Source organism: Idiomarina solivarensis (assembly GCF_033052755.1).
Lineage (GTDB): Bacteria > Pseudomonadota > Gammaproteobacteria > Enterobacterales > Alteromonadaceae > Idiomarina.
Genome location: NZ_JAVFHZ010000003.1, coordinates 288,358 through 346,028, shown reverse-complemented (window position 1 = coordinate 346,028; position 57,671 = coordinate 288,358). Strand labels below are relative to the sequence as shown.

The window sequence follows — 57,671 nt, the reverse complement described above, 5'->3', positions numbered from 1 at the left end:
GGGTCTACGCAGCTTATGGTGGTATTTACGTGTTAACTGCCATAGTCTGGCTGCGAATTGTCGATAAATCGCCACTATCCAATTTCGACCTGATTGGCACGGCGTTTGTGCTAACCGGTATGGGGATTCTTGTGTATGGCTGGCGTTAGCTATAAAGCAATTCAGTTAAAGAACTCCGCTCAAAAGTTTTACTACACAGACTAACGCACCTTATGTTTGTCCGTGGTAGCGTCCTCAACCCCGTCATTAAGCGAGGCCATCAGTGGACAATAGACATCTCCGTGTCCGGCGCTGCATTTTTGCACCAGCTCATTCAACGCTCGTTCAATTTGCTGTAAGTGCGATATCTTTCGACGAACACTGGTGAGCTTTTGCTCCCCAAGCTCCCGTGCCTCATCGCAATGAGCGCCATCTTGCAGAGTTAATAGCTCACCAATTTCATCCAGACTAAATCCAAGCCATTGAGACGCGCGAATAAAATGAAGCCGAGCAAGCGCTTGTTCGTCGTAATGTCGGATCCCCCCATACGGCTTTTCCGGCTCGCTCATTAGCCCTCGGCGCTGATAATAGCGCACCGTTTCCACGCCCACGCCGGCTGTTTTGGCCAGCGTGCCAATTGTCATTACGTTGCGTTTTTTTAACATAGCTATTGCTTCCGTAGTGAGGTACGGGTTTAAGATTAACACATTAAAGCAAAATGCCCGAAGGAGTTACTCTTATGTCAAATTCAAAATCTGGTCGGGGCTCTCTTCTCGCGGGAGGGATCGCAGCGACTCTGGCATCTGCGTGTTGTCTGGGTCCCCTCATATTACTTGCACTCGGTGTATCCGGGGCCTGGATTGGGAGCCTCACAGCACTTGAGCCTTATCGACCCATTTTTATTACCATTGCATTGATTGCCATATTCTTTGCCTGGCGTCGAATATACCGGCGTGCTGATGACTGCAACCCTGATAACACCTGCGCAACGCCAAATGCTCGTAAGAGCTACAAAGTGATGTTTTGGCTCGTTGCGGTGCTTACTTTAACAGCATTGGCTTACCCCTATGTTGTTCCTTTGTTTTACTAGGAGGCAATACACGATGAAAAAAACAATGATAACAACCATTTTATTTTTACTGTTTAGCATGCCCGCATTGGCGGTTGAGAAAACGGTTACGCTATCAGTACCCGGTATGACATGCGTCACCTGCCCAATTACTGTCAAAGCTGCACTTGGCCAAGTTGCAGGTGTGAGCGCCGTCGATGTCCGTTTTGAAGAGCGGGATGCAACCGTGACATTCGACGACGAAAAAACGTCAGTTAAGCAGCTCACTGAAGCAACGACAAATGCAGGATACCCATCAACACTGAAAGCAACGGCACCAAAAAATCAGTCATGAAACATCACAATGCCTTATAGCTGCTGTAAAACTGAAAGACCAAGGAGTAACCGTTATGAGTAATAACAATTTACACATTGCTGTCATTGGTAGCGGCGGCAGTGCGATGGCTGCGGCACTCAAAGCGACCGAGGGAGGTGCCCGAGTGACGCTCATTGAGAGAGGTACTATTGGCGGAACTTGTGTCAATATTGGCTGTGTCCCGTCTAAAATCATGATCCGAGCGGCTCATATCGCCCAACTGCGGCGAGAAAGCCCTTTTGATAAAGGCTTAAGTACCCATACTCTTAAGGTAAATCGATCAGCTCTCCTCGAGCAACAACAGGCTCGGGTAGAAGAACTCCGTGAATCCAAATACCAGAGTATTCTTAGAGAGAATTCCGCCATTACCGTTATTAACGGCGAAGCCCGCTTTATAAACGATGAAACTCTTTCCGTATCACTTTGCGATGGCGGTGAGCAAACGGTTCACTTTGACCGTGCTTTTATCGGCACCGGGGCCCGACCCGCACAACCACCCATCCCCGGCTTAGCTGAAACCCCTTACCTTACTTCGACAAGCGCATTAGGGCTAAGTAACATTCCTAAGCGCCTCGCTATTATTGGAGCCTCGGTCGTTGCTCTTGAATTAGCACAGGCCTTCGCGCGTCTCGGTAGTGAAGTTACTGTTTTGGCTCGCAGTCGGGTGTTATCCCAAGACGAGCCTGCCATTGGTGAGGCAATAGCCACTGTTTTTTATCACGAAGGCATCAATGTGCTTGAGCATACAGAAGCCAGCGAAGTGCGTTACGACGGACAACACTTCATTCTCAAAACCAATGCCGGAACATTAAAAGCAGAACAACTGCTCGTGGCCACAGGCCGCACGCCCAATACGGAAAACCTCGATTTAGAAACCATCGCCGTACAAACCGAGCGCGGTGCCATAACGATTAACGATCGCATGCAAACCTCTAACTCAAGAGTATATGCGGCAGGCGACTGTACGAATCAGCCGAAGTTTGTCTATGTCGCCGCCGCAGGCGGCAGCCGAGCCGCTATTAACATGACGGGCGGTGATGCGCATCTTGATCTCAGTGCCATGCCCGAGGTTATCTTTACTGATCCACAAGTCGCCACGGTGGGTTTATCAGAAGCTGATGCTAAAACTGGTGGTTACGTCACCGAAAGCCGCACGTTGGGCCTTGAAAATGTCCCACGGGCATTGGTTAACTTCGATACCCAAGGGTTTATAAAAATTGTCGCAGAAAGTGGCAGCGGCCGGCTGCTCGGTGTTCAAGTCGTCGCAGGAGAAGCTGGTGAGTTGATTCAAGCTGCTGTAATGGCGATAAGAGCAGGAATGACAGTCAATGAGTTGGCTGATGAGCTCTTCCCATACCTTACGATGGTAGAAGGCTTAAAATTATGCGCTCAAACGTTTACTAAAGATGTTAGCCAATTATCTTGCTGCGCTGGGTGAGATAACCTAGCTTAACTTCACTGGACAGTTACCAATATTTCGGGGTTAGCTGCTGGTTGGTGATAGGTTAAGCTAGTTCAGGAGTGATAATAGTTGTTATAAGCACTTTTTTTTCATTCATATTAGCTCTTATTTGTCTCACTTATTTGACAATAAGTTTTCCTAGATACCTTTGCATCTGACAATGAAAATCGTATTCTCCGGTCTTTAATACTGGCAATTCGATCAACTTTAACTTATTGGTCGGTAAAGTATCGCTGATCCCCAGATCAGGAATAAGCAAAGTTTCAGAGCAACAGATTTAAAGGCTTCCAGTTTGACAACAATCTCATTTAGCCGTTTTCATTTGTTTATTATATAACGTTACAATTAGCCAGCCAGTAATCATAGCTCCCAAGGACCACCCGAATAATCCCGTAACAAATCCACTAAAACTCAAATGCCACTCGAAACCAGAGAGTTTTCCGTGAACCATGCCTTCTGTTAAAGCCATCATGCTAGAGGGCATAATAAGCACTAGCAAGCTACAAACTCCCCATAAAACTGCGAAAGCACCGCCAGCTGCTAAGCCAAATTTCTTTGCATTAAGTTTCATAACTTCCTCCTTAAAAATACCGTTGTAAATTAGATATATTGAAAAAGTACCGCTACTTGCACACTGCAAGTAGCGGCATTTCCAACGGAGAGCTTAATCTCTACTACATTTCCTTTTTTTCTTCACTCTGATGTTCCATCATCTGCTCCATCATCATTTGCATCATATCCATTCTATGCTCCATCATTTTCATTTTATTCATCATATTCTCTTTGCCCATTTGCTCTGCTTTGTCTCCCTTTTTATGTTCTCCTTTGTTCATGCCTTTATCCATCCCATGGTTCATCATTTGCATTCCCTTCTGCATTGACTTCATGTGTTCTTCCATTAGTTTTTTACGTTTCTTGGGATCGGATTCGCTTTTTATTTTTTCCATAGCTTCGCGCATTTCTTGCATGTGCTCATTCATTGATGTCATTTTTTCATGATGCATCATTCCACTCATTGAACCTGTTTTATCATCACCATGTTTATGCTGTGCATCAGCAAAGACAGGAGAGGCCATTAAAGCTGTGATAGTTAAAGCTGAAAGTACTTTTTTCATTTTATTACCCTCTTGACTATGACCAAATTGTATTGGTCTCATTAATTTTACTTTGTTTCACTATCGTTAAATCTTGGAGCCCACGCTGACGTAGACCTCATATAACGGCGATATTTATTGCCGAATCCTTCAATGCCTTCGATGAAATTGAATTTCATCGAATCTAACGGGAAACTTTTAAAGCTCATATTGTGACCTGGACGTTTTAAGCCATTTAACCGACAACTAGCTTTCCCCGATACATTTGCATCTGGCAATGAAAGTCGTACTCTCCGGGTTCCAGCGCTGGTATTTGAATTTGCTTTAATTTGTTAGAAGGCAACGTTTCACTTATTTCTAGCTTGGGAATGAGCAAAGTTTCAGAGCAAGGAGATTGATCCTTTCGCAGAAATTTAAGCTCAACAGGCTTGCCTTCTCGCACCTTTATACGCGAAGGTGAGTAGGTACCGTTTTCTACAGTAATTACAATCTCACCTTCTTCCGCCTGTTTCTCAGCAGGTTCATAAAGCCAAAACCACCAGACAATCAGTGCAATTAATGTTAAGCCAGCGATATTAATAAATAACATTTTTACTCTCCTGAAAGAGCTCTAATTAAAAGAGGAATCAGTGACTCTTCGCTTTGAAAAAGCGCAACCGATTAGCGTTACTCACTACCGTGAGTGACGAAAAAGCCATGGCTGCACCGGCAATGACAGGGCTTAATAGAATGCCGAGAAACGGGTACAGTACACCTGCGGCAAAAGGTATACCTGCCACGTTGTAAATAAAAGCACCGAATAGATTCTGCTTGATATTGCGCAGAGTAGCCTTACTTACAGCTACTGCATCAGCTAGACCATGTAACGACCCCCGCATCAAAGTAATGTCAGCACTTTCAATGGCTACATCCGTGCCCGTACCGATGGCGAAGCCCACGTTGGCAATAGCCAGTGCTGGCGCATCATTAATACCATCTCCCGTCATGCCAACGATTTCGCCTTCCATCTGCAGCTCCTGAACCTTTTTTGATTTTTCTTCCGGCAGAACTTCAGCGAAAAATTCTTTAATTCCTACTTTTTCAGCAACTGCTTCTGCTGTCGCGCGATTATCACCAGTAAGCATCACTACTCGCACACCGTTATCTTGCAAACGTTTAATGGCGGCTACGGAGTCGTCTTTTATCGGGTCGGCAACTGCAATAATTGCAGCTAACTCATTATCAACGGCAAAGTACATAGGCGTCTTAGCTTCAGCAGCTAAGCCTTGGGCTTTTTCAACAAAGTTACCGAGCTCAACTTGACGTTCACGCAACAGCTTTTCATTACCGAAAAGGAGGGACTTCCCGTCAACTTCTGCCTCCACGCCATGACCAGCGATGGCGTTGAAGTTCGAGACCTTACTTGTCTTAATCCCTCTTTCCCTGGCTGACTCAACTATCGCCTGTGCTAGCGGATGTTCAGAGCCAGACTCAAGTGTCGCTGCAAGTTGCAGTACGGTTTGCTCATCGTACTCACTCGCTACTAATACGTCGGTGACTTTAGGAGAACCAAGTGTAATGGTGCCCGTTTTATCCAGGATCATAGCCGATACTTTCGACGCTGTTTGCAATGCTTCGCCATTGCGAATCAGCACACCTGCCTCTGCGGCTTTTCCTACACCCACCATTACCGACATAGGCGTCGCCAGGCCTAATGCGCAAGGGCAAGCAATAATCAAGACAGTGGTCGCTGATACCACAGCAAAGGCCAGTGCCGGCTCAGGCCCAAAGTTAAGCCAAGCTAGAGCACTGATAACAGCGATAATCATAACGACTGGCACAAAGTAAGCTGAAATAACATCGGCAAGACGACCGATTGGGGGCTTAGAGTTTTGCGCCCGTTTCACCATGTTAATAATTTGAGCAAGTGCTGTATCTTTTCCGACTCTTGTCGCTTGAAACAAAAAGGAACCACTTTTATTTATCGTGCCCGCCACAACGTCATCACCAACTGATTTTTCCACGGGCATGGGTTCACCCGTTAGCATAGATTCATCAACGGTGGTACTTCCCTCTATAACTTTTCCATCAACAGGGATTTTTTCTCCGGGACGAACACGTACTACGTCCTCCTCGAGTACGTCTTCGATGGCGATATCCAATTGTTTATCGTCACGAATCACCCTAGCTGTTTTGGCCTGCAAACCAATGAGACGCTTTATGGCTTCGGACGTGCGCCCACGAGCTTTCAGTTCAAGTGCCAACCCCAGATTGATCAAACCGATAATCATCGCAGTCGCTTCAAAGTAAACGTGACGCGCCATTTCCGGAACCAGGTGTGGAACGATTACAACCACCATAGAATACAACCAGGCTGTACCAGTACCAAGCGCGATCAGCGTATCCATATTAGCGGAATGATTTTTCAGGGATTGCCAGGCACCAACAAAGAAGTGTTTGCCAGAGAAATAAAGTACACCTAACGTTAGAATACCTACGACTAACCATGTCACACGTTCTGAGGTAGTGGTAACCGTCATTTCACCAACAAAAAGGCTATAAATCATTAGGGGTACACCTAACGACAGCGCGACGGTCATCTCACGCATCAGTCGCTTATAGTAAGCCCAGTCGGCTTGCTCTTTTTCTGCCAACGCATCATCGCCACTTTGGGAAGTGGCTACTTTAGCGCTATACCCCGCCTTCTCTACCGCTTTCACTAAAGCGCTCGGACTTGCTGTTCCTGTCACACTGACTGTTCGCTGCGCAAAGTTCATCTCTGCATTTTCCACACCGGATACAGACTTTAGTGCACTCTCGATTTTGCCAACACAACTCGCGCAACCGGCTCCCTCGATAATGAGTTCCTCAATGGAACTACTAACGTCCTCAGTTTTCACACCCATACAAGTGCTCCTTATTTATGGAAAATTAACCAAATCAGGGCTCTTTCCCACAAAGTACCAACGATAAAATTTTCACTAACTACATATCCGAAAATCGGTTCGCAGTTTGCACCATTCGTTTAATTTCATTTTCTTCAACGTTTTTTACTGTTTCTAACAGCTCTTTTGCGCTGTCTATATCAACACGGGAATATAGGTGTTCATACAACTCAATGACTTGCTCATGATGGTTTACAATGTTCTCCATAATGTGATCAGTATCTAACTCTTTAAAAGGCGAATCACAGTGTCCATGCTCAACGATGGGATGTTTCCCAATATAGTCATAACACCAAGTGTCTAATGCATTTCGGTTTGCTGTACTCAAAAAACCTTCGACCATTCGCTCTAAGCTAGCCTCATGACCCGACACGTAGCTTAGAATCATCCGAGCTCGTTCATCTTGGTTTTGTTTAGAGCAGTGAGTCACACACTCCTTCAGGTTTTTGTGGAAATCAACGGTCCAACTCAGTACATCTTTGATTGTTTCTATTTGCATTTTTTACTCCTTACCTATAATTAATTGTTACTTTCGTTTGCTTTTGGTACGTGGCGGGCTTCTGTGGCAACTCCACGGTGTATGCTCTGCATTATCTTTAATATTTTGATCAATAAATTTGTAGTATTCCTCTTTCAAGTGAGTCCACCAGCCACTATTTATTTCAACACCAAATATTCCGAGCTTTTCCTCTATCATAGTCAGATCGACTTTAGAGGCATCATAAGCGACCGATAACAAGTTCTGGTCAGAGTCGTAGGCAACGCTATCAAGACCAACCAAGCGATCGATTTCGTTAATCGCTTCGCGAACTTTTTTCACACTCTCAGTGTTTAGCTTTAACGTGCGATTGACTAAGTTAATTTCCCGCACTCCGGCTCTATGATCGTTAGTTGACATCAGTACTGTCCTATTTATTAAAACTACCAATATGCTTCAGTCGACGTTGCCGCGATATTAACGTTGTAACGAGAGTTCTTTATCAGTCGCTGCTCGTTTGTCGTGAACCCAAAGCAATTCATCTATTGGCGAGATACAGACTAAGCCCTCGTTAGATACCCCGGTATGGGCCGCTTCAACTACCAAAAACGCAACGTCACGCGCGTCAGCACTGTTCACATAAACTTCGAGCTGTACGTGCTCAACTAAGTGATCATCGTTATAACTATCGAAGTAATAGCCTCGACCTCGAACAGGAAACAATGTAAAGCCGCTAACGCCACACCCAACCAGAGTCTCCTCCACTGCGTCTTGCCGAAGTTGATCAAAAATAGCGGTGATTTTAGATAGGTTCATATATTCTCCTACAAGCCTTAAGTCACTTAACTTAAGAGCTCTATCTAGCATGATTAAATTTCGAAAAAAGTTTTAATTGAAATTCAGCAGGAGCTATTTCGGAGGATAAAAAATATCAAAAGACATTTGCTTAACATTCCCTTCATATGAAAGAGGATGCTGCAAGTAACCAATTGACTTTATTGGCAAATTGAACGGAATTAATACTAAAGGTGAGCTTGCAGAGTTGCACCCCGCATCCATTAAACATGTATCAGCAGAGTCAGTTAAACAATAACAGCACGTTTTACTGGCAGGTTGTTCGTCGTCATCACAATGAATGTTGCTTTTTCTCTCGTTTGCAACATCTGCCTGATTAACGTTGATTACGTGCTCTGCGCTGGAGGCAGTATTATGGACAGGAGCAGCTGGGAAGGATAGTTGAATTACTATTCCTAGCATAAGCACAACTAAAAATTTTGTTTGAGCCATATGTGTGTCCCCAATCCCGAATTTTAACCTAGCATACTTGTTAGCGCACATCATTGATCAAGATCAATGATGTGCGTCTCTTAACTAAAATAATTGGTCTTATACACGCTTAACCTTTTGCCCACGCCACAAGTAGTAAACAGCGGGTAACACGAGCAAGGTTAGAATAACCGCACTGATCATTCCTCCAACCATCGGGGCGGCTATTCGGCTAACCACTTCAGCACCAGTTCCTGTGCTGAACATAATAGGCAGTAGACCTGCAATTGTAGAAACAGCCGTCATCATGACAGGACGAACACGAAGCCCAGCCCCTTCCATTACAGCGCGAGAAACACCGTCTTTAGTCAAAGCTTTACCTTGCTCTAGTTGGCGTTGTTCGTATTCGTTATAGGACTGATTAAGATAAGTCAGCATTAATATCCCTATTTCTACGGTAACCCCCGCTAGTGCTATAAAGCCAACCGCTACAGCAACTGAGAAGTTATAATCTAAAAGATACATCAGCCAAATTGAACCGACCAACGCAAGAGGTAAGGTTCCCAGTATGATCGCGATTTCCGTGGCATTTCGAAAATTCATGTACAAAAGAACGATAATAATCGCGAGCGTTAACGGAATCACGTAAGTCAGTTTTTCCTTTGCCCTTTCCATATATTCGTACTGCCCGGACCAGGTAACTGAATACCCTGCTGGCAACTCGAGTTCTTGTTCTACAACCTTCATTGCTTTTTCAACATAAGTGCCGACATCAACTCCCTCAATGTCGACAAAAGTCCAGCCATTAAGTCTTGCGTTTTCGCTTTTAATTGCCGGCGGTCCAAGTTCAACGTAGACATCAGCCACATCCGCCAAACTAATACGCTGCCCGTTTGGCGTAACTAAAGGTAGCTTCTTTAATTCTTCCGGCGAATCACGGTAATCTTGAGGGTAGCGCAAGTTTATTGGGTAACGTTCAAGCCCTTCAATGGTCTCTGAAACATTCATTCCACCAATAGCCGTGGCAACGACCTGCTGCACATCCTCAATGTTCAAGCCATAACGTGCAGCCTGCTCTCTTTCTATGTCAACTTTGACATAGCGTCCACCTGCCACTCGCTCTGAATAAACAGAAGCCGTACCATCGACATCATCAAGTATTGCTTCAAGCTGCTGCCCTATCGTCTGAATTTCATTAAGATCGGCTCCGGCAACTTTTATACCTACCGGCGTTTTGATACCTGTCGATAGCATATCAATGCGAGTTTTAATGGGGTAAACCCACGCATTGGTCAGCCCCGGAAACTTTACAAGCGCATCCAGTTCTTTTTTCAACTTCTCAGTGGTCATACCGTCTCTCCACTGATCTTTCGGTTTCAGTTGAATAAAGGTTTCAATCATCGTTAGGGGTGCCGGATCAGTGGCGGTATCCGCTCGACCAATTTTGCCAAAAACCGTCTTCACTTCCGGTACCGTTTTTATGAGCTTGTCGGTTTGCTGCAACAGCTCCCTTGCTTTACCAATTGATAATCCGGGATAGGTAGTGGGCATATACATCAAATCGCCCTCATCCAAATCTGGAATAAATTCACTACCAATTTTGTCAATCGGCCAGACACCAACGGCCAGGATAACAAGCGCTCCGACAACTGCTGTCTTGGGGTATTTCAAAATGCCTTTTAAAAGCGGTTTATACCCGGCGATCAATAACCGATTAAGCGGGTTTTTCCCCTCAGGTGTTACCTTTCCTCTGATAAAATATCCCATCAACACGGGGATAACGGTAACCGCTAAGGCTGCACTGGCTGCCATTGCGTAAGTTTTCGTGAAAGCAAGCGGAGAAAACATCCGCCCTTCCTGGGCTTCTAAGGTAAATACCGGCATAAAGCTGACGGTAATAATGAGCAAGCTAAAGAAAAGAGCAGGGCCCACCTCTGAAGCAGAGGCGGCAACCACCCGCCAGCGGTTCTCTGCTGTCAGTGGCGTTTTTTCCATATGCTTATGCATATTTTCAATCATGACGATGGCACCATCGAGCATAGCGCCAATAGCGATTGCGATCCCTCCAAGTGACATAATATTCGCGTTAATTCCTTGCCAATACATGACAATAAACGCGGTTAAAATACCCAAAGGCAAGCTGATAACGGCAACCAGCGAGGAGCGGACATGGAAGAGAAATATCACACAGATAAACGCGACAATAGCGAGTTCTTCTATTAAACTTTTCCAGAGACTTTCCACGGCATCCGAGATAAGCCCCGAACGATCATAGACAGTGACTATATCGACACCTTCTGGTAGCCCAGACTTTAATTCTTCCAACTTTTGTTTAACGCCATCAATCGTTTTTTGGGCATTTTCTCCGAAACGCATTACCACAATACCACCCACGGCTTCTCCCTCACCGTTGAGTTCGGCGATACCGCGTCTCATTTGGGGGCCCACACCCACATCAGCAACGTCTTTAAGCAATAATGGCGTGCCATTTTCATCAACGCCAAGCGGGATACTCTCTAAGTCTGACACACCATCAATATAGCCTGAGGCCCGGACCATATACTCAGCTTCCGCCATTTCAACCACCGACGCCCCCACTTCCTGATTACCTCGCTGGATAGCATTTTGTATGTGAGCAAGAGGAATATCGAATGCGCGCAGCTTCTCCGGATCCACTTTCACCTGGTACTGCTTTACCATCCCGCCGAGGGCGGCAACTTCCGAAACCCCCTCGACCGTTTGCAGTTCATACTTTAAAAACCAATCCTGCATACTGCGTAACTCACTCAAATTGTGGTTACCCGTACGATCAACCAAGGCATACAAATACACCCAACCAACCCCTGTTGCATCAGGGCCTAATTGCGGTCTTGCATTAGAAGGCAGTGTCGGAGCAACCTGAGACAAATATTCCAGTACTCGCGAACGCGCCCAGTAAGCGTCTGTATCTTCGTCAAAAATGACATACACATAGGAGTCGCCGAAAAACGAATATCCACGGACGGTTTTAGCGCCGGGGACAGACAGCATAGCGGTTGTTAATGGATAGGTTACTTGATCTTCTACCACCTGCGGCGCTTGACCCGGATAGCTGGTTTTAATGATCACCTGGACATCCGACAAGTCCGGCAGTGCGTCTACGGGCGTATTCTTAACCGCAAAAGCACCAACACCCACGAGGATTAATGTCGCCAGAAGAACGAAAAAACGGTTACTCACTGACCATCGAATGACTGACTTAATCATGGTTATGCTCCTGCTCTGTCACTTGTTTTTGCTCGGGAATATGAATCGATGTGAGCTGGTACTGTTGCTTCCCGACTTGCGTTATTTCCGCATGCAAGGATAACCCCGTGCTAAGCTGAGAAAGTTCAACATCCGAAGCAACATCGAAGTCCATCGTCATTGCAGGCCAGTCCCATTCAGAAATCTCACCGTGCTCCAGCGTAACCATCGAGTGCTGAGGCATAACATTTTTAACGGTTGCTTCAACCCAGACAGCTTGAGCTGCTGCGTCACTTGACATACTGCCATGGCTCTCGTTATCAGCATCAGTGTCATGTTGCATGCGCTTAAAGTCAGAGGATTTACTGGACTCAGAATCAATCAAAAACTGAGCTGAAGTAACGATGTCATCACCTGCCATAAGACCCGATAAAATTTCAACTCGCGAGCTCCCTAACCGCCCAACGTCAACATTAACTGATTTAAATTTCCCATCACCCAGTGCCAGTACAACTCGGTTCGAACCACCCATTCGGATAAGCGCTTCTTTAGGGATGATTAAGTTTTTGTCGCCTAAACCAGCCTTAATGTTAAGATTCGCAAACATGCCCGGTTTTAAAAAACCATCTGGGTTGTCGAAGTGAATTCGAACTTGTCCCGTCCGAGTTTTAGGGTTAAGTGACGGATAGACATAATCAACCTTTCCTTGCCACTCTTTACCTGGAGCATACTCAAGGTTCATTTGAACGTCATTGCCTACCTCAACCTGGTTCAATTGCCGCTCAAAGACTTCTGCAATAACCCAAATTTTATCCAGTTGAGCAATGGTCATTAAATTCATACTCGGCGTTACAAACGCACCTTCACGCACAGTCAGTCTATCCAATACCCCGGACTGCTTTGCTTTTACCGTGATTGTTTTCTGAATTTTACGAGTTTCTTTTAACTTCTTAATCTCAGATTCAGAGACTTGCAGAGCTCTTAAGCGTTCTTCAGCGGCATCAATTAGCACCTGATTACCTCTTTGCGAGGCCAATACAAGCTCCTCTTGCGCATTAACCATTTCCGGTGAGTAAATACTGTATAAAGGCTCGCCGGCTTTAACCGAGTTACCAACCGCTTTTACGAAAAGCTTCTCAATCCAGCCTTCAACACGGGGACTTACTGTCAGCACTCGGTTCTCATCAAACTGAACATAACCGACCGTTTCGATATCTAGGTTGAGTCTCGAAACGGTGACCGTTGCAGTTGTAACCCCAAGGTTATTAATAACGTCGGGATCAATTCTCACCGTACCAGGTGAACTCTCTTCTGCATCATCACCATAGTAAGGAATAAGGTCCATCCCCATTGGAGACTTTCCTGGTTTGTCTCGACGATAATTGGGATCCATCGGAGCCACCCAATATAACGGCTCTTTTTCTGCATTGCCCGATGAACGATCAGACACTTCAGTCGATTGCATTACATAGCCAATAGCGCCAGCGCCAACTGCAAAGCCTACAGCTAAACTTATAAGAGATTTGGTGACTGTTTTCATTTTACACTCCTGAAAGTAATAAGTAGTTTGCTTCGGCAATCAATTTTTGGCGGTTGATGGCGATTGCTAATGCATCAATTTTTGCGTTGACTTCCGCAATCTGTGACCGTACCGCCTCGGCAAAGTCGCCATCATCATTGTTGTAGGCAGTCAATGCGGCTTCAGACTGGGCGGACATTTGTGGAAGTAGCTCTTCGTGATATAGGGCAGCACGTTCATTCAAACGGTTCAGTTGTAAAAACGTACTGCGTAAATTGGCTATTAACTGCCTGGCAACCAATAACTTCTCAGTTTTTTTTGCTTCCGTTTTAAACTTTGCTGAGCGTACCTGCTTATCCTGTTTGTTATCAGTAAATAAAGGGACATCGAACGTAACCCCGGCTGACAGCAAGTTGGCACGGTCATTGCCGCTTGGATCGTCGTTTCTATGGCCATATTTCAGATTGGCTGACCATTGCGGTTTATAACCTTGCTGAGCGAGCTCGACAGACGTCTTCGACGCCAAAATGTCTTGATCGGTCGCTTGCAAAACCGGGTGTTCTTTTATCAATTCGTACAAGGCTTGTTTCGGTATTGTCGAAGGTGATAGCAATGTCTTCTTCAGCGTAAGACTCGGAAGGTCATCCGGTAACCTTGATTTCGCTATAACACCTATCCATTCCGACAGTTCGCTTTGAAGTCGCTCCTCTTTTTGTCGCAGTAATGTCAACCGATCATCCAGGCGTGTAAGTTCAAGTTGGGCTCTAATAACATCTTGCTGCCGTGCTTTTCCCTCGGTACTGGTATAACTCGCCTTAGCGGTTGACACTAACTGTTCAAAAAGCGCTCTATCCGATTCAATCAAGCGGATACTTTGCTGAGAGAAAAAGACATCTAACCACAACTTAGTGACCGTTGTTTTGACTTTAGCAATGCGATCCGCTCTCAAAAGCGGTTGTTTTTGAGCTAATTGGTTTTTCTGCTTACGAGACAACGATAATGTGTCTCCTCTGGGAAATGCTTGTGAAACACCGACGACTAACTGGGTCATCCCTTCCTGTCTTGAACTAAAACTGTCAACCGGGAAACTGGCAGCCGTGAATGATATTTTAGGGTCAGGCAAACTGGAAGAGGCTATCGCTTCACTCGCGAATGCCTCTTGGGTTTGCTTACTTGCCGTTAACCAAGGATCTTCTTGTACAGCGATACTCACTGCTTCTTGCAAATTCAAAAGTGGCTCTTGTGCACTAACAACATTTGGCACTACTGCAGTCAGAACACCTAAATAAGCCATTCTTCTTAAAAGTTTCATATTGTTACTCTCAAAAACTGTGAATTTTTAGATTCAACACAGACCAAGCTATGAATCAGAGCGTAACGAGGACGACGAGCGGCGTCGTAACAACAATGAGCGAACCAAAGCTTATAGCTGTGCTTTTACCTGAGCGATAGACGCGCCAGGATCGAGAAATCCCGTATTTTTAAGAGTGGATTGGGGGGCGGAAAAGCGAGAGTGAGTGTTTTTCTTTAATACTCGTATCTAAGAATGAGGTTGCGTTAAAAAGCAGCTTATCAACAGGCGGAACCGTCGATTGCTCAGAATAAACGACAGTAATTGACGGACTGTAACAATGTCGCATCATTGAATCAGAGCAACAATTATCGGTAAGAGAGTGCGACACTTCGCAATCAGCAAGATCACAAACCTGCTCAGTAGAATCGTGCATACATGCCTCTTCCGTACTGATAGTTTGTGAAAATGACATTGTTGTTACTGCCAATAGCAATAGAGCAATGATTAAACGATACATGCGAAGTTCTGCTGTAAAAACATGCTTGAAGTGTATCTCTTTTGGCTGATAAAGATCAATCAATTAAAGGAAGTACCCATAACGAGGTAGTCAACCCAGGTGGTGATACGACTTCTACATCACCACCCCGATTTATTGCTAACTCAGGCGCTTTCAAGCTCTAAATACCAAAGTCATCGAACCTTACTTGTTCTCGCGGAACGCCAAAGTCAGCAAGAGACTCTAACGTCGCTTTCAGCATTGGTGGAGGACCACACACGTAAACGTCCAATGTGTCTTTGTTTTCATCTGCCAACCATTTCATTGCAGTTTCGTGCACAAAGCCAGTGTGCCCGGCCCACGCATCTGATTTAGCAACCTCTGAAAGTACCGGTATATAATTTAACCGCTCATCTCTTTCGAACTCATCCCTATAACAGAGCTCTTTTTCATATCGTGCGCCGTAAAAACCTGAACAGGAGCAGCACTTTCGGCTTCGATTCGCTGAATTCGCGAACCGGTCACCGTGATTTTCTCAACGTTTTCGGCTTCAGTATCACCAGGCCCTGACTGAGCCCAAACGGTTGTTGTATTAAAGAGTGCCGCAGATACGCCTATAGCGACAGCAGACTTAAGTAACTTTTTGCATTTTGTCACCTCGATTAAATTATAATTATTTTACTTTCCGATTAGACTTCGTACTGCCATCTAAGTTGTTTATACAACCTTCAGAATAGAAACCTTAGGATTTTAGTCAAGCTAAAAACGATTAAAGTTGTATAAAAAACCCTTTAATAGCAAAGCTTATAGAGGTTGTATATTCAACTTTAAGTTATCCTCATGTATCAATAATCTTTTAAAATAAGCTCTTCAAGATAGCTAGAAAAGCAATAAAAAAAGTTGTCCACTTTTTTCAAAATAAAAATAATTTTTCATTTTTAATGAATTTTTACCCTCTTCTGATTATTGATGCTTTTAATCTTTTGCCGACTATAATGCGTACATGAATACATAACTTTTACGTAAGGAACTTGGCTATGAGTCAGTCAACTCAAAAAGCTACGCTTTACAGAATGTCAACGCCTGATCACCAGTGCCCTTTTGGGCTAAAAACCCGGCACTTACTTAAAGCCAATGGCTTCGAAGTAGACGACAATCTGTTAGAGAGTCGTCAAAAAACCGACAAATTCAAGGAAAAGCACGACGTCGATACCACTCCACAAGTGTTTATTGGTGATAAACGTATCGGTGGGTACGAGGAGGTTCGAGCCTTTCTTGGAAAGCCTCTTCCTGACCCTGACGCAACCAGTTACCGACCCGTTATTGCATTATTTACTATGACGGCACTCCTCTCTGTAGCCACGTCGTGGTTGTCTTTTGGTCGCGTATTTACCGTACAAACCATCGAGTGGTTCATCAGTTTCTCTATGGTGGTTCTGGCCTTGCTCAAACTCCAGGACGTAGAGAAGTTCTCTACCATGTTTCTCAATTACGATCTTCTCGCCAAAAAATGGGTGCCTTATGGCCGTATTTATCCCTATGCCGAAGGCTTGGCGGGTCTGTTAATGGCAGCCGAATTCGCCCATGTCATATCCATACCCGTCGCATTATTCATCGGCATCGTAGGCTCTATATCGGTGTTTAAAGCCGTTTATGTCGACAAACGCGAGCTAAAATGTGCCTGTGTCGGTGGCTCCAGTAATGTGCCGTTAGGCTTCATTTCGCTCACTGAAAACCTCATGATGGTCGCTATGGCTGTCTGGATGTTTTTTACAATGAACTAGAAAAAGAGCGCTATGCGCTCTTTTTCTTAACGCTTTTTACGTAAAAACAAAATCTCACCAGCGGCAATCAATGCCATACCGATAAGAGACGCCCAAATCACCAGCGGATCGCTCGTCCATTTCACCCATATAAAAGCGACTAAAACGATGACGTCTAGCGTGATTGCGCTGACAAGTATGTAAATATTGGCATTCACCTTTTGCCTTAGATGCCGTAATACGCCCCAGTGGATCGCAATGTCCATCACGATATAAAAAATAGCGCCCAGTGACGCAATTCGACTCAAATCGAAGAATGCCGCTAAGATCATAGCCATAACAATGGTGTAAACCAGCGTATGCTTCTGAATGGAACCTGGCATGCCAAAATGACTGTGTGGAACAAGCTTCATATTGGTCAACATGGCTAACATTCTTGAAACGGCAAACGCGCTGGCAATCACTCCTGATACCGTTGCTACAATTGCAAAAGCGACCGTCACCCATAGTCCGGTCTCGCCATAGACGGGTCTGGCTGCTTCAGAAAGCGCGTAGTCTTTCGCTTTCACAATCTCATCTATGGACAGGCTCGAGCCAACCGCCAGAGTGACCAGAACGTATATTAACGCGCAGATAATCAGCGAAATAATAATGGCACGCCCGACATTTCTCTTAGGCTCAACAATTTCACCGCCACTATTGGTTATTGTTGTAAACCCTTTGTACGCAAGTATGCTTAAAGCAATCCCCGCTAAAATACCGCCACCCGTAGCTTCTTCTGGAATAGCCGATATCGATTCAAACTGAATGCCTGAGGCCCACAAACCACCAGCCGCTAAAATGACCAACCCTAAAGTCTTAACAAAGGCCATAAAAAACGAGAACGTTTGAATAAACTGATTACTCAAAATATTGATAAAAAACGCAAAGACCAGCAAACCCACCGCCAACAAAGGGATAAGCCACTGCGCTTCAAAAGAAATTAACTGGCTGGTATAAGACGCAAATGTCCGAGCGACTAAACTTTCATTAATCACCATAGAAAAGTACATCAAGAGTGCGAATATCGCCGTCACACTTCCTTTTCCATAAGCTTTACTGAGGAACATCGCAATACCGCCCGCTGACGGATAGGCTTTCGCCAACTTAACGTAAGAGTAAGCGCTAAAGCCGGCAATGATACCGCCGCACACAAACGCCAGGACAAACCACTCTCTTGCCAGCTGAGCAACTTGTCCGGTCAGTGCAAAAATACCAGCGCCAATCATCACACCAGTCCCCAGCGACACCGCCCCCCAAAGACTCAGGCTGCTTTTCTGATAATCCTGATGTCCGTGTTCATGATCGTGTTCTGCCATAATCAGCTCCTGTGATTGAACTCAGTTGGACCAATGGATCCGGATAATTTTCCAGCCAGACTCAGTCGTATTTGATACGGTTACGGTTTCATTCATCGTTAAATCAACCTCACGCCCGTTATACTCCCCGGAAACGCTATACCGAGAAGTGATCACAGCAAGGCCATCGGCTTCTTGTACTGTCCTTTCAAGCAACTGTGAAGGAACCGCCTGGCTAAACTTAATATCTGACTTAAGGTGATGAGCACTGTACTCGGCCAAGGATCGTTCAACACCACCACCTTCAAAGATAAACACATCATTGGAAAGCACATCTTTAACGACTTCCGTGTCACCTTCAGTCAAAGCCGTTCGAAACCTATCAAGCACAACTGTCGGTTCAGATACTTCCTCGGCACTACTAGGCGCTGAAATAAACAGCACCGAAACCATAAAAACACTCATGAATAATTTCATTCTTATTATTCCTTACATTAACTAGGGGAAAACGCGCTGCTTAGCGCAGAGGCCAGGGTAAAAATAGTGACAGCCAATACCATTTCCGCCGTTATGGAGTTTTTGAGTCGCTTGGCGGCCGCGTTATCATTTAATTGCGGTACGAACTTTAATTTATGCAATGCGGCAACAAGGAGAATCAGCGCCACAAACACAAGTTTCGCTAGTAGTACCGTGTCATACGACGTAAGCGGCAGCTCTGGCATCCATCGCCCTGTTGCACTACGATACATAACCAAGCCCGCAATAAGGAGTATTGGAACCGCTGCAGACATATGCACACCAAAACGCTCCATAATGGCTTTCGCTTTAGCAAGCGGTACCGACGTTGCCAGCTTTCGCAATGAGTTAAGACTGCCGAACCAAACCCAAGCGACTAACAAGTGTGTTAAAAGCGCTAGCTTTCCCCACCAGACGGCGTCACTGCCGTGACCAATACTTAAAAAGCTCCATCCCATGAGTCCAATGGCGACAACATATAGCACCCACTTTATACGTTTTAGCTTAACAACGGAGTAAACAATCCAAGCAATAGCAACCGCTATCTGAAGTTGGATGAACAACCCAACAGGGCCGGTCCATATAAACTGCATGTAGGTCGTGTCAATCATGCCGGCAAAGCCTTCAGCAGCAAAACTACCGACTTTCAGAAAAAAATACAGAAGGCTTGCCAGTAATAGAAGCAACGCAACAAGGCTATTCTTTCGTTCAGACTGCTTTTTTAAACCGGACAAATAAACGATATAAGGCGAGGCGGTCATCACCGCGTTAAGCCAGAATATAAAGGCCAACGTTAAAACGCTGGCCACACTCCAAAGGGTCATCATTTCACCTCAAAGCTAAAATCACCCGATATTTTATGACTGTCCCCACCCATTGCCGTCCAATAAACCGTATAACCACCTGACGCCAAATTGTTTTTAACAGCAATTTCGTACGCTGCTTTGGGAGTCATGCTCATCGAAAAGTCCAGCGGATGCATTTTACCGTCATCTGAGTGCAGCATAATTTTAGCCAGACGAACATCACCGGAAAAATTCATCGTAATTTCCGTTGGTGACTCGGACAAAGTCGCACCGTCCTCCGGGCTACTGGATGTTAGGCCGACGTGAGCGCTGGCCCATGCACTAAAAAATAACGTGGTACCGAAGGCTAACTTAAGTATGTTTTTCATGTTGTTTCCTCTTTGTTTATTATCAATTAAAACCAAACTCTGGCCCCAAGGACCACGCCTGTTTCTGTGGTGTCCTCACCCATTCGTTTCATTTCATCTGCCGTGTTGCCTAACGCGCCGTTCCAATAAACACCAATGTAGGGTGCAAACTCACGACTGATTTCGTGACGATAACGCAACCCCACACGCAAGTTGCTCAAGCCACTTTGCCGTTCATATTTGTCTGAATCTGTCAGGTTGGCTGTAAACTCAATGCGAGGCTGTAAGTACGATGTTTGTGTGAGCTGCCACTCGTACTCAGTTTCGCTAACAAATTGGACGTCGCCTTCTTCATTCACCATCAGCGAGTTATCCATTTCGAACCAATAGGGCGCCAACCCCATAAAACTCACGACAGCATAATTTTCCATAGACGCGTCCGACGATAAGGTACCTCGCGTACCAATACCGGCCTGAAACGACCAAAACGGAGACACCAAGTATCCATACAGCAGTTCGGCACTTTCCAAGTCAGTGGGCTCACCGTCGTCTTGAACATTCTCCCCTTCACTCTTGAAAACAGCTCGGTGATAGTCACCGCCATACCAAGCCATCATGTCCCAGACGGCTAGGTTCTCTTCCTCGTTGGTTCGCGTTAACTCCAACCGATCGAACAGTACTTGCCCGGTGTAATATTCTTTGACGGGTTCAGGCCAGTCCTCTTTCGCATGTCCGGCGACTGCTAAACCTGGCAACAACGCCGCACCCACTAATAATGATTTACCGTACATAATTGTCCTCCTTATGCGACATTGACCACACGGAACATACCCGCTTTCATGTGATACAACAGGTGACAGTGGAACGCCCAACTACCCGGCGCGTCTGCCGTTATCAATAACGACACTTTTTCGCTCGGCTTCAGGCTAATCGTATGTTTGCGTGGGCGTGGATACTGTCCGTTTTCAAGTTCCATCCACATACCGTGTAGGTGTATGGGGTGGTCCATCATCGTATCGTTTACCATCACCAACCTCAGTCGTTCTCCATGATGAAACTGAACCGGGCCATCCACTTCGGTAAACTTCTTCCCGTCGAAAGACCACATGTAACGCTCCATATTACCCGTTAAGTGCAGCTCTATCTGTCGTTCGGGCTCCCGCGTATCCGGCCATTCATGCGCGCCGACCAAGTCGGTATACACTAAGACTTTATGATCAACGTCTTCCAATCCAATCCCGGGTTCATGCAAACGGCTTACCGGGTTTGTAGCAATCATAGCCGCCCCGGCGCCATGTCCGGACTCACGGTGTTTGATTTTAATGTTTTCGACCGGGAGCTCTTTTTTGTGTGTCATTTTATGCGTCATATGGCTGTTATTGCCGCCCATATGCTTCATATTCATGCTATTGCCTTTCATATCACCGGACATCGCCATCGCTCCCATGCCCATAGCGGCCATGCCTCGCTCAGGAACTTGCCGTAGTTCAGGCACTTCAGCCTCAAGACCAAGTTCCGGCGTTAATGTACCTCTGACATAACCACTTCGATCAAAGCTCTCAGCATAAATAGTGTAAGGCTTGTTTTGCTTAGGCTGGACAATTACATCGTAGGTTTCCGCCACACCAATGCGGAACTCGTCAACTGGCACTGGCTTCACAGGCTGCCCGTCAGCGGCCACTACCGTCATCTCCAATCCAGGGATTCTTACGTCGAAGAAACTCATTGCCGAACCATTAATGATACGCAGGCGTACTTTTTCACCAGGCTTAAACAATGCTGACCAGTTCATCTGTGAATCGCGGCCATTCATCAGGTAGGTATAAGTACTGCCCGTCACATCCGCAATATCACGGGGGCTCATTCGCATTTGCCCCCACATTTCTCGTTGCTTCCAGGTTTTCTCTAACCCTTGCTGTCGCACGTCCTCGAAGGTCTCAAATATCGTACGTTTTTGATAGTTATAGTACCCCTCCGCAACTTTCAAGTTACGAAACACGGTATCCGGATCTTCGAATGTCCAGTCGCTGAGAATAATGGTATGTTCTCGATCAGCACCAATGTCTCCGTCTTTCGGTTCAATCACTAACGGCCCCAGGTGTCCCAATTGCTCCTGCAAACCGGAATGGCTGTGATACCAATAAGTTCCGTTTTGATCGACATCGTAGCGGTATTTGAACGTTCGTCCTGGCTTTATCCCTTCGAAAGATACGCCAGGCACGCCATCCATATTCTCCGGCAATATAATTCCGTGCCAGTGAATTGACGTGTCTTCCGACAACCGGTTAGTCACATTTAGCTTTGCTCGCTGCCCTTCTTTTAAACGAATCAAAGGGCCCGGCATTTGGCCATTGATGGTTATTGGTGCTCCTACTTTATTTCCCACGAGCAGTGGGGACTTTGCAATGGTCAGATCAATCTCATCGTTTGTCAGGATCTGATCTTTAAAACTGCGTCCCTGAGGAGCAGCCCAAGTTGGGGCTACTTTGGCGATTGCTAAAGCAGACGCCACAGTGAATGCAGATTTAATAAACTTTCGACGCCCTTTGTTAAACTCATTGCTCATTATGACGCTCCTCTTTTGAGGTTAAATTTTGATAACGTTGAACGTCCTGTTCCTTATCAGACGGCTCATCAGAAACCGATGATTTAAACCCTTTAATCGCACTACCAAGATCGGAGCCCAGGGTTCGTAGCTTTTTACTACCAAAAAGAAGAATGACAATAACCAGTAAAACTCCTAACTGAACCATACTCATGCCGCCAAATCCCATAGCTAAAGCCCTCCATTTGAGAGTGCTTGCTGCTGCTCTAAACTTGCTATCTGCTTATAAGGTGTAATTGAACCGTCCTCTTTGATTTCATAGACCGTATACGGTTGAAACCGAGTACCCATTTCCATACCAACAGACCCTACCGGCATGCCAGGAACAGTTAATCCAATGCCATTGGCTGACTTTTTCCCAGCTAAATAATGAGAAACCAATGTAGGAGGAACGTGCCCCTCAAAGACATAGCCATTACTAGAAATAGCGGTATGACAGGATTGGACCTCGGCACTAATACCGGAGTCACGTTTTCGTTGGGTCAGGTTGTTCGGATGTTGTACGGACACACTAAAGCTATCGGGTAAAGCTTGTAACCACTTTTCACAGCAACCGCAGTTGGGATCTTTTAGAACGGTTAGTTGCTGCTCTTCTACATCGGTTGCAGATACAGACACGGAAAACAGCATCGCCAAAACAGCGATATTGCGTTTGATAGACATAATTATTCACCGATTAATAAGTTTTAAGGAAACACGCCGAGCGTGTGTTAAATTTCTAGTAACTTATTAAGCGGTAATTATTGGGGGACGGAATAAATTAGACGCGTGTTTAGCACGAATTGAGGTGTCGATGGGCGCATCGACTTTGGCAGAGAGGTTAACTGCAGCGGCATTAACCGAAGAAGACTGTCCGACAAATAAAACCGAGCCGCCGGAGCAATGCCGAATGGTCATGTCAGCACAGCACGAGTTGTGCTTTTGCGTCTCATGCTCGCAATCGTTTGTGTCGGCTTCGTACATCGTGCTGTGCTGCATTTGGCTGTTATCATGACATGCGTGAGCTTCTGCCGTTTGCGAAAACGACATCGACACCAATAGCACTGTCATTAATAACAGAATTCGAATTAGCACGAGCACCCTGCTTTTTGCAATTTAATAAACTTCAGTCTAACGTCATTTTAACGCATGTCAAATAAGGAGCAGATAATGATGAATCACGAAATGTTCGCAGGTATGGGCTTTCTATGGATGCTGATTGTGGGAGCTATTTTTATTGTTCCCGCATGGCGTATCTGCCAACGAGTTGGCTACCCTGGTCCATTGGGTCTTCTGATTGTTATCCCTATCGCAAATATCATTCTTCTTTACTTTATAGCGTTCGGCCCATGGAAAAATGTTGATAAATAGCTAATTCACTTTAACCAAAGCAACAAGTATAGCTTTTCATCTCTGATCAGAAGCACGAATTTATGGGTATACGGATTTAATGGTTGATGGGGCACCTTCACCCCATCAATCTGATACCACCCTCAGATGGTTGATAGATCGACTCCGTAGTTGAGTTCCTCTGCGAAGTCCGGCAGTCCGTAACCGATGGTTTTCTTGTAGAAAGGAGAGACCTTCGCAGTCGGTGCCTTCTTCTTGTGCTTCGTGGTGTAGAGCATTCGTGCCCGCATCACCTCGAAGGAGTAACCGCGCCCTTCACGGTTCTTGTCCTTGGCCAGTCGGTTGATGGACTCCGTGTAAGCGTTGGTGACGGGCATGTCCGTCTCGAAGTAGGTCATGGTCTCTTCGCGCCAGTTTCCCACTGCCCTGACCAGATCGCTCCAGACTTCCTTTTGGCCCTTCGGGATGGTGGCTATCCACTCGTCCAGGGCGGCTTCTGCCTGGAGCCGTGTGGTGGCGTCCCAGATGCCGTAGAAGCGCTCCTTGTGCTCGTAGGCGGCCAGCAGTTGCGGGAACGCGCCTGTCCAGGTCTCCATGATGAGGCGCTCCCGGTCTGAGACTTCGTGAGCGCGTTTCAGCAGGATTTTCCGGTCTCCCTTGAGAGTCCGGCTCTGGGACGGTTTCAGCTCCTTTCTGAGGCCCTTGCGCACTCTCTCTAGGGCATCGTTGGCCATGCGCACCACATGGAACTTATCGACCACGATACGGGCCTGGGGCAGCACAGCCTTGACCGCTGCCCGGTAGGGGTTCCACATGTCCATGCTGACGATCTCGACCTTCTGCCGGTCTTTCAGCTTCATCAGGTAGTTGGTCACCACGTCCTGGCGGCGGGTGGCCAGCAGGTCGAGCAGGGTTCGCTCCTCAATGTTGGTCAGAATGCAGCGGTAGCGCTTGTTCAGGTATAGCTCGTCAATGCCCAGGATGCGGGGCGTCTCGAAGCGGTGCCAGCGCCCCAGGAACTCGGCGCGGGCGTTGAAGATGTCGCGCACCGTCTTCTCGTCCAGGCCGGTCTGTGCCGCCACAAAGGTGTAGGGGTGGTTGAAGGATTCCTTCTCCACGTACTCATGCAGCCGCAGTGTCATACGGAATCCGTCCACCATCTCCGGTAGCTGGGGCCTGAATGTTGTCTTGCAGGCCCGGCAGGTGTATCGGCGGCGGACCACCCAGAGAGTGACCCGCTTGCCGTGGATGGGCAGATCACGATAGGGAACGTCACGCTTGCCGAACCGTACGAACTCACCCTGCACGCCGCATTCCTCGCAGGCGATGGGATCGGGCACGTCCACCTGGAAGTGCATTTCGTCGTCGGTTGATTTGCAGCCCAGTACTTGGTATTGCGGCAGGTGAAGGATGTTGTCGGGAAGTTCGGTCATGGTGTTGTATAGGCGTAGGTGTCAGTCAGATCCATCCGGCTCGGCATTGGTGTTTGCTTTTTTACCCAACAAGCTGCTGGAAACGAAAAGTAAGGCACCGAGGACAATTGCAATATCAGCCAGGTTGAAGGCCGGCCAATGCCAGTCTCGCCAATAGAAATCAAAGGAATCCACAACATAGCCGCGAAAGACCCGGTCAATCAGGTTGCCCATGGCGCCACCGAGGATAAGACTGTAAGCGATGGCTTCTCCTTTATGACGATTTTCAAGGATCAGCTTGATCAAAAAAATCGAGACCACTACCGCGATTCCGATAAAAAAGTAGCGCTGCCAGCCTCCACCATTCGCAAAAAGACTGAATGCGGCACCGGTGTTCCATAGGTGCACCCAGTTAAAGAACGGGGTCACCGAAACATACTCGCCATAGGCCATTGATTGCTGCACCAGCCACTTTACAGCCTGATCAGACGCTGCCAGCAGGCCCGATATGGACAATAGGGCATACGGCGAGAGCTTTTTGCCAATAATGAGCATTATTTAACCCTTCAACGCCAAAATGCGTCTGGCACCGTTAAGTACAATGCCCCCCGCGATGGTGCCGATAATCAGATCCGGATAATTGGAACCGGTCCACGCGACCAGGGCGCCGGCGGTGATGACCCCCAGGTTGATCACCACGTCGTTGGCCGAGAATATCCAGCTTGCCTTCATGTGCGCCCCGCCTTCCCGATGTTTGGATATGAGCAGCAGACAACTGGTATTGGCAATCAATGCGACGAATGCGATAGCCATCATCACCAGCGATTCAGGCTCACTACCGAATACAAAGCGTCTCACCACCTCTACGAGCACGCCCACAGCCAAGATCAGTTGCAGTACACCAGCAAGATGCGCGGCACGTACCTGCATTTTCACGCTATGTCCAACCGCATAAAGGGCAAGCCCGTACACCGCCGCATCGGCAAAATTGTCCAGGGATTCTCCAATCAGGCCGGTGGACCGGGCGATCAGACCGGCAGTCATTTCCACCACGAACAGAAGTGCATTGATGCCGAGCAACCAGCGCAGGGTCCCGGATTCTTGCTTAGCAGAAGCTGCCGAAAACTCGGCGGCCTTGATGGTCTCCGGATTTGCAGCGACGGTTTCCTGAAGCGAGGCGCCTAGCCCCAAGGTCTTCAGTTTCGAGGTGACGGGCTCGACCTCGCCGTCATGCACGACCTTCAGCCGGCGGTTCGACAAGTCGAAGGACAGCGCCCGAATCTCCTCAAAGCCGTTCAGGGCTAGGCGAATCATTCGTTCTTCTGATGGACAGTCCATCTTCGGCACGGCATAAACACTGACCCATCTCCCTGGCGCCTCGGAGGAGGCCTGTATATCGGTATCCGCTGCGGACGTTGCATCACCGCCACAGGCGCCACCACAGGATTTGCTCATGATACGACTCCACTTGAACAATGTTGTGGTACCATTTTAAACTATAAAGCTACTATAAGGTCAATAGAGTAAAGAATCCGTTGGGGAGGAGGCTGATGCGCATTGGTCAGTTGGCGCAGTTGGTAGGGGTCGAAACACAGACGATCCGCTTCTATGAACAGCAGGGCTTGTTGCCGCCGCCTGATCGGCAGGACAACGGTTACCGTGTCTATACCGAGAAGCATGGCGAGGGGCTGGCCTTCATCCGTCGCTGCAGAATCCTGGGCCTGTCACTGGCTGAGATTCACGAACTACAGAGCTATCAGGACGACCCTCATCAGCCTTGTACCGCCGTCAACGCCTTGCTCGATGATCACATCTCTCATGTGCGGTCGCAGATAACCGCTCTGCAAGCGCTTGAGAAACAACTCGTTTCACTGAGAGCGAGTTGCAACGATGACCGGGAAGTTGAGGCGTGTGGGGTTCTTGCTGGAATTAGCGAAGGAAACATGCACCAGCAGTAGGTGAAGCATCAACCAGATAATCCGATGAGATGCCGGTCTGTCTCACTCTCATGCAAAGGTAAGATCAACCATTTAATCCGCTTACCCGAATTTATTTGCCACTACACGTTCACAAGTTGCAGACCACTATAGCTATGTTCAACGTGTTAAGCGAGTATTGGGCATAGCCAAAAAGTTAAAAGATTCATTTGTGAAAAAGCTTTCAATCAAAAAACTAAAGCTGAAGTTTTAGTAACAAGGTAAGTAACACGCTTGAATCTTAATATTTTTTATCCACTATAAAACAATAAGTTATTAGATCTTATCGATTCCGCCTCCGGCACCATCATTCCGAAAGCCCTGCACTTTGTGCGGGGCTTTTTGCATTTTAGCCATTGTGCCAATTTTGTACCAGTAGCCTGACATAAATGTCAGGCTACATAGTCTCTTACCGCTTCCAGCCGCGCAACGTAATCCTGACTAAATACATTTCGCGCCCGTTCAATATAAGCCTCTAAATCAACGTACTTCAGCGCGTTTTTAAAGTAAAATCGATCAGCGAAGGGCTGCATTTTCTGCGTTTCAAAAATAGCTTTTATCTGCCCGAAATATTCTTCAATGTCATTCACCATAGACACCATATGCCAGTCGCTGCCGTACATCATCTTGTCAGCAAGTCGGTAAGGCTTATCGGCTGTCACTTCACGCGTCAGTTCAATTTCAAGGCGCTTAGCTAAGTTCAATCGAGCCTTTTTGTTGTCGACTACTTCGTGTAAATAAGACAAATCGCAATAAACATGCTCGTAACGCCGACATAGCTCAACCACCTTACGGGCGTAGTTGTCCGGGTCATTCCATTCTTTTTCGGTTGCTGACAACCAGCCTTTAACCTCGCGACCTGTCACTTTTCGCTGGCCGCCTCCGGCATGGCCGAAGCATAGCCGCATTGCCCGCCTATGCTCAGTTTTTGTCAGTGCCAGCTCCCAGAAATCGGGATCCGAGTTTAAACCAGAGCCCGGGTAAGCCTGAAAACCTTCGGGTGTGCAGTGGGTAAAAACAGGAATAGAATACTCCACGCAAAAATCCATGAAGTAATCCACCACTCGTTCAACCTGAGGTTCATTGCCGGCCGGTTTATAACCCATGGGAGGATAAAATTTAAATCCAGCTTTACCATGCTCCAGCGAGGTTTCAACGGCATCGCGAATCACCCGCTCCGACGCAGACCGGGCAACAAAGCGCAGAGGATCAAAAGCAGAAAAGCCCAAAACAACGCCATCGGAATAGTTCTCCAGCGCCGTCATACGCTCTAGCTGCTGGTCGTAATAGTCGTATTTGGGGTTATCATCAAAAGCATGAGCCATATCCATCATGTAATGGAAGAATACGGAGCGTTCAGAGAGGTCTGCGTAATAGTTTTTTAAGCGCTTAAGGAGCCCGACTTCACTACGCAGCATAGTAAACACAAAATCAATTCTATCAGCCGCGTTTTCTATAAATTCGAGCGACTTCCTCAGCATTCGCTCAACCATTTTGTGAATGCCCGAAAACCAGCCAAGTATTGTATCCTGCACCTGAGCTTCTGATTTAAACGTTAGCTTTGTTTTAATGTAATCTAATTCAAGTTCACGCTCCGATTCACTGTCACCGTAGTACTGGTGTATTTCTCTCAGCACCGAGTACAACTCACTGTTAACGAATTTCTCCTGGTAGGCTTCAACCAACTCAGGCTTGCTGTCACCCACCTCTAGTAAACCATGCTCAATTTCAACACAAACCAAGTGAGCAAACTCGTTACAGAGTTTCTCTTCAGCTTTTTCCCTGGAGGTAACAGAAAAGGACTCCAGTCGCTGGGTTAAAGTAGAGCTTGCGGTTAACGAATACACCAGTTTACTGATTAGCTTTGCCGGTATTTTCCAAATACCCCAACTTTCAAGAATCCCCTGCAAGGGCACATAGCGAGCGTTAAAAAGGTGAGTGTGAGCATCAACAACTAACGGGAGTTTATTCATGATGGTTTCCGTCTGAAAAACCTGGTTTTTTGTAAACTTCAGTTAAGTTAATAACGTGAAAAAAATCAACGCCGGTGAATCAGAACACGGGTGCCGGTTGACCCATACAATCGTAAAGAACATGAATAACGGCGGTAACAGAGTGTCGAAGGCCTGGGATGGCCTTCGTCAAGCGCTCATGGATGAGCTCGTAGCGTCTCTGTTACCGCCGTTATTCGTGTTCAAGATAAGTATGGGCCTACCGGCACCCACGCTCGGCTACAACAGGTTAAACGGGTCATCCACTGAACGAGATGGCTCGGTAAACCACGCAGGGCCGGCTGTTGTCATATAGAAGTGGTCTTCCAGGCGTACGCCAAACTGTTCAGGGTTAATCACCATAGGCTCATTGCTAAAGCACATACCGGGCGCTAACTCGGTTTTATCGCCACCCACTAAGTACGGCCATTCGTGCAAATCCATACCAATACCATGCCCGGTTCTGTGCGGCACGCCAGGCAATTGATAGTCGGCTTTCAAACCCTGCTCTTTTAATTTTACGCGAACGGCGTCATCAACGGACTCACAGGTTTTACCTAACGCAGCGGCATCAAAGGCGGCTTGTTGTAAGTCACGTTCGTACTGCCAGAATTTTTGTTGTTCTTCAGTGGCACTGCCAAACGCGTAGGTGCGGGTAATATCCGAGTGATACCCATGTAACTTACAGCCGGTATCAATCAATACCCAGTCGTCTTTTTCCAATTTTTGCTCATAGTTCACGCCATGCGGGTAACTGGTGGCTTTGCCGAACAGAACAATACAGAAAAAAGAACCCGAGGCACCCACCCTGCGATGAGCCTCATCAATAAAGGCTCTGACTTCCGATGCCGTCACTCCTTCATGGAGCATTGCGCCAGTGGCTCTGTGTACGGCCATTGTCATGTCCATTGCGGTTTGAATAAGCCCCAGTTCTTTCGGCGACTTATGCATCCGACAGGCAGCGGTAATGACTTTAGCGTCACACAGGGTTTCAGCAGACTTACCCTCTTCCAGCTTCGCCACCACGCTATAGGGCGTCGATTCATCCAAAGCGAGTTTGAAGTTGTCGGCAAAACGTTCGGTCAGAAAATCCAGCAGCTTTTTGTAAGGCGACTCGTGCTCGTCCCACAGCAGGCTCTCCATTGGCAGTATCATAGCCTGCGTTAAAGAGCCGACTTCAAACGCCGGCGCTATCATAGTGACGCTGCCCTCAGCAGGAAGTATTGCACCAACCAACCGCTCGCTCGGGTACCACTTTAATCCGGTAAAATATTCCAGATTGGTGCCGGCATTCAAATACATGGCACTAATGCCCTGCGCTTGCATCAGTTTCTGCGCCTGACTGACCCTCTCCCGGTACTCTTCCAGTGTTATCGGCTGAGCGTCCTGAGCCATATTTTCCAAAGTATTGAGCGCCTCTTCTGCCCGCGCAATTCCTACACCATGCGTCATATAAAACTCCTATTTCCAAACCGCCGGTTGAGCAATAAACTCTGTTGAATGGTCGATTTTGCTAAAATTTGGCCGATTAAAACAGCACAGTCGAACGGTATTATTTTAAGTTATTGATTTAAAGTGATTTTATTTCTGGCCTAACAATTGCTTTGTTGTACATAATAAGAAGATAAGAACAACAAGGAACCCTCATGACTGTAAAATTTGAAGATCGCCCACTAGAAAAAGTGCGTGAAGAAACCATCGACCAGCTGGTCATGAATTACGGCCACGGCGAGCTGTCTGCCGAAGCCTTTGAACGCCGACTTGATCAAGCAATGGATGCCACTGCTCATGACCAGCTTGCGGAGCTGGTAGAGGACCTTGAGCTAAAGCCGGACACTTCTTACGACACCATGAAAGAACAACAATTTTCGCCACATTATGGCGAGGGGCGCATTCAAGCAACGGAAAACGTCATATCCATTTTATCCTCCAACGAGCGCAGTGGTGTATGGACGGTACCACGCGAAATCACCATATACTCCCTGCTGGGCTCTGCCGAACTGGACTTTACCGATGCCGTATTTCAACACCCCGACGTCACCATTAAAGTTGTCGGAGGGCTCTCAAGCCTTGAAATTTTTGTGCCTGAAGAAGTCACTATTAGTACCAACGTTTTTAGTATTCTCGGCTCCACAGAGAATAAAGCCCCGTCTATGGGCCATCTGAAGCAAGCGCCTCATATACGAATTGAAGGCTTTCAGGTACTTGGTTCGGTTGAAGTGAAAGTAAAACGCACCATTAAAGAGAAGTTTGTCGCCTTTGCAAATAGCTTGAAAGGCACCTTTCAATCTCGATAAAGTCGGAGTAAATTGGAGCTAACACTCAATTTAACAGAGAGTTAGCTCCATGAAACTTTATGAAATGGCTAAAGCACCGAATCCACGCCGGGTTCGGATGTTTCTTGCAGAAAAAGGGTTACTCGATAAGGTCGAGTGCATTGAACTCGACTTGTCCAAAGGCGAGAACCTCACTCCTGAATTCGAACGCAAAAACCCGATGAAAAAGGTGCCTGTGCTGGAACTGGACAACGGCACCTGCATTGGCGAGACCATGGCTATCTGCCGGTATTTCGAAGCCGAATTCCCCGATTCTGAAGCGCTATTAGGCAATACGCCTGAAGAACAGGCCATTATTGAGCAATGGACTCGCTGGATAGACTTCCAACTGTTCCTTCCTATTGGCAACTGCTTTCAGCACACAACCGATTATTTCAAGCATCGAATGACTCCAATTAAAGAATGGGGCGAGGCAAATCATGCCGCCACTCTGACGTTCTTCGATTTTCTCGATAAGCACTTAGCAAATCATCAGTTTATTGCGCTGGAACGTTTTACCATTGCCGACGTTAACGCCTTCTGCACCGTCGATTTTGCCAAGGTGATTCAACTTCGTGTCGACGACCGCTGGCCTAATCTAAAAGCCTGGTACGACCGTATGAAAGAGCGCGATTCATCAAAGGTTTGAGGTAAAGTATGATTGAACTCTACACAGCAGCAACCCCCAACGGGTACAAAGCAACCGTCACACTGGAAGAAATGGGGCTGGACTATAAACTGCACCACGTTCAGCTACAGGACAACGAACAAAAACGTCCGGACTTTCTGAAAATGAACCCCAATGGCCGCATCCCGGTTATTGTCGATAAAGACAACGACGACTTCGTGGTGTTTGAGTCGGGCGCTATTATGCTCTACCTGGCGGAAACCTACGATAAACTGAACCCTAAAGACCCGAAAGAACGCTCACGTATGATCCAGTGGCTGATGTTTCAGATGGGCGGTATTGGACCAATGATGGGACAGGCTAACGTTTTCTACCGGTACTTTCCGGAGAAACTGCCTTCTGCCATTGAACGCTATCAGAATGAAACGCGCCGGTTATTTGAAGTGCTGGACAAACGTCTGGGCGAATCTCAATACTTAGCAGGTGATAATTTCTCACTAGCGGACATTGCTAACTGGTGCTGGGTACGCACCCATGACTGGTCAGGTGTTGGGTTAGATGGTCTGGAGAACTTAAAACGCTGGATGAACACCATTGATGAGCGCCCGGCCTGTCAACGTGGTGTCACCAAACCGGAACGTATGGGCGACCCTGAAGAACTGGTCAAGAGCGCCCAAAAAATGGTGCAGCGTTAAGCAGCGGTCAGCTGTGCCAGATACTCATCATAACTGCCGGCAAAGTCGCGTAAGCCTTTGTCGGTTATTTCGATAATACGGGTAGCCAATGACGACACAAACTCACGGTCGTGGCTAACAAACAGCAAAGTGCCTTCAAACTGCTCCAGCGCCAGGTTCAACGATTCTATCGACTCCATATCCAGGTGGTTAGTCGGTTCGTCCATCACCAGAATGTTTGGCCGTTGTAAAATCAGCTTACCGAAAATCATCCGCCCTTTTTCACCACCGGACAAAATTGATACGGGCTTTTGAATGTCGTCTGAAGAGAACAGCATACGGCCAAGCACGCCGCGAATAGCCTGTTCGTCGTCACCCGGCTTTTTCCACTGATACATCCACTCGTAAACCGTCATGTCCTGTTTAAACCAGTGAGCGTGGTCCTGTGCGTAATAACCGATAGCCGAATTTTCAGACCACTTGATACTGCCTGAATCCGGCGTGTACTCGCCCATCAGGCATTTCAATAAGGTGGTTTTACCAATACCGTTCGCGCCAATAATCGCGACCTTTTCACCCACTTCAATTGACGTGCTTAAGCCTTTCAAGACCGCTTCATCTTCAAAGCTCTTACGTACATTCTCCGTTTCAAGCGCCAGCCGGTACAGCTTCTTCTCTTGGGTAAAACGGATGTAAGGGTTCACCCGGCTGGACGCTTTCACTTCGTCCAGCTGAATTTTTTCCATTTGCCGTTGACGCGACGTTGCCTGCTTAGCTTTAGATGCATTCGCGGAGAAACGACTCACAAAGCTCTGCAGCTCAGCAATCTTCTCTTTCTTCTTAGCGTTATCGCTCATCAACTGTTCACGCGCCTGAGTGGCGGCAAACATGTATTCGTCATAGTTACCCGGATACACACGCAATTCGCCGTAATCAATATCCGCCATATGCGTACAAACGGTATTCAAAAAGTGACGATCGTGCGAAATAATGATCATAGTGCTTTGCTTTTCGGCCAGCACGTCTTCCAACCAGCGAATGGTGTTAATGTCCAGGTTGTTGGTCGGTTCGTCCAGCAGCATAATATCCGGCTCTGAAAACAACACTTGTGCCAATAACACGCGAATTTTCACACCCGGCGCCAGCGCAGACATCAGGCCAAAGTGCTGCTCTACTGGTATACCCAGCCCCAGCAACAATTCGCCGGCGCGCGACTCTGCAGTGTAGCCATCCATTTCCGCAAATTCGGTTTCTAAATCAGCCACACGCATGCCGTCTTCTTCGCTCATTTCGCCACTGCTGTAGATACGGTCACGCTCTTCTTTAACCGCCCACAGCTCTTCATGGCCCATAATCACCGCATCAACCACGCTGTAATCTTCGTAAGCAAACTGATCCTGTCGCAGTTTACCAATGCGAATGTTAGGCTCCAGCGACACATTGCCGGCAGACGGCTCCTGCTCACCACTTAAAATGCGCATAAAGGTGGACTTACCGCAACCGTTGGCACCTATCAGGCCATACCGGTTACCGTTGCCGAATTTAACGGAGATATTTTCGAAAAGAGGCTTCGCACCAAATTGCATGGTGATATTTGCAGCAGAAATCACGTAGTCAACATCCAGGATCATAGGGTAAAAATTGAGCGCGCAATGTACGTGTTTTTCGCGTAAATTACAAAGAAAGATTCACTAATAGGTAAATAACTTATGCAAATGTCGTGGACAGATGTTTCTTCTGGTTTGAGCAAAATTTGGAATACCGAATTATGGAAAACGGGAGATGCTCAGATATACCTAAGCCAAATCATTATTGCTATCGCGGTCATCATCGTTGGCGTTATTGCAATTCGCTGGCTTGGCTCCAGCCTGGTCAAACGTGCGATAAAGTCCGGCCATGCCTCTCAGAATACGATTTATGCCTTTAGAAAGTTATTCTCTTTTCTGGCTTACGTACTGATTGTTTTAGTCGCCTTACCGGTTGCAGGTATTCCTATCACCATGTTTGCAGTACTGGGTGGTGCATTAGCCATTGGTGTGGGTTTTGGCGCCCAGAATCTGCTGAATAACCTCATTTCCGGCATGATTTTAATTGCTGAGCGACCTATTCGTATTGGCGACATTGTCGAATTAGAAAACGAACGGGGTCGCATTGAAGAAATTGGTAACCGCTGTGTCCGCATCAAACGCTTTGACGGCGTACATGTGTTGGTACCGAACAGTTACTTCCTGGAGCAGCGGGTAGTGAACTGGACGCTGGTGTCCACTGAAATACGCAGTACAGTGTCCGTTGGCGTTGCCTACGGTTCGCCCATTGATCGGGTACGCGAGCTCATGCTGGAAGCCGCCAGTAAGCACGAAAAAATTGTTCAGGCGTTGCCTTTTGAGGTGTTCTTTGATGACTTTGGTGACAACAGTCTTAACTTCAATCTACTGTTCTGGACCGAAGTGGAAGCCCCCATGGATATTCGTCGGGTTCAGTCAGACATTCGCTTTACCATCAACAGGCTGTTTGCCGAAAATGATATTACTATCGCCTTCCCACAACGCGACGTGCACTTAGATACGCTAAAACCATTGGAAATAAAAATGACATAGCCTGAGGTTATTTACCTCAGGGGCGATGGTGGTAGCGGGCGCTGAGGCCGCAGGGAGTATTGAGGAGGACGCCCGTAAATACTTCCCTGTAGGGCTTGGGCAGCGCCATCCTTGGCGCTGCACACCTCCTCAATACTCCCTGCAACCGTCCGGCGCGCCCTCAGCACCGCACTGCACCTGACATCAGTAACATCAACCGACGTCTTTTTAGAACTCGTATTTGTAGCTGATACTGAAAACACGGCCCACTTCTTTGCTTCGCACTAGCACATCGGACTGTAAAACTTCCTGATCTTCATCCAGCATGTTTTTGATTTTGAAGCTGACTTTAGAGTTAAAGTCGGGGTAGTAGTTGTACACTAAATCTAACGAGTGGAAAGGCTGTTCGTAGGCATCGCCTCGCCCGCCGATACCCGCCGCCAGAATGCGTTCGCCAAACACGTTATACACCAACGACGTTGAATGCTCACCATTACTGGAATCGTAATTCAGCTGAACGTTTGCCACATACTTAGAGTGCCCGGTCATACGCTTAGTCGTGTTCGTCAGATTACCCGCCAGTGCCGGATCAATCACCGCTTCCGAATCACTGAGCGTTAAATTTCCTGAGGTAAAGAACCCGTTGGAGACATAACCAAGGTCATGTAACCATTCAAATTCAACACCGTAAACTTCAGCACTCTCACCGTTAACGTAGCTCAGCGTGTACTCTTCATCGCCAACACTCAGAACCGACTCAATCGGACGCTCAATGTCTTTATAAAAGGCAGCTAGAGAGTAGTTATCACCGTTATCCGCATAGTACTCAAAACGCGCATCGTAGTTTTTCAGCGGACTGCTCTGCAAACCCGCACGACCGATGGTACGAATGTCGGTAATAGGATCAAAGAACACCACTGGCACGGTTTCACGTAAGTCGGGGCGCACCACCGTTTCGCCATAACCTAAGCGGAACTGGTAGTTGTCGCTGGGTAGGTAGGTCATGGATAACGCCAGAAAGGTGTCATCTTCGGCAATCGCGCTTTCCGCAACCCGCTCTGGGTTAAAAAAGTTATTCAAATCCGTTTCGCTAAAAATCAGGCTCGAGGTTGCTAACGATACTTGTTTAAAATCTTCATAACGCAGGCCACCACTAAAGCGCCAAACCTCGTCGAAAAACACATCAAACTCACCGTAGTAAGCGTCGATTATTTGCGCGGCAATGTAGTCATCGGCATCCGGAGGTGTTGGCTCGTTAAAGCCAATCTGGAAGTTATTCGCATCGATAAAACTGTCAGTGATGTAGTCGGTCACCCCCAATATTTCATCAAAGTCGTCCTCAACAAACTGAGTAATGCCGGACTGATTATTCAATACAAAGCGGCTCGTACTGTAGTAACGCGCTTTATCAGTAAAGTCATAACCAGCCTTTAACTCAATATCCGTCGAATCCAGACTAAACGGCAACGAGAAATTACCACCATAAGACTTAACATGATCCACCATGTCCACGTATGAGAACACCGCGCGGTTATCATCGCCAGTCACTCTCGTCCCTATGTAGTTTTGCTGATTGTCGTACACATCATCGAACCGGTATGACACTTCGGTTGGAATGTTGGTCTCAGCTTTGGATTCCGTATACTGCCAGTCAAAACCCAGCATCCAGTAATCCATGAAGGTGTGCTTACCACGCAGCTGATCAACGTCCAGGGTTCGCTCTTCGTACTTAAACTCATGCTCGCGGTTAGCCAGTCCGGTACCCGCAATGGTTTTTAAGTTACTGCCATTGGGGCTTTGCAAAATACCGAACTCGGATTCGTCTTCTGAATCCTGCAGGTAAATTTTGTTGTAGCTGATGCTATGAGTATCCAGCTCGTAGCCCAGGGTCAAAAAGCCATTCTTTCGCTCAGTTTCTACTGTCTGCGTGGTGTCCGATACCGTGTTGTAGCAGGAGTTAGACACATCTTCTGTCGTTTTGAGTTCAGTGCTGCAGTTCTCAGAGGCATTTTCGCTTAAAACCGCTGAGCGGCGTTTCGACACATCCCACTCATTGTCATATGACACCGCCGCCAAAAAGCCAAAGGATCCGCCTAACCAACTTTCGTCAAAACGGTTACCAATACTGGCTTTAAAGTCAAAGTTAGGACTCAGGCTTTCTTCTTGCAAGGACATATTGCGCGGCAACTGTTTCCCCAGCTCCAGGTTTTTCAACCGAGCCTGTTCGCCGCTAATGCCGTCGGTATTAGCTATATTGCGAACACTGAAGTCGCCTTTATAACGACCAATTGCTGCCTGTATATCTGCTGGTACGGCGGCTTCGTTGCGGTTATAGGTATAACCGTCACGCGCGTTTTCGTTGAGCCCTACTCCGGCCTCCAGACTGAACAAAAACTCGTTAGGAATTGATTTCGTTCTGATGTCGATGTTGCCGCCACCAAACGCCGCCGGCATGGAGGGAGAAAATACCTTTTGCACCGCCATGCTTTCAATAATGGTCGAAGGAATGATGTCTAACGGCACCACATTCCGGGTTAAATCGGGGCTGGGAATATTGGCGCCATTAATGCGTGCACTTGAGTACCGTTCGCCCAGCCCACGCACGTAAATAAACTTGCCATCAACCAGAGTCAGACCGGTCACCCGGCGTAACGCTGCAGCCGCATCGCTGTCACCCGTTCGGGAAAGCTGTGCAGCGCCAATAATATCGGCCACAAACGCTTGTTCCTTGCGTTCCTGTACAACTGCGGCCGCAGTTCCCTGTAAGCGCGTTCCCGTTGTCACCACTTCTTCAATGGGCGATTCACGGTCAGCAGCGTCTTGTTCCGATTGTTGCTGAGCATAGACAGTGGCAGAAGAGCAGAACAAACCAAGACTGACTGCCAGCGCAACGGGCTTGATCTTATGTTGATAATTCATGGTTAACTCCTGAAAGAGAATCAGCACAAAGGCGCAACCTCAGTTGCGCCTAGTTAGAATGGGTTTAACCAAATTAATCTTGTTCAGCTGCGTCCAGAGCAGTCTGAACCCATTGGTACCATTCAGAGCTGGTATCCTCACTGGAGAGCGCACCAATGAAGTCAACCGAGGTGAAAAAGTCATCATTCAGGCTGGTCAAATCATTCGCCGCAACCGTAATGTCTGCTGAGCTCATATCAGTAGAAAATCCGTCATCAGCAAAGACCGTTGCATTGCCGCCGATGCTGGCGTTAACGCCGCCATTAAGGTACCACTGAGAGTAGGTTTCGCCGCCGGCAAAGGTATTATCACCCGTGTTCACAAACTCATTCACACAAGCCATCGCCGAATTGAAGTATTCCAGCTCACCGGCTTCAACGCCCAACTCGCCGTCAGACGTGAAAAGAATACAGCCATCATCCGCAGTCGCTAATTTCTTCACTTTCAGGAAGTTATACAGTTTACCCTGGAAGTTATCATCAAACTTAGTCGCAATAGACGGGTCACCATCGCGAACCGAGGTGCCGTCGGTCGTGCGGATAGTCACGTTTGCAATAACCGGAGCTGAGGTCGGTGCGCCGGAGTATTCAGGGCCTGAGTTTTTCTCGCCATCGGCTTCAAAGCCACCATTACCCATGTAAGCCGTTTCGCCATTTACATCCACCGTGCCGTGCTTAATGTACAAAAATTGTGCTTTGCCCTGCCAGCCAGCATCAATGTCCATTGAGTCATCCTGGGTGTCAGTAAAAACGATATTTTTCAAATTAGCCGCACCACCGAAAAGCTCGACGCCGTCATCGTATCCCTGGTGGATATGAATGTATTGATAAGAAGAACCGCTGCCAACACCATTTAGCGTTAATGAGTTAAGATCATCACCATCACCACCGGTGCGGGGACCTGAGCCAGCGTACCAAATTTGAGCGTAAGTCATTGAGCCGCTGTCATCAGCATTGTCATTGCCACCGTAGTAGCTCACGATACCTTCTGAAGCTACGTTACAGGTACCGGCATCACGTTGCGCGTCGGTACATTGGTTGGTAATGCCGTTACCATTAATAATAATGCCGCCCCAGTCTGCGTAGCGAGGTCCGTTGCCGGCTACGTCATAGCGGGTAAACTCATTCGCTGAGGTAAACTTCACTGGATTCTCGAAAGTGCCCTCGGCATTGAGCTGAGCACCACGTGCTATCTGAATGATACCTTCGCCAGAAGTGAACGCCAGAGTCGCGCCCGCTTCCACTGTCATTACCGGCCCATCCTGCTCAATTGTGCAATCTGTTGTCGTGTCGCAGTCCTGACCAATTTGCAACGCGCCATCAAAAATATGAATGCCGTCTTGCGGCAGGTCCGAAAACGTTAAATCTTCTTGAATTTCAACATTTTTACCGGCGAATTCAGCATTGTAAGAACAATCCAGTCCGTCAAAAGTCCCTTGTAACCCAGAGTGGCTGGCACACGGATTTTCACCACTGTTACCACCGCCAGTATCACCGCCATCAGCACCACCGCCGTTATTCACGGTTGGTGTCACATTAATATCACCGCCACAGCCTGCTAAAAAAAGTGCCGCCGTTACTGCAGAGATTTTGAATAAAGTATTAAATTTCATTGGGTTCTCCCGACTTGGATGTTGTCCAGTTATGATTTAAGTCGGGAGAAGACTAAGACGCTTGCATGACAAGATTGTGACAACACAAAAGTGTCACACAATATTCACCGTACGGTAACCTAACCATTTGTTTGATGATCTTTGCGCTTGTTTAAGAAGTAACCTATATCAGTAATAACAAAAACCACACGAGGAAAATTCATGCGTAAATTTTTACTGACCAGTTTAGTGGCGACGCTGCCCATGCTGGCTCTGCCCGCTGCAGCGGACAAGTTCGAAGAGGTCACTATTGAACACAACGAAGTGGCGGACAACATCTATATGTTGAGCGGTGCTGGTGGCAATATCCTGCTGTCAGCAGGCGAGGACGGCGTGTTTTTGGTTGACGACCAATACTCGCAAATGGCAAAACGCATTGCGAAAAAAGTTCAGGAAGTGAGTGGCGAAGACGTTCGGTATATTCTGAATACACACTTTCACGGTGACCATGTCGGATCGAATACCTGGTTTGCGAACCATCATGACTCCACCATTTTTGCCCATGATAATGTCCGCGAACGCCTGAGCAACGACGACAGCTTTGCCGCGGCAGGTTTACCTGCTATTACTTTTAATTCCGGTATGACCTTTCATTTGAACAATGACACCGTGCATGTGTTTCATTTACCTGCCGGACATACCGACGGCGACAGTGCAGTCTGGTTTGAAAACGCTAACGTGCTGCACCCGGGCGATTTACTGTTTAACGAACGCTTCCCCTTTATTGACCTGAAAAGTGGCGGCGACGTTGACGGCTACATAGCCAATGTTGAAGAGTTAATAAGCCGTATTAATGACGACACGGTCATTATTCCCGGTCATGGTCCTCTAGCTAATAAAGCCGAGTACCAGAGCTTTCTGACCATGCTGAAACAAACCAAAGCCGAAGTCGACACCATGAAACAGCAGGGTATGACCCTTGATGAAGCGAAAACCAAGGGTCTGAGTGATCAATGGAACGACTGGAGCTGGTCATTTATTACAGAAGAACGCTGGATAGAAACCCTGTACTAATCCTCGCTCACACCTTGGTACGCATAATGAGTTTATCATTCGACGGCTCAAGGCAAAACTCCATGGCCAACTCATCGCAGTTGGCCAGTCTTGGGCACAGTTCACAGTCTTTCATCACTTTTTCCGGTAAGCTGTCTTTTGAACAATGGTTAAAGCCTTGCTGTTCAAAAAAGTCAGGCACCCGGGTGAGCACAATGACCCGGTTAAGTAGCAGCACTCGCGCCTTTTTCAATAGATAAGACACCAGCATCCGGCCCTGTCCCCGAACTTCCGTCTGCGGATGAACACCCAGCGAACGAATTTCTGCCAGACCGGTGGTGTATATGTAAAGCGACGCGCACCCCATCACTTTACCGTTAACCTCGGTCACCGCAAACTCGTTAATCGAATGCACAATGTCGTCCTTAGCCCGGGGCAAGTTTTCACCCGCGCCCGCCCAATGCTGAACCAGTTCCAGAATAGCGCCAATATCGCCTAAATTAGCGTCCCGAATATGGATATTCTGTTGCTGCTTCGCGTTTTTTAGCGCCTCTGCAACCCGTTGCGGTGAGGTTCCGCCCAGCGCACAACGCTTCTCCAGCAAAGCCTCAAGTGTCAGCCAGCCGTACACGTCGCTATCAATAACCGGCACAACCGCCTGAAGCGCTTCTATTGGCATTTCTTCCAGCGGCTTTTGTGCCTGTATCGCCCGTTGCACCAATTCACCAACATAGTGATGGGCCCGGCGGAAAGGCTCGCCTTTCGACACCAAATAATCGGCCAGCTCAGTCGCGTTAGCGTAGCCGCCCTGCGCCGCTTTACGACAAGCGTCATGTTTAACCGTCAGGCCATTCAAACTGGCCGTAACCATTGCCAGTGACGCCTGCCAGGTCAAAAAGGCATCAAACAGGCCTTCTTTGTCTTCCTGCATATCTTTGTTGTAGGCCAGCGGCAATGCCTTTAACGTCATCATGAGTCCGGTGAGCGAGCCAACCACCCGGCCACTTTTACCCCGCACTAACTCCAGCGCGTCCGGGTTTTTCTTTTGCGGCATTAAGGAAGAGCCTGAGGTTACGTTGTCACTTAGTTCAATAAAACCCGCTTCGCCCGAGTTGTAGAAAATCAAATCTTCCGCCAGGCGCGACAAATGCAGCATCGACAGCGATGCGGTACTTAACAGCTCCACCACAAAGTCACGATCAGATACTGAATCCAGACTGTTTCGGGTTGCTTCACTAAAGCCCAGCTCGCTGGCGATAGCTTCCCGATCAACTGCATAGGCGGTGCCTGCCAGTGCGCCGCAACCTAAGGGGCTTTTATTGAGCCGATCAGTGGCGTCTTGTAAGCGCTCACTATCGCGCTGCAGCATTTCTACATAAGCTAAGCACCAGTGCGCCAACAAAACCGGCTGTGCCCGCTGCAGGTGCGTGTAACCGGGAATCACTGTGTCTTTTTCACGCTGAGCAAGATCCAGTAATGCCTGCTGAGTCTGCTTCAGCGACTGCTGCAGAACAGCGGCCTGCTCGCGACACCACAAACGTAAATCGGTAGCAACCTGATCATTCCGGCTGCGCCCGGTATGCAGCTTTTTGGCTAAATCACCCACCTTAGCTATCAATGCGGCCTCAACAAAAGAGTGAATGTCCTCGTCGCCGCCAACAGCAACTGCCGCAGGGTCTTCGCGCACTTCACTGAGCAATTCATTCAATGCCTGCTGTAATTGCTGACATTCATCATGGTTTAACACGCCAACCTTGTGCAGCGCATTCGCCCAGGCTTTCGAACCGGTAATATCCTGCTCAGCTAACACGTAGTCAAACGGCAGCGAGTCATTAAATTTCTGAAATGCGGCATCGGGCTCCGCCGCAAAACGTCCGCCCCATAGCGCCATAATCTACCCCTTTTGCTGCTTTTGTAACGCTGCTATTCTGCTCGGTAAGGAGAATAACCGGATAAAGCCTTCGGCGTGTGCCTGGTTATAGACTTCGTCTGCACCAAAAGTGGCAAAGTCTTCGCTGTACAAACTGTACGGAGAGCTCTTCTGTACCGCTGTTACAGAACCTTTATAAAGTTTTAGTACTACTTCGCCGCTGGCGGTTGCACACAAAGACCGGGCCGCAGCCATCACCGATTGCTGCAGCGGGGTAAACCAGCGCCCGTCATACAACAACTGTGCAAACTGCTCGCTCAACTGACTTTTCCAGCTGCGGCTGACTTTATCCAGCACCAGCTCATCAATGGCCTGCAAAGCAGCCATCATCACCGTCCCGCCAGGTGTTTCGTAACAGCCCCGGCTTTTCATTCCCACCAAACGGTTTTCTACAATGTCCACCCGACCTACACCGTGCTTAGCGGCCATGTCGTTCAACACCTCTAAACATTCAAAAGGCGACAGTGCTTTTCCATTCACCGCGGTAATTTCACCATTTTCAACCGTCACCGAGACAGATTCCGGTTTGTCCGGCGCCTGCTCGGGTGACACCGTCATGGTCCAGACTTGTTCACTGGGTTCGCACCAGGGATCTTCCAGTTCGCCACCCTCGTGCGAGATATGCCAGGCGTTGGCGTCCCGGCTGTAAATTTTAGTCGCCGAGGCAGAGCACGGAATAGTGCGCTCGGCTAAGTAATCCAGCAAGGACTCGCGGCTGCTCAGATCCCATTCTCGCCAGGGCGCAATCACTTGTAAGTCGGGTGCCAGGGCAGCGTAGCAAGACTCAAAACGTATCTGGTCGTTCCCTTTGCCGGTACAGCCGTGTGACAACGCATCGGCCCCCACTTTGCGAGCCACTTCAACCTGCGCTTTCGCTATAATAGGCCGGGCCATGGCGGTTCCCAGCAAATACGTGCCTTCGTAAATCGCGCCGGTTTTCAGCGTGGGATAAACGTAATGCTTAACAAATTCCTCTTTTAAATCCACGACATGGCATTCGGAAGCGCCCGACGCTTTCGCTTTTGCCTCTACCCCTTCAAGTTCGTCGGCACCCTGCCCCACGTCAGCAACGAAGGCGACCACTTCACAGCCGTAAGTTTCCTTTAACCAAGGCACAATAGCGGATGTATCCAGGCCGCCAGAATAGGCCAGTACGACTTTTTTAATGCTGCTCATGAGGCTTTCTCCATAGATTCTGGCAGGACCGCTGCCGTGGGATTCAGTAATAAGGTTAACAACGCGTTTTGCGCGTAAAGACGGTTCTCTGCCTGCTGGAAACAGCGGGACATCGGGCCGTCCATAACATCGCTGGTAATTTCATAGCCGCGGTGCGCGGGCTGACAGTGCAGCACTGAGGTGGCACCACTGGCTTTAACCAGTTGCGAATTAATTTGATAAGGGTGGAAAATCTCGCGTACCGCATCCAGAGGCTGATCATCCCCCATAGACACCCAGGTGTCGGTGTAGAGCGCATCGGCTTCTTCTGCCGCAGCAATATCATGCGTTACCGCAATGTTGGCACCGTTTTGAGCAGCTAATGCTTGTGCTTTTTTCACGAGGTCAACATCCGGCTCATAGCCTTTCGGACAAATAACGGTGCAGTCCGCACCTACTGTGGCAGCGGTTAGCATCAGTGAATGCGAGACATTATTACCGTCACCTAGATACACCAGCTTTAGCTCTTTAACCTTGCCGTACTGCTCCTGCAGCGTCAGAAAGTCAGCCAACGCCTGACACGGGTGAAACTTGTCACACAGGCTGTTCACCACGGGTACTGATGCGTGTTCCGCCAGTTCTTCAAGAGTTTTGTGCGACATCACCCGTGCGACAATCGCATTAGCCCAGCAGGAGAGATTACGCGCATAGTCAGCTACTGTTTCACGTACGCCCATACCCTGCCCCTGCTCATTCAGGTACACGGCATGACCGCCGAGCTTCTGCAGGCCAATGTCAAAAGACAAACGAGTGCGCAGGCTAGGCTTTTCAAATAAGGTCACCACGCTTTTGCCTGCCAACGTGTGTTGGTATTTTTCGGGGTGGGCTTTTTGCGCCTGCGCTAAAGCCAATAACTGCAAAGTGTCAGCTGACGATAGCTCCAGCCCGGATAAACAATGTTTCATTATAATTACTCACTAATCTGTGTGCCTGAATGGGTTTGACTGATTAAATTCCAACTGCCTATTCGCACACATCGTCGTAAGCGTTTTGCAGCGTCCAGTGCGCCGCGCACTTTCACTAACATGCCACCCTGAATGACCTTCTCCTGTACCAGTAACTCAATTGCTTTAGTATCCAGCTGTGGAATGGCTCTGCCGTTGCTGTCCAGCACCGCTTCAACATCAGTTAAAAACAACAGCTCCGCATTGTAATTAGCCGCAACGGCAACCGCTGCATCGTCTGCATTTACGTTGAACCACTCTCCTTGCGAACCAAAACCGATAGGGCTTATTAACGGTAAACAGTCATGCGTAAGTAAACTGTCTATCAAACCGGTACCTGAAGTCGCACAGACGCCCACCTGCCCCAGTGCTGCCGATTGCTGCTGACAAGAAATTCCGGCTTCGTAAAGAGTGAGCCCCACAGGCTTTAATCCGGCAGCTATCGCCCGGCTCATTAAGTGCTTATTGGCACAACCAGCCAAAGCGCCGACAATATAGGGCATATGCTCTGGCGGGCTGACACGAAGGCCATCGACTTTTTCACTGACTAAGCCCGCTTTGCTCAGCCATTGCTGAACCATAGCGCCGCCACCGTGTACAACAATCGTTTTCTCGCTGTCCTCAACTAAAGACGCAAATAGCGCATCCAGTGCATTAGGTTGCTCTAATAAGCTGCCGCCCAGTTTTATCACCTTCATAGCAAGCCCTCTTCCATGGGCAAACCCAATTGCAAATTAATGCACTGAATGGCCTGGCTGGCCGCGCCTTTCAGTAAGTTATCGATAGCAGCAAACGCAATAAGCTGGTTCCCCTGCCGATGCCAGCCAATATCCACAAACGGTTGCTGCACCACATTTTTAATGGCCGGGCGGGCCTCTTTCTCAATACGCACCAGGGGCTGCCCGGTATAGCATTGGTAAGCATTAGCTAAGTCTGTATCGGTCACATCAGCATTGAGTTCGGCATAAACAGTGGCCAGAATGCCGCGGGGGAACTGCGCCAGGTGAGGGGTAAACAGCACGTCGTGTTGCAGTTGCTGAGCAATTTCAGGCGTATGCCGGTGTTGAAATAAGCCGTACGCCTGCAAAGAAAGCTCAGCTCCATGGTTGATAAGAGAGGCTTTACGGCCAGCTCCGGTAACGCCCGATACCGCATTAATAATCACTTTACTGTCAGTCAGTACGCCGGCTTGCTGTAATGGCAGCAGTGCCATCAACGCCGCCGTTGGATAACAGCCCGGTACCGCTACTAACTGAGCCTCGGTTATAGCCTGCGGATACCACTCGGCCAGCCCATAAACCGCTTGCTGCAGCCACTTTTCCTGCGGGTGCTCAAAGCCATAGAACTCAGGGTAAAGATCACTGCTGCTCAGACGAAAACCACCAGAGAGATCCAACACCTTTAGCCCGGCCTCCAGAAATTCCGGTGCAAGATTCACGCTGACATTATGGTCCGTGCATAAAAACACTGCTTCAGCGTTCTGTTTAATACTCAGCTTGGTCTTATCCGATAAGGTGTGTAAGGGCACTTTAAGCAAATTTGAATATTGTGGATGCAAATCACTCAACAACTGACCCGCATCACTGCTATGCTCAGAGACATAACAGCCTGACAGGTTAAGCAACGGGTGTTGCTGCACTAGCCGTGTGAGCTCTGCACCGACATAACCGCTGGCACCAATAATGGCAACTGAGTAAGACTGCACGAATTGTTGAGACTGCATAGCACCAAAAAGACCTGTTGCTGTTTCTGAGTAAAAATGCAGAATAACTGAATAAGTATACTTATGCAATAATAGTGAATAATTATATTAAGGATTCATAACTATGTCCGCATCTTCATTACCGTCTTTTTTCTCTATGTACCAACAGCTCATCGCCTTGCCATCCATTAGTGCGACCGACCCTAAGTGGGATCAGAGCAATAAGAAGGTGATTGACTTATTAGCTCAATGGCTGGAAACACTGGGGTTTGCTTGTGAAATTAACGAATTAGAAAGCCAGCGGGGCAAATACAACTTATTGGCGCGCCGGGGCTCAGGCAATGGTGGACTGCTGTTGTCAGGACACACCGATACCGTGCCTTACGATGCCAATCGCTGGAACTACGATCCGTTTAAACTCACCGAGCAGGATGGCCGTTGGTACGGCCTTGGCAGCATTGATATGAAAGGCTTCTTTGCCTTTGTTCTGCAGGTACTGAGTGAACTGAACAGCGCAGTACAAACCCGTCCGATTATGATCCTGGCGACTGCCGATGAAGAAACCACCATGAACGGCGCTCGCGAAGTCAGTCGTTTTGCCAACCTAAAGCCCGACTATTGCGTGATTGGTGAACCCACCGAAATGCGCCCTGTGTACGCCCATAAGGGGCACATGAGCGAAGTCATTCGAATTACTGGTCGCTCCGGTCACAGCTCCGATCCCGGGCTGGGCATTAATGCCATAGAACTTATGCACGAAGTGATTTCAGCACTGCTTAAACTAAAAGAAGATTTTAAGCATAAATATTCAAATTCAAGCTTTACTGTGCCACAACCCACCATGAATTTCGGGCACATTCATGGCGGCGATAACGCCAACCGAATTTGCGGCTGTTGCGAACTGCACCTGGACATTCGCCCACTGCCCGGTTTGTCCGTTGACGAACTTTATGTTCAATTGCATAAAGCGACCGAAAGTATTCAAAAACGCTACCCGGGGTCGGTCGAACTTATTTCACTGCACCATCCGATACCGGGTTTTCAGCAAGCAACCGACTCAGCACTGGTCCAACTTGCCGAAAAAATAGCACAAAACGAGGCACAGGCTGTAAACTACTGCACTGAAGCCCCTTTCCTGCAGGAGCTGGGTTGCGAAACACTGGTCATGGGCCCCGGCTCAATCAAACAGGCACATCAACCCGATGAGTATTTATCCATCGAAAGCATAAAGCCCACTCAAGAAAAGCTAAAAAGTTTATTAAAAAGCTATTGTTTTGAGGAGTAAGTGCCGATAGCCCATTAAGGTCTTGGTTTTGGGTGGCATCAAAACCGTACGCAGTAGACAACATTTGGATACAACAAAGGAATATCACATGATACGACAGCTCTCCATCGGTGTTCGCGCAAGCGCGGCTTTCGGACTCATTGGAATACTGACGCTCATTTTGGGCATTTTTGCACTCAACCGTATGGGTGCCATAGAAACTCAGCTGAATATCATTAGTCACGAACAAGTTCCTTCAGTTGATAACGTGAATGATTTAGACAGAGAGTTTCTGAGAGTTCGCATCCATTCAGCTAACGTCGCCGCTTACGTTGATGACCCTGCCCGGCTGGAAAAATATCAAAAGAGTCTAAAAGACTCCATTAATGACCTTAAACGTAATCAAAGTGAATACGAAAGCACGATTGAAGACCCTAAGGCTAAACAGCTGTTCAACGAATACATGGCGCTCGATGAAGAATATTGGAAGCTGAATGAGCAATTTACTAAGCTCGTCAACGCAAATCTTCCCGATGCCATCGATTCCATACGTGAAAACAACATTCTTCCACTGACCAATAAAATTTCTGCAAAGCTGGATCAGCTTTTAGAAAGAGAAATGGCGCTAATTGAAGAGGCATCCAGTGAGGCTAATGCCGTTGCAAGTGCAGCGAACATAGCCGTTATCGTCGCACTGGTGGTTGTTATTGGCTTGCTCGCATTCTTCGCGATAGTGCTTACCCGAAGCATCGTCAAACCTATTGGTGAAGCCGTAGATTTTGCTAAAGTCATCGCTTCCCGCGATTTGAGTCAGACGATTGAAATTGAAGGTAATGACGAGCCGGCACAATTGCTGCGACAGCTGCGTACAATGCGAGAACAACTGCGTGAATCGATGACCACTATTTCAGAGTCATCAGAACAACTCGCATCAACTTCCGAAGAGTTGAGCTCGGTTACCGATGAGTCTACTCGCACTATTCAGCAGCAGTCTGAAGAGCTTGAACAGGCAGCAACGGCAGTAACCGAATTAACCACCGCCGTTGAAACGGTCGCACAAGATGCGCAAAACGCCTCGGAAGCTTCTGAAGAAGCCAACCGACAAGCGCAGCACGGCAACGACCGTGTGCGTCAAACGGTAAGAGCTATCGAGGAACTCTCACAAGAAATTGGGGACTCGTCGGGTAGCGTTACCGAATTAGCTGAGAAAGTAAAAAATATTACTAAGGTACTTGAGGTCATTCGCGGTATTGCAGAGCAAACTAACTTACTGGCACTTAACGCTGCTATTGAGGCTGCACGCGCCGGGGAGTCAGGTCGGGGCTTCGCCGTAGTTGCCGATGAAGTGCGCTCTCTGGCCCATAAAACGCAGCAATCCACGGTTGAAATTGAGGACATGGTCAAGGCCATTAATGAGTCCAGTGACCGCTCAGTCGCTACCATGGACAGAAGCTTAGAACGAGCAACTAAGACTCTGGATGTGGCACGAGAAGCCGGTGAAGCACTGCAGTTAATCTCAACAGCCGTCGATGAAATCAATAATCACAATACATCCATCGCCAGTGCTTCAGAAGAGCAAGCGAACGTATCACGTGATGTTGATAAGAACCTGCTCAGCATCCGCGACTTATCAAACTCAAGCGCATCGGGCGCTGAACAAACCAGCGCCTCGAGCAAAGAGTTATCGCGACTGGCCGTTGACCTAAGTGAGTTGGTAAGAGCCTTCAGGCTTTAACCGCTATTCACTGATAACGACGAACGGGGCCGCATTGGCCCCGTTCGAATTTTAGCCACAAAATTCACTGCAACTAAAATAATCCTCCTGAATACCGCTAATCAACCGCATAAATTAGACTAATGGTTCGACCAGCATCTACTCTTAATCCGTGTTAACAAACCTATAACAACGGATTTAAAAATGAACAACCTGTTTGATTTTAGTCACCCGCTTAATGACCAAGCCAAAACGCTGTTCAACGACAAAAGCCAGGCATTTCTGGCTGAACTGGTCGATACCTTTCAGCCACGTTTAAATGACTTACTGGAGAAACGTCAGCAACGCCAGGCGCAATTTGACCAAGGTCAGTTGCCTAATTTTGATCCGGCCACGAAAGACCTCCGCGACGCAAATTGGCGCATAGCAGACCTCCCGCACGATTTAAAAAAACGCCGTCTGGAAATTACCGGGCCAGTGGATCGCAAAATGGTCATCAACGCATTGAATGCTAACGTTGACTGCTACATGGCCGACTTTGAAGATTCGCAGTCACCCACCTGGGACGGCATGGTCCAGGGCCAAATCAACCTGCGTGATGCCAACATTGGCGGCATGACTTACACCGACCCTGACAGCGGTAAGCGTTATGAAGTTGGTTCTGATCCGGCCCTGCTGATTGCCCGGGTTCGCGGTCTGCACTTACCTGAAAAGCACGTGCAACGTAACGGCCAGGCCATACCCGGCGCGTTAATGGATTTTGCCCTGTACTTTCTGCTGAACTACCAGCAGCGACTGCAGCAAGGCTCTGGTGTTTATTATTATTTGCCGAAACTGGAACACAGCGAAGAAGCCAAATGGTGGGCCGACGTGTTTCATTTTACCGAGAAGAAATTCAACCTAAAAACCAGCACCATCCGCGCCACCATATTAATTGAAACCTTGCCGGCCGTGTTTCAGATGCACGAAATACTGCATGCACTGAAAGACCATATTGCCGCACTTAACTGTGGTCGCTGGGACTACATTTTCAGTTACATCAAAACCTTAAAAGAACACCCGGAACGAGTTCTGCCCGACCGCCAGGTGGTCAGCATGGACAAGCCGTTCCTCAATGCCTACTCCCGGTTGCTAGTGAAAACTTGTCACCAGCGCGGCGCCTTAGCTATGGGCGGCATGGCTGCCTTTATCCCCAGCAAAGATCCGGCAGAAAACGAAAAGATCCTTGCCAAAGTTCATGCCGATAAAACTCTGGAGCGCGACAACGGTCACGACGGTACCTGGATTGCCCACCCCGGACTGGCTGATACCGTGCGCGAAATCTTTGTTGACGGTATTGAAGGTGATAATCAACTTCATGTGTTGCGCGAACACGACACCGAGATTGATCAAGCCTTACTTCTGCAGCCGTGTGACGGCGAACGCACCGAAGCCGGTATGCGCACCAACATTCGGGTGTCACTGCAATACATCGCTTCCTGGCTGAATGGCAAAGGCTGCGTCCCTATTTATGGTCTGATGGAAGACGCCGCCACGGCTGAAATTTCCCGTACCTCAATCTGGCAGTGGATCCGCCACGGTAAAACCCTTTCAGACAACACCCCGGTCACTAAGGATCTGTTCAGAAAATATCTGCAAGAAGAAGCTGACGTGGTTAAGAGTGAAGTAGGCGAACAACGCTGGAGTAGCGAACCCTTCTCACAGGCCCTGAGCTTACTGGAAGACATTACCACAGCCGACGAGCTGGTCGACTTTTTGACCCTGCCCGGCTACCAACAACTGAAATAACAACGATTAAAGAACAACAAGGACTTAAAGTATGACAACCAAAAACCTTTCTTTCGCACAGCAAGTAAAAGACTTACAAAAGCAATGGGACACCGACCCACGCTGGGAAGGCGTCGAACGTCCTTTCAGTGCCGAAGACGTGGTCCGCCTGCGTGGCACCGTGCAGCCGGAATACACCTATGCCCGCAATGGCGCCGATAAACTGTGGCAACTGATTCACGGCAAAGCCCAGGAAAAGTTCGGTAAGGACTACGTCAACGCGTTGGGTGCATTAACCGGTGGCCAGGCGGTACAGCAAGTCAAAGCCGGTTTGCAGGCCATTTATCTATCAGGCTGGCAAGTCGCTGCCGACAATAACTCGGCCTGTAGTATGTATCCGGATCAGTCGCTGTATCCGGTCGACTCTGTACCAACCGTGGTAGAACGCATTAATAACTCCTTTGCCCGTGCCGATCAGATTCAGTGGTCAAAAGGCGTTACACCGGAAGACGACAGCTACATCGATTATTTCGCGCCCATTGTCGCTGATGCAGAAGCGGGTTTTGGTGGTGTGCTGAATGCTTACGAGCTCATGAAGCGCATGATCCAGTCGGGTGCTGCCGGCGTGCATTTTGAAGACCAATTGGCCTCAGTGAAAAAATGCGGCCACATGGGTGGCAAAGTATTAGTGCCTACTCAGGAAGCCGTACAAAAGCTATCCGCCGCGCGCTTAGCTGCCGATGTTGCCGGTACATCAACGCTCATCGTTGCCCGTACTGACGCGAACGCCGCTGACTTGCTTACTTCCGATTTTGATCCGAACGATAAGCCCTTTATTACCGGAGAACGCACCGCCGAAGGCTTCTACCGAGTTAAGCCGGGCATTGAACAAGCCATTTCACGCGGCTTAGCCTATGCCCCATTTGCGGATCTTATTTGGTGCGAAACCGCGAAACCCGACTTAGACGAAGCCCGTCAGTTTGCAGAAGCGGTACACGCCAAGTACCCGGGCAAATTGCTGGCCTATAACTGCTCGCCATCGTTTAACTGGAAACGTAACCTGGATGACGACACCATTGCCAAGTTCCAGCGTGAACTGGCCAGCATGGGTTACAAGTTCCAGTTTATTACGCTCGCCGGTGTACACAACATGTGGTACCACATGTTTGAACTCGCGCATGATTATGCCCGCAACGACATGTCGGCTTACGTTAAACTGCAGCAACAAGAGTTTGAAGCAGCCGACAAAGGCTATACCTTTGTGGCGCATCAGCAGGAAGTGGGTACTGGCTACTTTGACGAACTCACCAATGTCATTCAGGGCGGCGTTTCCTCAGTCACCGCGCTGAAAGGCTCCACCGAGGAAGACCAGTTTAAAACTTCCGCGTAAAGCGCAAGTCTGCGTCATAAGGAAACACATCCGTGAGCTCACCCTTGCGGATGTTTTTTTGTACCCGGCACCAGTAAGCAGAGTCAGTCAGCTCAGGGTGTCGCTTTAGTAATTTGTCACGGTATTTAGCTTGCGGCACTGCAAACTGCGCCAATTGCTCAGGGAAGACATCATCAGGCGCATAAGACACCTCCCAGTCATTGTCAGGCAAACGGCGAAAACTCATATCGGTTAAATAGCGCACTTCATCGTAGTCATAAAACACCACCCGCTTATGCCGTGTGACACCAAAGTTTTTTAACAGCATATCGCCCGGGAAAATATTGGCAGCCATCATTTCTTTCAGTGCCCTGCCGTAATCATCCATCGCCGCATCCACTTCCTCGTCGTTGGCGTATTCTAAATACAGGTTGAGTGGCGTCATACGCCGCTCGACAAACAGCTGATGGATAATCAGCGTGTCACCCTCAATCGAAATAGAATTGGCAATGGTTTGCTGAAACTCCTCCAGTAAGTCACTGGAAATGCGCTTAAGCGGTAAGGCAACGTCGACAAACTCCAGAGTATCCGCCATACGCCCTACCCGGTCATGCCGTTTGACCATACGGTAGCGATCAATCACGGTTTGCCGGCCAAACTCTTTGGTGCCACCCAGACGGTCTTTAATTACTTTAAACACATAAGGAAACGACGGCAGAGTGAATACCGTCATGACCATACCTTTTACGCCCTGCGCAGCAACTAATTGGTCATCAGTGCGACGCAAGTGGTGTAAAAATTCACGATAAAATTCCGTTTTACCCTGTTTATGAAAACCCACTGAAGAGTAAAGCTCTGCCAATGTTTTATGCGGCATCAGGTCTTTCAGGAAACGAACTAAAGCGGAAGGCGCTTCAGTTTCCACCATAAAATACGAGCGTGCAAAACCAAAAATAGTGGCCATGCGGTCAGAGCGCGTAATAAAGGCATCAACATAAAGCTTGCCCTGCGAGTTGATCAATACCGGTACAATAAAAGGGTAATGATTACTCTCCGTAACCACCCGCCCGACAATATAAGCCGCTTTATTGCGATAAAATGGCGATTTGAGTACATCGATACGTAAGTTATGGGCTTCAATGTCGGTTTCCGTCGCTCGCTCGAAAAACTTATCCCGCAGTTGTTCAATGTCGTTCTCAAAGTTCTCAAACTCACCGCCTAAGCCAATGTCCTCAAACACCCGCGTGAGTGTTTTCTCCAGACCATCGACCACCGGAAAATACGAGTGGCACTCGTTCTCTACCGGCACCGGAATATGGTTTGCCAGCACGGTTTCCACAAAAATGTAATCGTTATGAAAGTAGGCTCGGTCAAACACCCGACAAAACACCGAATTATAAAAGGTTTCTGCCAGCTCCGCTTGCGGATGAAACTTCAGCAGCTGTTGGTAGCGCTGCCGGGTGGCCCGCCAGAGGTTTTCATCCAGTTCATTCGCAACCCGGCGCTCAACTTTTTTAGCCGTTGTGCCCACCTGGTGATCATAATAATGAATACGTTCCGAGGCCGCCGATACGACCGCCTTCCAGTCACGCTGCAAAAAGCGCTCACGCGCACCCTGTGTCAACGCCTGAAAGCGCCGATAGTGGCTATGAAAGCCTTCGAGAATACTTTTTGCCAAGGTTTCAGGGCTGATTGTCATGGTATTTTATCCGCTATAACGGTCACAACTTTCTTCGGTTGCATCAAGTTAATCGCCAATAATGACAGAAACAAGTCTGGCGTTATACATTCACCCTATTTATAATTCTGATAGATTTTTTATATATCACTTATTTTGGACAGTTATGAACACCATCAAAGACATTGATCTGAACCTGTTGGTTTACTTAGATGTGCTGCTGCGGGAAAAGAATGTCACCCGGGCGGCGGCACAGCTTAATATTACCCAACCGGCCATGAGTAACGGCTTAAAACGTTTACGTAACCTGCTGAACGACCCCATTCTGGTGCGCACCAGCGAAGGCATGGTGCCCACTCAAAGGGCTTTAGACATGCAGGAAGCGTTGCGCGGTGTCCTGTATTCGGTGGAGGAAATGATCCAGCCAGTACGTGAGTTTGATGCGGCTACCAGTGATCAAGTCTTTCGTATTATGGCGTCCGACTACGCCGCTTCCACCCTTATGCCCAAATTGCTGGAAAAACTCGACGAACAGGCACCCAATGTATCGCTCGATATCATGACCCCCAGTGACATCAGTTTTCACGATGTGGAAAACGGCAAAGTGGATTTAGCCATTAACCGCTTTGAACAGCTCCCTCAGTCGTTTCATCAAAAGAATTTGTGGAGCGATGAGTTTTCCTGCTTGATCCGCAAAGATCATCCCCTGCTGGAAGGTTACACCCTGGACAATTACTTAAAGGCCCAGCACGTTTGGGTGAGTAAAACCGGTTTTGGGGTGGGCGTGGGCATGGACCCGCACGATGTGCAAAAGCTGGGTTGGGTAGATGATTCATTAGATAAACTGGGTAAACGCCGTAAAATTAAAGTGTTTACCCGTAACTATCATGTGGCCATGTATCTGGCACGTCAGGGCCTGGTGGCTACCTTACCAACGCGCGCTGCTGAACTTTATTCGCAAGACAGCGAACTGGTCATGAAAGCCCCGCCATTTGATATACCAGGGTTAACACTGACCATGATCTGGTCGCCGCTGCTGCAACACGATGCAGGCCACCGCTGGTTTCGACAAGTGGTTGCCGAAACCGCGGCGGCCTCTTAGTCAGTAACGACGTTCTCTTATTCCTTCCAAAAAAAGTCGTTACGTTTGCGTGGCGACGGCAGCAAACGGTTCATGGTGGTGGCGTCATACAGCACGCCATTAACCATCGTATGCGTCACTTTGTCAGTATCACGGATGTCTTGCAGCGGGTTACCGTCAATAACGATAATATCCGCCAGCTTACCTTCCTCCAGCGAGCCTAACGCATGAGCCATACCAAACACCCGGGCCGGATCAATGGTTGCGGTACGCAAGGCCTCCAGCGGCTCCATGCCACCCTGTGCCATCATCCATATTTCCCAGTGCTGGGCCAGACCTTCGCGCTGGCCATGAGCCCCGGCAAGCACCTCAACACCTAAATCCTGCAAGTCTGTAGCAACTTCAGCGTTGTTAAAGTGGTTGTAGTGATTATCGGGCGCTTTTTCCCGGCGCATCGCTTTACCCACCAAGAACTCTTGTGGCACATACTTGGTCAGCTTGGGGTGTTTCCATACATCGGTTTTGGCGTACCAGTAGTTTTCACCCCAGATTCCGCCATAAGCAACACCCAATGTTGGCGTATAAGCCACATCACTCTGGTTCCATAACTGACGAATGTCTTCATAAATATTAGCCACAGGTAAAGAGTGTTCGACCGTCGTGTGGCCGTCCATAATCATGGTTAAGTTATGTTGCAATAGCGAGCCACCTTCGGGCACAACCAACATTTCCAGTTCTCGACCCGCCTGAACCACTTGTTGACGCTGATTACGACGTGGCTGGTTATAACTTTTCACAGAAAACGCGCCCACTTTCTTCAACCGCTGAAGGTGAAACTTAGCGTCTTCCAGACTGTCCACGTGGGAGGTATAACCCGGTCCACTCGCACCGTACAAGATAGTCCCGGTAGAGAACAGTCGCGGCGCTGTTATTTTCCCTGCTTTTTGCAGTTCTGAAGCGGCAAAGAACTCAGTCGTATCGTTAGACGGATCGTGAATTGAAGTGACACCAAACGCCAGGTTGGCGTACTGCCCCCAGTTTTGTTCCGGGATAATTTCCGCTTCACCCTGAGCACCGTGCGCGTGCGCATCAAATAAGCCCGGCATCACTGTTTTACCGCGGGTATCAATCACTTCAGCGCCTTCTGGCACTTCAACGTCAGCCAGCGGCCCTACCGCCACTATTTTATTATTGCGGACAACCACCGTACCCTGCTCGTAGACGGTATCACCCTTCATAGTAATCACCTGACCACCCACAAAAGCAACGGTCGTATCCGGTACCATCGCATCTTGCTCAAAACTGATGTTCTGGCCGTTTTCAACTTTCAGCGAATCCGCTTTGGTGAAGTCGTCAAACGCATTCGCCACAGAGGTATGGTAAAGCTCAGGGCCTAAAGTCCAGTAAAGCTGACGACCATCGGCCGTCCACGACAAGTTTTCACCGGCGCGCACAGACAATTGGCGCACAGGCATTTGTTTGTCATCCGGCCCCACATTGATCACGCTGCCGCGCTCAACTAAAGGTGTTACAAACACTTTAAAACGCTCGGCAAACGCCAGTTGCTCACCATCCGGAGACACCCGGAATTCAGTCGCCAGTTCCGATTGATATAACTCACGCTGTTGCAGAGTTTCTAAATCAATCACACTAAGTGTTGGCTTCTCGGCCGGGGTCATTAAGTACACCCGATCATTGCGGGCACCAAATTGCAGCTGCTGGCCACTCTCAGCTATTTTTTCTGGCTTTTCATTGCCATCAACCGCCAGCCGGAACACACCCGTTTCCAGACCGTAGCGGTCAGAAATCAAATATCCGCCATCAATTTTGCGATAGACCACGTGTTTACCGTCTGGTGAAAACGTCGGTTCAACAAAGTTACCGGGACCGGTATTTAACACCTGCTCTTCTCCAGAGCGTAAATCTCGCACAATGACCTGAGCCTGAGTCTGGTCATCCCAACGAACAA

General features: G+C 48.1%; 55 protein-coding genes and 1 pseudogene (2 of these 56 only partly in view). 17 read left to right on the top strand and 39 right to left on the bottom strand.

The features are described 5' to 3' along the window. A protein-coding gene (locus tag RBK99_RS07450; protein WP_011234879.1) for a YnfA family protein crosses the window boundary here: on the top strand, positions 1-149 show its 3' portion. 187 nt of this gene lie to the left of the window's left edge; the window shows 149 of its 336 coding nt (coding positions 188-336); its start codon lies off the left edge, out of view; it ends in the stop codon at positions 147-149. Between the two features lie 51 nt (positions 150-200). On the opposite strand, the gene merR is transcribed toward RBK99_RS07450, so the two are convergent. Continuing rightward, positions 201-644, bottom strand: a complete 444-nt coding sequence (gene merR, locus RBK99_RS07445) for a mercury resistance transcriptional regulator MerR (RefSeq protein WP_011234880.1) — start codon at positions 642-644, stop codon at positions 201-203. A gap of 74 nt (positions 645-718) precedes the next feature. Here merR and merT point away from each other — a divergent pair, with 74 nt between their 5' ends. Genes merT through merA form a run of 3 tightly spaced genes read left to right on the top strand, consistent with a single transcriptional unit; the run spans position 719 to position 2,841 of the window. Next, on the top strand, positions 719-1,069 hold the full coding sequence (gene merT, locus RBK99_RS07440; RefSeq protein ID WP_011234881.1) for a mercuric ion transporter MerT: 351 nt from the start codon (positions 719-721) through the stop codon (positions 1,067-1,069). 13 nt (positions 1,070-1,082) lie between these two features. Then, positions 1,083-1,382: a mercury resistance system periplasmic binding protein MerP gene (gene merP, locus RBK99_RS07435; protein ID WP_034818174.1), complete on the top strand. Its 300-nt coding sequence runs from the start codon at positions 1,083-1,085 to the stop codon at positions 1,380-1,382. Between the two features lie 55 nt (positions 1,383-1,437). Next, positions 1,438-2,841 carry a mercury(II) reductase gene (merA, locus tag RBK99_RS07430; RefSeq protein ID WP_034818177.1) on the top strand — a complete coding sequence of 468 codons (1,404 nt, stop codon included), beginning with the start codon at positions 1,438-1,440 and terminating at the stop codon, positions 2,839-2,841. Between the two features lie 142 nt (positions 2,842-2,983). Here merA and RBK99_RS07425 read toward each other — a convergent pair whose 3' ends face one another. The 14 genes and pseudogenes from RBK99_RS07425 to RBK99_RS07360 form a co-directional block, all read right to left on the bottom strand. After that, on the bottom strand, positions 2,984-3,124 hold the full coding sequence (locus RBK99_RS07425; protein WP_153849795.1) for a cupredoxin domain-containing protein: 141 nt from the start codon (positions 3,122-3,124) through the stop codon (positions 2,984-2,986). A gap of 45 nt (positions 3,125-3,169) precedes the next feature. After that, on the bottom strand, positions 3,170-3,436 hold the full coding sequence (locus RBK99_RS07420; protein WP_034818180.1) for a DUF5676 family membrane protein: 267 nt from the start codon (positions 3,434-3,436) through the stop codon (positions 3,170-3,172). A gap of 103 nt (positions 3,437-3,539) precedes the next feature. After that, on the bottom strand, positions 3,540-3,980 hold the full coding sequence (locus RBK99_RS07415; RefSeq protein WP_034818226.1) for an EMC3/TMCO1 family protein: 441 nt from the start codon (positions 3,978-3,980) through the stop codon (positions 3,540-3,542). A gap of 214 nt (positions 3,981-4,194) precedes the next feature. After that, positions 4,195-4,548 (bottom strand): cupredoxin domain-containing protein, encoded by a 354-nt coding sequence (locus tag RBK99_RS07410; protein ID WP_105307083.1) that lies wholly within the window; start codon positions 4,546-4,548, stop codon positions 4,195-4,197. A gap of 37 nt (positions 4,549-4,585) precedes the next feature. Then, a complete protein-coding gene (locus RBK99_RS07405; RefSeq protein ID WP_317503976.1) occupies positions 4,586-6,844 on the bottom strand; it encodes a heavy metal translocating P-type ATPase in 2,259 nt (752 codons plus the stop codon). A gap of 79 nt (positions 6,845-6,923) precedes the next feature. Further along, entirely contained in the window at positions 6,924-7,382 is a 459-nt protein-coding gene (locus RBK99_RS07400; RefSeq protein ID WP_173921184.1) for an ATPase, read from the bottom strand. 27 nt (positions 7,383-7,409) lie between these two features. Next, positions 7,410-7,781, bottom strand: coding sequence for a hypothetical protein (locus tag RBK99_RS07395; RefSeq protein ID WP_034818188.1), 372 nt, complete (start codon positions 7,779-7,781; stop codon positions 7,410-7,412). 57 nt (positions 7,782-7,838) lie between these two features. Then, entirely contained in the window at positions 7,839-8,177 is a 339-nt protein-coding gene (locus RBK99_RS07390; protein ID WP_317503975.1) for a P-II family nitrogen regulator, read from the bottom strand. Between the two features lie 93 nt (positions 8,178-8,270). After that, positions 8,271-8,648, bottom strand: a complete 378-nt coding sequence (locus RBK99_RS07385; RefSeq protein ID WP_133540735.1) for a hypothetical protein — start codon at positions 8,646-8,648, stop codon at positions 8,271-8,273. Positions 8,649-8,747: 99 nt separating this feature from the next. After that, a complete protein-coding gene (locus RBK99_RS07380; protein WP_126785268.1) occupies positions 8,748-11,873 on the bottom strand; it encodes an efflux RND transporter permease subunit in 3,126 nt (1,041 codons plus the stop codon). Beyond that, a complete protein-coding gene (locus RBK99_RS07375; protein WP_273269039.1) occupies positions 11,866-13,392 on the bottom strand; it encodes an efflux RND transporter periplasmic adaptor subunit in 1,527 nt (508 codons plus the stop codon). Before RBK99_RS07375 ends, RBK99_RS07380 begins: the two co-directional genes overlap by 8 nt. Before the next feature lies 1 nt (position 13,393). Further along, positions 13,394-14,683 carry a TolC family protein gene (locus RBK99_RS07370; RefSeq protein ID WP_317503974.1) on the bottom strand — a complete coding sequence of 430 codons (1,290 nt, stop codon included), beginning with the start codon at positions 14,681-14,683 and terminating at the stop codon, positions 13,394-13,396. 659 nt (positions 14,684-15,342) lie between these two features. Next, a pseudogene (locus RBK99_RS07365) lies at positions 15,343-15,585 on the bottom strand (NADH:quinone oxidoreductase); the annotation flags it as partial. Beyond that, entirely contained in the window at positions 15,564-15,818 is a 255-nt protein-coding gene (locus RBK99_RS07360; protein ID WP_317503973.1) for a hypothetical protein, read from the bottom strand. The pseudogene RBK99_RS07365 and the gene RBK99_RS07360, both read right to left, overlap by 22 nt. Positions 15,819-16,198: 380 nt before the next feature. Between RBK99_RS07360 and RBK99_RS07355 the strand changes: the two genes are divergently transcribed. Next, on the top strand, positions 16,199-16,945 hold the full coding sequence (locus tag RBK99_RS07355) for a MauE/DoxX family redox-associated membrane protein (protein WP_126785264.1): 747 nt from the start codon (positions 16,199-16,201) through the stop codon (positions 16,943-16,945). A 26-nt stretch (positions 16,946-16,971) separates the two neighbouring features. Here the strand turns inward: RBK99_RS07355 and RBK99_RS07350 are convergent, their stop codons facing one another. The 9 genes from RBK99_RS07350 to RBK99_RS07310 form a co-directional block, all read right to left on the bottom strand. Next, positions 16,972-18,282 (bottom strand): APC family permease, encoded by a 1,311-nt coding sequence (locus tag RBK99_RS07350; protein ID WP_290654279.1) that lies wholly within the window; start codon positions 18,280-18,282, stop codon positions 16,972-16,974. Positions 18,283-18,303: 21 nt separating this feature from the next. Then, on the bottom strand, positions 18,304-18,738 hold the full coding sequence (locus tag RBK99_RS07345) for a YybH family protein (RefSeq protein WP_006956244.1): 435 nt from the start codon (positions 18,736-18,738) through the stop codon (positions 18,304-18,306). A gap of 17 nt (positions 18,739-18,755) precedes the next feature. Then, complete coding sequence (locus RBK99_RS07340) at positions 18,756-19,604, bottom strand: copper resistance D family protein (RefSeq protein WP_227016391.1); 849 nt, start codon at positions 19,602-19,604, stop codon at positions 18,756-18,758. After that, on the bottom strand, positions 19,601-19,951 hold the full coding sequence (locus tag RBK99_RS07335; protein WP_011234483.1) for a copper resistance CopC family protein: 351 nt from the start codon (positions 19,949-19,951) through the stop codon (positions 19,601-19,603). The genes RBK99_RS07340 and RBK99_RS07335 overlap by 4 nt, the downstream gene beginning before the upstream one ends. A gap of 26 nt (positions 19,952-19,977) precedes the next feature. Continuing rightward, positions 19,978-20,721: a copper resistance protein B gene (locus RBK99_RS07330; protein WP_053954067.1), complete on the bottom strand. Its 744-nt coding sequence runs from the start codon at positions 20,719-20,721 to the stop codon at positions 19,978-19,980. Positions 20,722-20,732: 11 nt separating this feature from the next. Beyond that, a complete protein-coding gene (locus RBK99_RS07325) occupies positions 20,733-22,496 on the bottom strand; it encodes a copper resistance system multicopper oxidase (RefSeq protein WP_317503972.1) in 1,764 nt (587 codons plus the stop codon). After that, entirely contained in the window at positions 22,486-22,704 is a 219-nt protein-coding gene (tatA, locus tag RBK99_RS07320; RefSeq protein WP_053954069.1) for a twin-arginine translocase TatA/TatE family subunit, read from the bottom strand. Before tatA ends, RBK99_RS07325 begins: the two co-directional genes overlap by 11 nt. A 2-nt stretch (positions 22,705-22,706) precedes the next feature. Beyond that, positions 22,707-23,198: a DUF411 domain-containing protein gene (locus RBK99_RS07315; protein ID WP_100690648.1), complete on the bottom strand. Its 492-nt coding sequence runs from the start codon at positions 23,196-23,198 to the stop codon at positions 22,707-22,709. Between the two features lie 66 nt (positions 23,199-23,264). Further along, positions 23,265-23,609, bottom strand: coding sequence for a hypothetical protein (locus tag RBK99_RS07310; protein WP_317503971.1), 345 nt, complete (start codon positions 23,607-23,609; stop codon positions 23,265-23,267). A gap of 75 nt (positions 23,610-23,684) precedes the next feature. Here RBK99_RS07310 and RBK99_RS07305 point away from each other — a divergent pair, with 75 nt between their 5' ends. Beyond that, positions 23,685-23,885 carry a hypothetical protein gene (locus RBK99_RS07305; RefSeq protein ID WP_006956255.1) on the top strand — a complete coding sequence of 67 codons (201 nt, stop codon included), beginning with the start codon at positions 23,685-23,687 and terminating at the stop codon, positions 23,883-23,885. 122 nt (positions 23,886-24,007) lie between these two features. Here RBK99_RS07305 and RBK99_RS07300 read toward each other — a convergent pair whose 3' ends face one another. From RBK99_RS07300 to RBK99_RS07290, 3 genes are read right to left on the bottom strand one after another with little or no spacing between them, the layout of a single operon-like run. Next, complete coding sequence (locus RBK99_RS07300; protein ID WP_004574636.1) at positions 24,008-25,297, bottom strand: ISL3-like element ISPpu12 family transposase; 1,290 nt, start codon at positions 25,295-25,297, stop codon at positions 24,008-24,010. Positions 25,298-25,318: 21 nt separating this feature from the next. Next, entirely contained in the window at positions 25,319-25,831 is a 513-nt protein-coding gene (gene lspA, locus RBK99_RS07295) for a signal peptidase II (RefSeq protein ID WP_004863699.1), read from the bottom strand. Between the two features lie 3 nt (positions 25,832-25,834). After that, entirely contained in the window at positions 25,835-26,731 is an 897-nt protein-coding gene (locus RBK99_RS07290; protein ID WP_004364974.1) for a cation efflux transmembrane domain-containing protein, read from the bottom strand. 80 nt (positions 26,732-26,811) lie between these two features. Between RBK99_RS07290 and cadR the strand changes: the two genes are divergently transcribed. Beyond that, entirely contained in the window at positions 26,812-27,234 is a 423-nt protein-coding gene (gene cadR / locus RBK99_RS07285; protein WP_011588648.1) for a Cd(II)/Pb(II)-responsive transcriptional regulator, read from the top strand. 410 nt (positions 27,235-27,644) lie between these two features. Here the strand turns inward: cadR and RBK99_RS07280 are convergent, their stop codons facing one another. Together RBK99_RS07280 and RBK99_RS07275 are read right to left on the bottom strand one after the other, a co-directional pair. Then, positions 27,645-29,225 (bottom strand): amidohydrolase family protein, encoded by a 1,581-nt coding sequence (locus tag RBK99_RS07280; RefSeq protein WP_317503970.1) that lies wholly within the window; start codon positions 29,223-29,225, stop codon positions 27,645-27,647. A gap of 258 nt (positions 29,226-29,483) precedes the next feature. Further along, the gene (locus RBK99_RS07275; protein WP_317503969.1) at positions 29,484-30,695 is read right to left on the bottom strand and encodes a M24 family metallopeptidase; all 1,212 of its coding nucleotides are present in this window, start codon (positions 30,693-30,695) and stop codon (positions 29,484-29,486) included. Between the two features lie 194 nt (positions 30,696-30,889). On the opposite strand from RBK99_RS07275, the gene RBK99_RS07270 reads away from it, so the two are divergent. From RBK99_RS07270 to RBK99_RS07260, 3 genes are read left to right on the top strand one after another with little or no spacing between them, the layout of a single operon-like run. Further along, positions 30,890-31,540 carry a DUF1707 SHOCT-like domain-containing protein gene (locus tag RBK99_RS07270; protein WP_317503968.1) on the top strand — a complete coding sequence of 217 codons (651 nt, stop codon included), beginning with the start codon at positions 30,890-30,892 and terminating at the stop codon, positions 31,538-31,540. Positions 31,541-31,589: 49 nt separating this feature from the next. Next, the gene (locus tag RBK99_RS07265; RefSeq protein ID WP_317503967.1) at positions 31,590-32,207 is read left to right on the top strand and encodes a glutathione S-transferase family protein; all 618 of its coding nucleotides are present in this window, start codon (positions 31,590-31,592) and stop codon (positions 32,205-32,207) included. Between the two features lie 8 nt (positions 32,208-32,215). Beyond that, positions 32,216-32,881 (top strand): glutathione S-transferase family protein, encoded by a 666-nt coding sequence (locus RBK99_RS07260; RefSeq protein ID WP_317503966.1) that lies wholly within the window; start codon positions 32,216-32,218, stop codon positions 32,879-32,881. Here RBK99_RS07260 and RBK99_RS07255 read toward each other — a convergent pair. Next, on the bottom strand, positions 32,878-34,470 hold the full coding sequence (locus tag RBK99_RS07255; protein ID WP_317503995.1) for an ABC-F family ATPase: 1,593 nt from the start codon (positions 34,468-34,470) through the stop codon (positions 32,878-32,880). The two genes, RBK99_RS07260 and RBK99_RS07255, sit on opposite strands and share 4 nt — an antisense overlap. Positions 34,471-34,569: 99 nt before the next feature. On the opposite strand from RBK99_RS07255, the gene RBK99_RS07250 reads away from it, so the two are divergent. Beyond that, positions 34,570-35,457: a mechanosensitive ion channel family protein gene (locus RBK99_RS07250; protein WP_317503965.1), complete on the top strand. Its 888-nt coding sequence runs from the start codon at positions 34,570-34,572 to the stop codon at positions 35,455-35,457. Between the two features lie 207 nt (positions 35,458-35,664). Here RBK99_RS07250 and RBK99_RS07245 read toward each other — a convergent pair whose 3' ends face one another. Further along, positions 35,665-38,355: a TonB-dependent receptor plug domain-containing protein gene (locus tag RBK99_RS07245; protein ID WP_317503964.1), complete on the bottom strand. Its 2,691-nt coding sequence runs from the start codon at positions 38,353-38,355 to the stop codon at positions 35,665-35,667. Positions 38,356-38,428: 73 nt separating this feature from the next. Further along, positions 38,429-40,006 (bottom strand): beta-helix domain-containing protein, encoded by a 1,578-nt coding sequence (locus tag RBK99_RS07240; RefSeq protein WP_317503963.1) that lies wholly within the window; start codon positions 40,004-40,006, stop codon positions 38,429-38,431. 201 nt (positions 40,007-40,207) lie between these two features. Between RBK99_RS07240 and RBK99_RS07235 the strand changes: the two genes are divergently transcribed. Beyond that, positions 40,208-41,059 (top strand): MBL fold metallo-hydrolase, encoded by an 852-nt coding sequence (locus tag RBK99_RS07235; protein WP_317503962.1) that lies wholly within the window; start codon positions 40,208-40,210, stop codon positions 41,057-41,059. 7 nt (positions 41,060-41,066) lie between these two features. Here RBK99_RS07235 and argH read toward each other — a convergent pair whose 3' ends face one another. From argH to argC, 5 genes are read right to left on the bottom strand one after another with little or no spacing between them, the layout of a single operon-like run. Next, entirely contained in the window at positions 41,067-42,929 is a 1,863-nt protein-coding gene (gene argH / locus RBK99_RS07230; protein WP_317503961.1) for an argininosuccinate lyase, read from the bottom strand. A 3-nt stretch (positions 42,930-42,932) separates the two neighbouring features. Beyond that, a complete protein-coding gene (locus tag RBK99_RS07225) occupies positions 42,933-44,144 on the bottom strand; it encodes an argininosuccinate synthase (protein ID WP_317503960.1) in 1,212 nt (403 codons plus the stop codon). Further along, positions 44,141-45,091: an ornithine carbamoyltransferase gene (locus RBK99_RS07220; protein WP_317503994.1), complete on the bottom strand. Its 951-nt coding sequence runs from the start codon at positions 45,089-45,091 to the stop codon at positions 44,141-44,143. Before RBK99_RS07220 ends, RBK99_RS07225 begins: the two co-directional genes overlap by 4 nt. A gap of 2 nt (positions 45,092-45,093) precedes the next feature. Next, a complete protein-coding gene (gene argB / locus RBK99_RS07215) occupies positions 45,094-45,825 on the bottom strand; it encodes an acetylglutamate kinase (protein WP_317503959.1) in 732 nt (243 codons plus the stop codon). Beyond that, entirely contained in the window at positions 45,822-46,850 is a 1,029-nt protein-coding gene (argC, locus tag RBK99_RS07210) for an N-acetyl-gamma-glutamyl-phosphate reductase (protein WP_317503958.1), read from the bottom strand. Before argC ends, argB begins: the two co-directional genes overlap by 4 nt. A gap of 103 nt (positions 46,851-46,953) precedes the next feature. Between argC and argE the strand changes: the two genes are divergently transcribed. The 4 genes from argE (at position 46,954) to aceA (ending at position 52,964) form a co-directional block, all read left to right on the top strand. Beyond that, positions 46,954-48,114, top strand: a complete 1,161-nt coding sequence (gene argE / locus RBK99_RS07205; RefSeq protein ID WP_317503957.1) for an acetylornithine deacetylase — start codon at positions 46,954-46,956, stop codon at positions 48,112-48,114. Positions 48,115-48,202: 88 nt separating this feature from the next. Further along, positions 48,203-49,828 (top strand): methyl-accepting chemotaxis protein, encoded by a 1,626-nt coding sequence (locus RBK99_RS07200; protein ID WP_317503956.1) that lies wholly within the window; start codon positions 48,203-48,205, stop codon positions 49,826-49,828. 183 nt (positions 49,829-50,011) lie between these two features. Continuing rightward, on the top strand, positions 50,012-51,595 hold the full coding sequence (gene aceB, locus RBK99_RS07195; RefSeq protein ID WP_317503955.1) for a malate synthase A: 1,584 nt from the start codon (positions 50,012-50,014) through the stop codon (positions 51,593-51,595). 31 nt (positions 51,596-51,626) lie between these two features. Continuing rightward, on the top strand, positions 51,627-52,964 hold the full coding sequence (aceA, locus tag RBK99_RS07190; RefSeq protein ID WP_317503954.1) for an isocitrate lyase: 1,338 nt from the start codon (positions 51,627-51,629) through the stop codon (positions 52,962-52,964). On the opposite strand, the gene aceK is transcribed toward aceA, so the two are convergent. Beyond that, positions 52,948-54,642: a bifunctional isocitrate dehydrogenase kinase/phosphatase gene (aceK, locus tag RBK99_RS07185; protein WP_317503953.1), complete on the bottom strand. Its 1,695-nt coding sequence runs from the start codon at positions 54,640-54,642 to the stop codon at positions 52,948-52,950. The two genes, aceA and aceK, sit on opposite strands and share 17 nt — an antisense overlap. Positions 54,643-54,787: 145 nt before the next feature. On the opposite strand from aceK, the gene RBK99_RS07180 reads away from it, so the two are divergent. Continuing rightward, positions 54,788-55,723, top strand: a complete 936-nt coding sequence (locus tag RBK99_RS07180; RefSeq protein ID WP_317503952.1) for a LysR family transcriptional regulator — start codon at positions 54,788-54,790, stop codon at positions 55,721-55,723. Between the two features lie 17 nt (positions 55,724-55,740). Here the strand turns inward: RBK99_RS07180 and RBK99_RS07175 are convergent, their stop codons facing one another. Continuing rightward, on the bottom strand, positions 55,741-57,671 hold the 3' portion of the coding sequence (locus tag RBK99_RS07175; RefSeq protein ID WP_317503951.1) for an amidohydrolase family protein. 1,246 nt of this gene lie beyond the right edge of the window; only the last 1,931 of its 3,177 coding nucleotides appear in the window; its start codon lies beyond the right edge, outside the window; its stop codon occupies positions 55,741-55,743.

Excerpts from the sequence above, each read along its gene's own strand:
- merR (WP_011234880.1), bottom strand. The coding sequence starts at position 644 with ATGTTAAAAAAACGCAACGTAATGACAATTGGCACGCTGGCCAAAACA.
- merT (WP_011234881.1), top strand. The coding sequence starts at position 719 with ATGTCAAATTCAAAATCTGGTCGGGGCTCTCTTCTCGCGGGAGGGATC.
- merP (WP_034818174.1), top strand. The coding sequence starts at position 1,083 with ATGAAAAAAACAATGATAACAACCATTTTATTTTTACTGTTTAGCATG.
- merA (WP_034818177.1), top strand. The coding sequence starts at position 1,438 with ATGAGTAATAACAATTTACACATTGCTGTCATTGGTAGCGGCGGCAGT.
- RBK99_RS07420 (WP_034818180.1), bottom strand. The coding sequence starts at position 3,436 with ATGAAACTTAATGCAAAGAAATTTGGCTTAGCAGCTGGCGGTGCTTTC.
- RBK99_RS07415 (WP_034818226.1), bottom strand. The coding sequence starts at position 3,980 with ATGAAAAAAGTACTTTCAGCTTTAACTATCACAGCTTTAATGGCCTCT.
- RBK99_RS07410 (WP_105307083.1), bottom strand. The coding sequence starts at position 4,548 with ATGTTATTTATTAATATCGCTGGCTTAACATTAATTGCACTGATTGTC.
- RBK99_RS07405 (WP_317503976.1), bottom strand. The coding sequence starts at position 6,844 with ATGGGTGTGAAAACTGAGGACGTTAGTAGTTCCATTGAGGAACTCATT.
- RBK99_RS07400 (WP_173921184.1), bottom strand. The coding sequence starts at position 7,382 with ATGCAAATAGAAACAATCAAAGATGTACTGAGTTGGACCGTTGATTTC.
- RBK99_RS07395 (WP_034818188.1), bottom strand. The coding sequence starts at position 7,781 with ATGTCAACTAACGATCATAGAGCCGGAGTGCGGGAAATTAACTTAGTC.
- RBK99_RS07390 (WP_317503975.1), bottom strand. The coding sequence starts at position 8,177 with ATGAACCTATCTAAAATCACCGCTATTTTTGATCAACTTCGGCAAGAC.
- RBK99_RS07385 (WP_133540735.1), bottom strand. The coding sequence starts at position 8,648 with ATGGCTCAAACAAAATTTTTAGTTGTGCTTATGCTAGGAATAGTAATT.
- RBK99_RS07380 (WP_126785268.1), bottom strand. The coding sequence starts at position 11,873 with ATGATTAAGTCAGTCATTCGATGGTCAGTGAGTAACCGTTTTTTCGTT.
- RBK99_RS07375 (WP_273269039.1), bottom strand. The coding sequence starts at position 13,392 with ATGAAAACAGTCACCAAATCTCTTATAAGTTTAGCTGTAGGCTTTGCA.
- RBK99_RS07370 (WP_317503974.1), bottom strand. The coding sequence starts at position 14,683 with ATGAAACTTTTAAGAAGAATGGCTTATTTAGGTGTTCTGACTGCAGTA.
- RBK99_RS07355 (WP_126785264.1), top strand. The coding sequence starts at position 16,199 with ATGAGTCAGTCAACTCAAAAAGCTACGCTTTACAGAATGTCAACGCCT.
- RBK99_RS07350 (WP_290654279.1), bottom strand. The coding sequence starts at position 18,282 with ATGGCAGAACACGATCATGAACACGGACATCAGGATTATCAGAAAAGC.
- RBK99_RS07345 (WP_006956244.1), bottom strand. The coding sequence starts at position 18,738 with ATGAAATTATTCATGAGTGTTTTTATGGTTTCGGTGCTGTTTATTTCA.
- RBK99_RS07340 (WP_227016391.1), bottom strand. The coding sequence starts at position 19,604 with ATGATGACCCTTTGGAGTGTGGCCAGCGTTTTAACGTTGGCCTTTATA.
- RBK99_RS07335 (WP_011234483.1), bottom strand. The coding sequence starts at position 19,951 with ATGAAAAACATACTTAAGTTAGCCTTCGGTACCACGTTATTTTTTAGT.
- RBK99_RS07330 (WP_053954067.1), bottom strand. The coding sequence starts at position 20,721 with ATGTACGGTAAATCATTATTAGTGGGTGCGGCGTTGTTGCCAGGTTTA.
- RBK99_RS07325 (WP_317503972.1), bottom strand. The coding sequence starts at position 22,496 with ATGAGCAATGAGTTTAACAAAGGGCGTCGAAAGTTTATTAAATCTGCA.
- tatA (WP_053954069.1), bottom strand. The coding sequence starts at position 22,704 with ATGGGATTTGGCGGCATGAGTATGGTTCAGTTAGGAGTTTTACTGGTT.
- RBK99_RS07315 (WP_100690648.1), bottom strand. The coding sequence starts at position 23,198 with ATGTCTATCAAACGCAATATCGCTGTTTTGGCGATGCTGTTTTCCGTG.
- RBK99_RS07305 (WP_006956255.1), top strand. The coding sequence starts at position 23,685 with ATGATGAATCACGAAATGTTCGCAGGTATGGGCTTTCTATGGATGCTG.
- RBK99_RS07300 (WP_004574636.1), bottom strand. The coding sequence starts at position 25,297 with ATGACCGAACTTCCCGACAACATCCTTCACCTGCCGCAATACCAAGTA.
- lspA (WP_004863699.1), bottom strand. The coding sequence starts at position 25,831 with ATGCTCATTATTGGCAAAAAGCTCTCGCCGTATGCCCTATTGTCCATA.
- RBK99_RS07290 (WP_004364974.1), bottom strand. The coding sequence starts at position 26,731 with ATGAGCAAATCCTGTGGTGGCGCCTGTGGCGGTGATGCAACGTCCGCA.
- RBK99_RS07280 (WP_317503970.1), bottom strand. The coding sequence starts at position 29,225 with ATGAATAAACTCCCGTTAGTTGTTGATGCTCACACTCACCTTTTTAAC.
- RBK99_RS07275 (WP_317503969.1), bottom strand. The coding sequence starts at position 30,695 with ATGACGCATGGTGTAGGAATTGCGCGGGCAGAAGAGGCGCTCAATACT.
- RBK99_RS07270 (WP_317503968.1), top strand. The coding sequence starts at position 30,890 with ATGACTGTAAAATTTGAAGATCGCCCACTAGAAAAAGTGCGTGAAGAA.
- RBK99_RS07265 (WP_317503967.1), top strand. The coding sequence starts at position 31,590 with ATGAAACTTTATGAAATGGCTAAAGCACCGAATCCACGCCGGGTTCGG.
- RBK99_RS07260 (WP_317503966.1), top strand. The coding sequence starts at position 32,216 with ATGATTGAACTCTACACAGCAGCAACCCCCAACGGGTACAAAGCAACC.
- RBK99_RS07250 (WP_317503965.1), top strand. The coding sequence starts at position 34,570 with ATGCAAATGTCGTGGACAGATGTTTCTTCTGGTTTGAGCAAAATTTGG.
- RBK99_RS07245 (WP_317503964.1), bottom strand. The coding sequence starts at position 38,355 with ATGAATTATCAACATAAGATCAAGCCCGTTGCGCTGGCAGTCAGTCTT.
- RBK99_RS07240 (WP_317503963.1), bottom strand. The coding sequence starts at position 40,006 with ATGAAATTTAATACTTTATTCAAAATCTCTGCAGTAACGGCGGCACTT.
- RBK99_RS07235 (WP_317503962.1), top strand. The coding sequence starts at position 40,208 with ATGCGTAAATTTTTACTGACCAGTTTAGTGGCGACGCTGCCCATGCTG.
- argH (WP_317503961.1), bottom strand. The coding sequence starts at position 42,929 with ATGGCGCTATGGGGCGGACGTTTTGCGGCGGAGCCCGATGCCGCATTT.
- RBK99_RS07225 (WP_317503960.1), bottom strand. The coding sequence starts at position 44,144 with ATGAGCAGCATTAAAAAAGTCGTACTGGCCTATTCTGGCGGCCTGGAT.
- argB (WP_317503959.1), bottom strand. The coding sequence starts at position 45,825 with ATGAAGGTGATAAAACTGGGCGGCAGCTTATTAGAGCAACCTAATGCA.
- argC (WP_317503958.1), bottom strand. The coding sequence starts at position 46,850 with ATGCAGTCTCAACAATTCGTGCAGTCTTACTCAGTTGCCATTATTGGT.
- argE (WP_317503957.1), top strand. The coding sequence starts at position 46,954 with ATGTCCGCATCTTCATTACCGTCTTTTTTCTCTATGTACCAACAGCTC.
- RBK99_RS07200 (WP_317503956.1), top strand. The coding sequence starts at position 48,203 with ATGATACGACAGCTCTCCATCGGTGTTCGCGCAAGCGCGGCTTTCGGA.
- aceB (WP_317503955.1), top strand. The coding sequence starts at position 50,012 with ATGAACAACCTGTTTGATTTTAGTCACCCGCTTAATGACCAAGCCAAA.
- aceA (WP_317503954.1), top strand. The coding sequence starts at position 51,627 with ATGACAACCAAAAACCTTTCTTTCGCACAGCAAGTAAAAGACTTACAA.
- aceK (WP_317503953.1), bottom strand. The coding sequence starts at position 54,642 with ATGACAATCAGCCCTGAAACCTTGGCAAAAAGTATTCTCGAAGGCTTT.
- RBK99_RS07180 (WP_317503952.1), top strand. The coding sequence starts at position 54,788 with ATGAACACCATCAAAGACATTGATCTGAACCTGTTGGTTTACTTAGAT.